Origin of the sequence: Actinoplanes sp. NPDC051851, assembly GCF_040681165.1 — a bacterium.
Taxonomy (GTDB): domain Bacteria; phylum Actinomycetota; class Actinomycetes; order Mycobacteriales; family Micromonosporaceae; genus Actinoplanes.
On the sequence record NZ_JBFAYF010000002.1, the window covers coordinates 229,145 to 286,815 of the forward strand.

Annotated in this window: 45 protein-coding genes, 1 pseudogene and 1 riboswitch (2 of these 47 running past the window's edge); of the genes and pseudogenes, 24 read left to right on the forward strand and 22 right to left on the reverse strand. The window is 72.1% G+C overall.

Going from position 1 to position 57,671, the window contains the following annotated elements:
- Positions 1-961 carry the 3' portion of an MFS transporter gene (locus tag AB0M08_RS03490; protein WP_364487691.1) on the forward strand. Its footprint begins 227 nt before the window's first position, so 961 of the gene's 1,188 nt are visible here — the last part of the coding sequence; its start codon lies off the left edge, out of view; the stop codon is at positions 959-961.
- An 835-nt stretch (positions 962-1,796) separates the two neighbouring features.
- On the opposite strand, the pseudogene AB0M08_RS03495 reads toward AB0M08_RS03490, so the two are convergent.
- Positions 1,797-2,324, reverse strand: a pseudogene (locus tag AB0M08_RS03495) (hypothetical protein); the annotation flags it as partial.
- Between the two features lie 370 nt (positions 2,325-2,694).
- Positions 2,695-3,657, reverse strand: a complete 963-nt coding sequence (locus AB0M08_RS03500) for a glycerophosphodiester phosphodiesterase (RefSeq protein WP_364487694.1) — start codon at positions 3,655-3,657, stop codon at positions 2,695-2,697.
- Between AB0M08_RS03500 and AB0M08_RS03505 the strand changes: the two genes are divergently transcribed.
- The 15 genes from AB0M08_RS03505 to AB0M08_RS03575 all read left to right on the forward strand — a co-directional run bounded on the left by AB0M08_RS03505 (position 3,626) and on the right by AB0M08_RS03575 (position 23,265).
- The gene (locus tag AB0M08_RS03505; protein ID WP_364487697.1) at positions 3,626-5,083 is read left to right on the forward strand and encodes a GMC oxidoreductase; all 1,458 of its coding nucleotides are present in this window, start codon (positions 3,626-3,628) and stop codon (positions 5,081-5,083) included. The two genes, AB0M08_RS03500 and AB0M08_RS03505, sit on opposite strands and share 32 nt — an antisense overlap.
- Positions 5,080-6,105 carry a glycine betaine/L-proline ABC transporter ATP-binding protein gene (locus AB0M08_RS03510; RefSeq protein WP_364487700.1) on the forward strand — a complete coding sequence of 342 codons (1,026 nt, stop codon included), beginning with the start codon at positions 5,080-5,082 and terminating at the stop codon, positions 6,103-6,105. The genes AB0M08_RS03505 and AB0M08_RS03510 overlap by 4 nt, the downstream gene beginning before the upstream one ends.
- Positions 6,102-8,012 (forward strand): ABC transporter permease subunit, encoded by a 1,911-nt coding sequence (locus tag AB0M08_RS03515; protein ID WP_364487703.1) that lies wholly within the window; start codon positions 6,102-6,104, stop codon positions 8,010-8,012. Before AB0M08_RS03510 ends, AB0M08_RS03515 begins: the two co-directional genes overlap by 4 nt.
- Positions 8,009-8,974 (forward strand): ABC transporter substrate-binding protein, encoded by a 966-nt coding sequence (locus AB0M08_RS03520; protein WP_364487706.1) that lies wholly within the window; start codon positions 8,009-8,011, stop codon positions 8,972-8,974. Before AB0M08_RS03515 ends, AB0M08_RS03520 begins: the two co-directional genes overlap by 4 nt.
- A gap of 5 nt (positions 8,975-8,979) precedes the next feature.
- Positions 8,980-11,310 carry an FAD-dependent oxidoreductase gene (locus AB0M08_RS03525; protein ID WP_364487709.1) on the forward strand — a complete coding sequence of 777 codons (2,331 nt, stop codon included), beginning with the start codon at positions 8,980-8,982 and terminating at the stop codon, positions 11,308-11,310.
- 13 nt (positions 11,311-11,323) lie between these two features.
- A complete protein-coding gene (gene solA / locus AB0M08_RS03530; protein WP_364487712.1) occupies positions 11,324-12,475 on the forward strand; it encodes an N-methyl-L-tryptophan oxidase in 1,152 nt (383 codons plus the stop codon).
- On the forward strand, positions 12,472-13,587 hold the full coding sequence (locus tag AB0M08_RS03535) for an aromatic ring-hydroxylating dioxygenase subunit alpha (protein WP_364487715.1): 1,116 nt from the start codon (positions 12,472-12,474) through the stop codon (positions 13,585-13,587). The genes solA and AB0M08_RS03535 overlap by 4 nt, the downstream gene beginning before the upstream one ends.
- 101 nt (positions 13,588-13,688) lie before the next feature.
- A complete protein-coding gene (locus tag AB0M08_RS03540; protein WP_364487718.1) occupies positions 13,689-14,435 on the forward strand; it encodes an L-type lectin-domain containing protein in 747 nt (248 codons plus the stop codon).
- A gap of 104 nt (positions 14,436-14,539) precedes the next feature.
- On the forward strand, positions 14,540-15,373 hold the full coding sequence (locus AB0M08_RS03545; protein ID WP_364487721.1) for a glycosyltransferase family 2 protein: 834 nt from the start codon (positions 14,540-14,542) through the stop codon (positions 15,371-15,373).
- Positions 15,370-16,464, forward strand: coding sequence for a glycosyltransferase family 4 protein (locus tag AB0M08_RS03550; protein ID WP_364487724.1), 1,095 nt, complete (start codon positions 15,370-15,372; stop codon positions 16,462-16,464). The genes AB0M08_RS03545 and AB0M08_RS03550 overlap by 4 nt, the downstream gene beginning before the upstream one ends.
- On the forward strand, positions 16,461-18,350 hold the full coding sequence (locus AB0M08_RS03555; protein WP_364487726.1) for a hypothetical protein: 1,890 nt from the start codon (positions 16,461-16,463) through the stop codon (positions 18,348-18,350). Before AB0M08_RS03550 ends, AB0M08_RS03555 begins: the two co-directional genes overlap by 4 nt.
- The gene (locus AB0M08_RS03560; RefSeq protein ID WP_364487729.1) at positions 18,347-19,366 is read left to right on the forward strand and encodes a hypothetical protein; all 1,020 of its coding nucleotides are present in this window, start codon (positions 18,347-18,349) and stop codon (positions 19,364-19,366) included. Before AB0M08_RS03555 ends, AB0M08_RS03560 begins: the two co-directional genes overlap by 4 nt.
- Entirely contained in the window at positions 19,360-20,826 is a 1,467-nt protein-coding gene (locus AB0M08_RS03565; RefSeq protein WP_364487731.1) for a sugar transporter, read from the forward strand. Before AB0M08_RS03560 ends, AB0M08_RS03565 begins: the two co-directional genes overlap by 7 nt.
- Positions 20,823-22,064, forward strand: coding sequence for a glycosyltransferase family 4 protein (locus AB0M08_RS03570; RefSeq protein WP_364487734.1), 1,242 nt, complete (start codon positions 20,823-20,825; stop codon positions 22,062-22,064). Before AB0M08_RS03565 ends, AB0M08_RS03570 begins: the two co-directional genes overlap by 4 nt.
- On the forward strand, positions 22,039-23,265 hold the full coding sequence (locus tag AB0M08_RS03575; RefSeq protein WP_364487737.1) for a glycosyltransferase: 1,227 nt from the start codon (positions 22,039-22,041) through the stop codon (positions 23,263-23,265). The genes AB0M08_RS03570 and AB0M08_RS03575 overlap by 26 nt, the downstream gene beginning before the upstream one ends.
- Here the strand turns inward: AB0M08_RS03575 and AB0M08_RS03580 are convergent.
- The 4 genes from AB0M08_RS03580 to AB0M08_RS03595 form a co-directional block, all read right to left on the reverse strand.
- Entirely contained in the window at positions 23,205-24,827 is a 1,623-nt protein-coding gene (locus AB0M08_RS03580; RefSeq protein WP_364487740.1) for a cellulase family glycosylhydrolase, read from the reverse strand. The genes AB0M08_RS03575 and AB0M08_RS03580 overlap by 61 nt on opposite strands.
- 181 nt (positions 24,828-25,008) lie before the next feature.
- On the reverse strand, positions 25,009-26,514 hold the full coding sequence (locus AB0M08_RS03585; RefSeq protein ID WP_364487743.1) for a precorrin-2 C(20)-methyltransferase: 1,506 nt from the start codon (positions 26,512-26,514) through the stop codon (positions 25,009-25,011).
- Positions 26,515-26,518: 4 nt separating this feature from the next.
- Positions 26,519-27,139 (reverse strand): precorrin-8X methylmutase, encoded by a 621-nt coding sequence (locus AB0M08_RS03590; RefSeq protein ID WP_364488031.1) that lies wholly within the window; start codon positions 27,137-27,139, stop codon positions 26,519-26,521.
- Positions 27,136-28,407, reverse strand: coding sequence for a precorrin-3B synthase (locus AB0M08_RS03595; RefSeq protein ID WP_364487746.1), 1,272 nt, complete (start codon positions 28,405-28,407; stop codon positions 27,136-27,138). Before AB0M08_RS03595 ends, AB0M08_RS03590 begins: the two co-directional genes overlap by 4 nt.
- 85 nt (positions 28,408-28,492) lie before the next feature.
- A riboswitch (cobalamin riboswitch) is annotated at positions 28,493-28,587 on the forward strand.
- A gap of 54 nt (positions 28,588-28,641) precedes the next feature.
- On the opposite strand from AB0M08_RS03595, the gene cobN reads away from it, so the two are divergent.
- Positions 28,642-32,181 carry a cobaltochelatase subunit CobN gene (gene cobN / locus AB0M08_RS03600; RefSeq protein WP_364487749.1) on the forward strand — a complete coding sequence of 1,180 codons (3,540 nt, stop codon included), beginning with the start codon at positions 28,642-28,644 and terminating at the stop codon, positions 32,179-32,181.
- Here the strand turns inward: cobN and AB0M08_RS03605 are convergent.
- The gene (locus tag AB0M08_RS03605) at positions 32,178-32,657 is read right to left on the reverse strand and encodes a hypothetical protein (RefSeq protein ID WP_364487752.1); all 480 of its coding nucleotides are present in this window, start codon (positions 32,655-32,657) and stop codon (positions 32,178-32,180) included. The genes cobN and AB0M08_RS03605 overlap by 4 nt on opposite strands.
- 198 nt (positions 32,658-32,855) lie before the next feature.
- Positions 32,856-33,311, reverse strand: a complete 456-nt coding sequence (locus tag AB0M08_RS03610) for a carboxymuconolactone decarboxylase family protein (RefSeq protein WP_364487755.1) — start codon at positions 33,309-33,311, stop codon at positions 32,856-32,858.
- A 115-nt stretch (positions 33,312-33,426) separates the two neighbouring features.
- Here AB0M08_RS03610 and AB0M08_RS03615 point away from each other — a divergent pair, with 115 nt between their 5' ends.
- Positions 33,427-34,284: a sigma-70 family RNA polymerase sigma factor gene (locus AB0M08_RS03615; protein WP_364487758.1), complete on the forward strand. Its 858-nt coding sequence runs from the start codon at positions 33,427-33,429 to the stop codon at positions 34,282-34,284.
- A gap of 29 nt (positions 34,285-34,313) precedes the next feature.
- Entirely contained in the window at positions 34,314-34,547 is a 234-nt protein-coding gene (locus tag AB0M08_RS03620) for a DUF5615 family PIN-like protein (protein WP_364487761.1), read from the forward strand.
- A gap of 38 nt (positions 34,548-34,585) precedes the next feature.
- Here AB0M08_RS03620 and cobF read toward each other — a convergent pair whose 3' ends face one another.
- From cobF to AB0M08_RS03640, 4 genes are all read right to left on the reverse strand, one after another.
- Positions 34,586-35,443, reverse strand: a complete 858-nt coding sequence (cobF, locus tag AB0M08_RS03625; protein ID WP_364487764.1) for a precorrin-6A synthase (deacetylating) — start codon at positions 35,441-35,443, stop codon at positions 34,586-34,588.
- Between the two features lie 281 nt (positions 35,444-35,724).
- Positions 35,725-36,900 (reverse strand): DNA polymerase IV, encoded by a 1,176-nt coding sequence (gene dinB / locus AB0M08_RS03630; RefSeq protein ID WP_364487767.1) that lies wholly within the window; start codon positions 36,898-36,900, stop codon positions 35,725-35,727.
- 9 nt (positions 36,901-36,909) lie between these two features.
- Entirely contained in the window at positions 36,910-39,678 is a 2,769-nt protein-coding gene (locus tag AB0M08_RS03635) for a family 78 glycoside hydrolase catalytic domain (protein ID WP_364487770.1), read from the reverse strand.
- The gene (locus tag AB0M08_RS03640; protein WP_364487773.1) at positions 39,675-40,928 is read right to left on the reverse strand and encodes an MFS transporter; all 1,254 of its coding nucleotides are present in this window, start codon (positions 40,926-40,928) and stop codon (positions 39,675-39,677) included. Before AB0M08_RS03640 ends, AB0M08_RS03635 begins: the two co-directional genes overlap by 4 nt.
- A 97-nt stretch (positions 40,929-41,025) precedes the next feature.
- Here AB0M08_RS03640 and AB0M08_RS03645 point away from each other — a divergent pair, with 97 nt between their 5' ends.
- Positions 41,026-41,634: a TetR/AcrR family transcriptional regulator gene (locus tag AB0M08_RS03645; RefSeq protein WP_364487775.1), complete on the forward strand. Its 609-nt coding sequence runs from the start codon at positions 41,026-41,028 to the stop codon at positions 41,632-41,634.
- Between the two features lie 215 nt (positions 41,635-41,849).
- Here AB0M08_RS03645 and AB0M08_RS03650 read toward each other — a convergent pair whose 3' ends face one another.
- From AB0M08_RS03650 to AB0M08_RS03675, 6 genes are all read right to left on the reverse strand, one after another.
- Complete coding sequence (locus tag AB0M08_RS03650) at positions 41,850-42,479, reverse strand: carbohydrate-binding protein (RefSeq protein WP_364487778.1); 630 nt, start codon at positions 42,477-42,479, stop codon at positions 41,850-41,852.
- Positions 42,480-42,512: 33 nt separating this feature from the next.
- Entirely contained in the window at positions 42,513-43,418 is a 906-nt protein-coding gene (locus tag AB0M08_RS03655; RefSeq protein ID WP_364487781.1) for a TIGR03619 family F420-dependent LLM class oxidoreductase, read from the reverse strand.
- Between the two features lie 9 nt (positions 43,419-43,427).
- Positions 43,428-44,186 carry a hypothetical protein gene (locus AB0M08_RS03660; protein ID WP_364487784.1) on the reverse strand — a complete coding sequence of 253 codons (759 nt, stop codon included), beginning with the start codon at positions 44,184-44,186 and terminating at the stop codon, positions 43,428-43,430.
- Positions 44,187-44,499: 313 nt separating this feature from the next.
- Positions 44,500-47,208: a bifunctional diguanylate cyclase/phosphodiesterase gene (locus AB0M08_RS03665; RefSeq protein WP_364487787.1), complete on the reverse strand. Its 2,709-nt coding sequence runs from the start codon at positions 47,206-47,208 to the stop codon at positions 44,500-44,502.
- A gap of 99 nt (positions 47,209-47,307) precedes the next feature.
- Positions 47,308-47,964 (reverse strand): response regulator transcription factor, encoded by a 657-nt coding sequence (locus AB0M08_RS03670; RefSeq protein ID WP_364487789.1) that lies wholly within the window; start codon positions 47,962-47,964, stop codon positions 47,308-47,310.
- A gap of 60 nt (positions 47,965-48,024) precedes the next feature.
- Positions 48,025-49,062: a histidine kinase gene (locus AB0M08_RS03675; protein WP_364487791.1), complete on the reverse strand. Its 1,038-nt coding sequence runs from the start codon at positions 49,060-49,062 to the stop codon at positions 48,025-48,027.
- A 118-nt stretch (positions 49,063-49,180) separates the two neighbouring features.
- Here AB0M08_RS03675 and AB0M08_RS03680 point away from each other — a divergent pair, with 118 nt between their 5' ends.
- The gene (locus tag AB0M08_RS03680; RefSeq protein ID WP_364487794.1) at positions 49,181-49,699 is read left to right on the forward strand and encodes a hypothetical protein; all 519 of its coding nucleotides are present in this window, start codon (positions 49,181-49,183) and stop codon (positions 49,697-49,699) included.
- Here AB0M08_RS03680 and AB0M08_RS03685 read toward each other — a convergent pair.
- The 3 genes from AB0M08_RS03685 to AB0M08_RS03695 all read right to left on the reverse strand — a co-directional run bounded on the left by AB0M08_RS03685 (position 49,649) and on the right by AB0M08_RS03695 (position 54,840).
- Entirely contained in the window at positions 49,649-50,662 is a 1,014-nt protein-coding gene (locus AB0M08_RS03685) for an ATP-dependent DNA ligase (RefSeq protein WP_364488034.1), read from the reverse strand. The genes AB0M08_RS03680 and AB0M08_RS03685 overlap by 51 nt on opposite strands.
- Before the next feature lie 383 nt (positions 50,663-51,045).
- On the reverse strand, positions 51,046-52,041 hold the full coding sequence (locus AB0M08_RS03690) for a hypothetical protein (protein WP_364487797.1): 996 nt from the start codon (positions 52,039-52,041) through the stop codon (positions 51,046-51,048).
- Positions 52,042-52,074: 33 nt separating this feature from the next.
- A complete protein-coding gene (locus AB0M08_RS03695) occupies positions 52,075-54,840 on the reverse strand; it encodes an AAA family ATPase (protein WP_364487800.1) in 2,766 nt (921 codons plus the stop codon).
- A 117-nt stretch (positions 54,841-54,957) separates the two neighbouring features.
- Between AB0M08_RS03695 and AB0M08_RS03700 the strand changes: the two genes are divergently transcribed.
- Positions 54,958-55,206 (forward strand): SCO4226 family nickel-binding protein, encoded by a 249-nt coding sequence (locus AB0M08_RS03700; RefSeq protein ID WP_364487803.1) that lies wholly within the window; start codon positions 54,958-54,960, stop codon positions 55,204-55,206.
- A 48-nt stretch (positions 55,207-55,254) separates the two neighbouring features.
- Here AB0M08_RS03700 and AB0M08_RS03705 read toward each other — a convergent pair whose 3' ends face one another.
- Positions 55,255-56,289, reverse strand: a complete 1,035-nt coding sequence (locus AB0M08_RS03705; protein WP_364487806.1) for an intradiol ring-cleavage dioxygenase — start codon at positions 56,287-56,289, stop codon at positions 55,255-55,257.
- Between the two features lie 195 nt (positions 56,290-56,484).
- On the opposite strand from AB0M08_RS03705, the gene AB0M08_RS03710 reads away from it, so the two are divergent.
- Both AB0M08_RS03710 and AB0M08_RS03715 read left to right on the forward strand, forming a co-directional pair.
- Positions 56,485-57,021: a helix-turn-helix domain-containing protein gene (locus tag AB0M08_RS03710; RefSeq protein ID WP_364487809.1), complete on the forward strand. Its 537-nt coding sequence runs from the start codon at positions 56,485-56,487 to the stop codon at positions 57,019-57,021.
- Positions 57,018-57,671: the 5' portion of an MFS transporter gene (locus tag AB0M08_RS03715; protein WP_364487812.1), read on the forward strand. The gene runs 570 nt beyond the window's last position; 654 of the gene's 1,224 nt are visible here — the first part of the coding sequence; it begins with the start codon at positions 57,018-57,020; its stop codon lies beyond the right edge, outside the window. Before AB0M08_RS03710 ends, AB0M08_RS03715 begins: the two co-directional genes overlap by 4 nt.

Genomic DNA, 57,671 nt, shown 5'->3' on the forward strand with positions numbered 1-57,671 from the left:
CCGCCGTCTCGGTGCCGCACCGGTGATCGCCGGTGGTCTGACACTGCTCACGATCGGGCTCGCGGTGCGGCCGTACGCGGGAGATCCGGTCCTTTTCCTTCTGCTGAGCGCGGTGGCATTGGCCGGGATCGCGCTGGTCAACGTGCTGCTGCCGTCGATCGTCAAGGACCGTTTCCCCGGGCAGGTCGGCACGATCACCGGCGTCTACACGGTCGCGCTGAACATCGGTGCCACCACGGCGGCCGCGGCGACCGTGCCGCTGACCAACGCCTTCGACGACTGGCGCCTCGGGCTGGCCTGCTGGGCGGCGTGCGCCGTGATCGCCCTGCCGCCGTGGCTGCTGATGGCCCGCGATCGTGGACCGGTCACCGCACCGGCGGCCGCCACGTCCGAGATCCGCATGATCCGCCAGCCGATCGCGTGGGCGCTCGCCGTCTACTTCGGCATGCAGTCGACCTCGGCGTACGTGATCATCGGTTGGCTGCCACAGGTCTACCGGGACGCGGGTGTGTCGGCGGAGCTGGCCGGTGTGCTCTTCGCGGTCACGTCGTTCCTCGGGGTGCCGCTGGGCATGGCGCTCTCCTCGCTCGCCGGCCGGGTGCGGAGCCAGAGCGGCATCGCGGTGGGCCTCGGGTTGTTCGGGATGGCCGGGTATGGCGGGCTCTGGGCCGACCCGGCCGCCGCGCCGTGGCTGTGGGCGATCCTGCTGGGCGTCGTGAACACGGCGTTCCCGCTGGTCCTGACCATGATCGCGCTTCGTGGCCGCAACCCGTCGACGGTCGTGAAGCTCTCCGCCTTCGCGCAGGGCGTCGGCTATCTGATCGCGATCCCGGGTCCGATCCTGATCGGTGCCCTGCGTGACGCCACGGACGGCTGGCACGTCCCGATGGGCCTGATGGTCTGCCTGATGGTCCCGCAGATCGTCGCGGGCTTCTTCGCGGGCCGCGACCGCCAGATCTGACCTGGGAGACGGCGGGCCGCGACCGCCGGATCCGACCTGGGAGACGGCGGGCCGCGACCGCCGGATCCGACCTGGGAAACGGGGCGAGGCCCGGCGGAGTGCCGGGCCTCGCGGGGTGGTTCGTCGGTGCCGGTTACCAGCCGCTGCGGCGCGGGTTGCGGCGGGCGAAGGCGAACCCGACCAGTACCAGCAGGACCAGGACGGCGCCGCCGCCGAAGAGGGCCGGGTGGTCGCCGAGCAGGGCCAGCGGGCCGCTCGACGTGGTGGCCGGCGGCTCGGCGATCGAGTCGGCCAGGTCCTCGGCCGGGGTGGCCTCGTCGTCCGGCGCGCCGTCGTCGGTGTACTGCACGTCGGCCTCGGGCGCCTCGGTGGTCCTGGTCGCCTTCGGCTTCGCGGCCTTGGTCGTCGTCTCCACCTCGGCCGACGAGGAGTCCGAGTCCGAGTCCGAGTCCGAGGAAGAATCCGAGGAAGAGTCAGAGTCAGAGGAAGAGTCGGAGTCGGAAGAGGAGGAGTCCCCGGTCAGGGAGGACTTGGTCGACTTCGTGGTCACCGACGCGGTCTCGGAGGGCTTCGGCTCGATGGTGGTCTTGACCGAGTTCCCGGAGCTGACGGTGCCACTCGAGGTCTTGGTGGGCGAGGCGGTCACCGTGCCGGCGTTGGTGTTGTCACCACCGCCGTTGTTGTTCCCGTTGTTGTCGTTACCGCCACCGTTGTTACCGCCACCGTTGTCGTTGCCACCGTTGTTGCCGTTGTTGTCGTTCCCACCGCCGTTGTCGTCGCCGCCGTTGTCGTTCCCGCCGGCGTTGTCGTCGTCGTCGCCGGCGTCGGCCGCGCCGACGGTGATGCGGACGGCGTCGATGGCCGGGGTCTGGTTGGCGCGCTCCATCATCGGCGTACGGTGCGACCCGTCACCGGCCCACGAGGCGCACTGTGCGACGCCCTCGGTGGGCAGGCCCGGCACCTGGATGGTCACCGTGTCCGGCGTACGGCCGCCCTGCTTGTCCTCGGTGGCCACGAAGAAGGCCGGCACCGGCGCGGGGTCGGGCGCCTCGTCCGTGCTGGTGAGCATCCGGCAGGCGGTGTGGAAGTGGCCGCGGACGATGCCGTCCTGCAGGACGCTGGACTCCACGTAGTACCCGCCCTGGCCGGCGGCGAGGAAGCGGTCGCGGATCAGGTTCCGGGTGCTCACCTTGAGCGTGAACGGGGTGTTCGGCTCGACGGCCTCGGGCGCCTCGGTGATCAGCAGGGAGGCGTCGTTGGCGGCCGAGGCGACCTCACCGAACTCGGTGGAGACGCACCGGTTGCCCTCCTGGAAGCCGGTGTGCGGGGAGAGGTTGCTGTCGATGCAGGTGTCGGTCAGGATCTTCTGTCCATTGACGATCTTGCCGGCGCCGCTCTCGCTGGCGGCCTTCGTCGAGTTCGACACCTCGTCCGCGTGGGAGAGTTGGGTGAAACCGATGACGCCGCCGGCCGCGGCGAGCACCGCTCCCGCGGCGAGGATCCGCGTGCGACCCGTGCTACCCATGGAGTGACCTTCCGACTACTACGTTCGTCATTGTGTGACGCCGACACGCGAACGTTAGGAGTCCGTCTCACAGAAATCAATTCCGGGAGCCGTTCCCGATCCCTTCCCCGCGAAAAATTAAAGAAAACTCAAGGCGAACTCGTGACATCCACCGTTCGGGTGATGCCGAGGGTTCAACAAGATCACGAGAAATTCGATCTGAGCAGCGCTAACTCGGCCAGAGCCCTCGGGCCGCGTACACCTCGCGGAGGACCTCGATCCGGTCCGTCATGATCCCGTCAACGCCAAGATCTAATAGTCGCACCATTTCCTGTGGATCATCGATGGTCCAGAGATGAACGGCAATTCCAAGGCGATGGAGATAGGTGAGGAATCGAGGGGTGAGAACGGTGATCGGCCCATGCTTCACCGGAATCTGCGCGGCCACCACGGATTCCGGCAGCCGGACCCGGACGCCGGTGTGCGAGGCGGCCCACAGGAAAGAAAGCGAACGGATTCCGAGTGAGGTGGCCACCCGGGGCCCGGCGAGCTTGCGGATCCGGGTCAGGCGGGCGTCGTCGAACGAGGCGAGCAGGACACGATCCTCCGCGGCGGCCTCTCGGACGACCCGGAGCGCGGGCTCGACCGCCGGCGAGGATTTCAGCTCGATGTTGAAGCGGATCTCCGGCCACCCGGCGAGGACCTCGTCGAGCCGGGGCACGGTGGCGGCCCCGCCGACCCGGATGGTCGACAGATCGGCCCAGGTCAGGTCGGCGACCCGGCCGGGGTGCCCGGCGACCCGGTCGAGGGTCTCGTCGTGGATCACCACCGGTACACCGTCGGCCGTCGCGTGCACATCGGTTTCCACATAGCGGTAGCCCAGCTTGGCGGCCCGGTCGAAGGCCTCGGCGGTGTTCTCGTCGCCTGCCGCGGCCCCGCCACGGTGGGCGAAGGCGAGCGGCGAGGGGGCGTCCAGGTACGGGTGCGGCACGTGGGCAGTATGCCGGGCTTGTTGCAATGTCGTAAAAGACGTCTGAGCCCATTGACCCCCGCCATAGGCGTGAAGATCATGTTCAGCACGGCGCGATGGAAGGCGGCGCGAACTGAAAACGATCGAGTACGACGTGGTGATCGTCGGCGGTGGCACGGCCGGTTCGGTGGTGGCATCACGATTGTCGGCGAACCCGGACATACAGGTGTGCGTAGTCGAGGGCGGGCCGTCGGATGTCGGTGACCCGCGCGTGTTGCAGCTGCGTAACTGGATCAACCTGCTGGAAACATCATTCGACTACGACTATCCGATCGTGCCGCAGGAGCGCGGGAACTCGTACGTCCGGCATTCCCGGGCCCGGGTCCTCGGCGGGTGTTCCTCGCACAACACCATGATCAGCTTTTTGCCGCCGCCGGAGGACTTCGCCGACTGGGTGGCGGCGGGCGCGACCGGCTGGTCCTACGACGAGATGCGCCCCTACTGGGAGCGGCTCGCCGTCAACATCACGCCGGTGGCCGAGAAGGATCGCAACCCGCTGACCGCGGACTTCGTCGAGGCGTGTCACGGCGCGCTCGGCGTGCCGGTCTACGAGGACTTCAACGCGCAGCCCTTCGCGGACGGCACCGGCTTCTTCCCGGTCGGGTACCACCCGGAGACCGGCGTGCGCTCCTCGGCGTCGGTGGCCTACCTGCACCCGTACCTGGACCGTCCGAATCTGACCATCCTGACCGAGACCTGGGCGTACCACCTCGACCCGGAGCGCGGCGTCACCGTGCGCGGCGCGGACGGCGAGGTCACGCTGATCACGGCGCGGCAGGAGTACGTGCTCAGCGCCGGCGCGATCGACACGCCCCGGTTGCTGCTGCTCTCCGGCTTCGGGCCGGCGGGCGACCTGGCGAAGCTCGGCATCGAGGTGCGGGCGGACCTGCCCGGCGTCGGCGAGAACCTGCTCGACCACCCGGAGTCGCTGATCCTCTGGGAGTCGAGTAAGCCGATCCCGCCGATGTCCGCGATGGACTCCGACGCGGGGCTCTTCGTCCGGCGCGACGCGGAGGCCGGGCGGCCCGACCTGATGTTCCACCTGTACCAGATCCCGTTCACCCTGCACACCGAGCGCCTCGGCTACGACGTACCCCGGTGGGGGTTCGGAATGACGCCGAACATCCCGCGCCCGAAGAGCACGGGGCGGCTCTGGCTGGCCGATTCTGATCCGGAGACCAAGCCGCTGCTCGACTTCCGGTACTTCACCGATCCGGACGGCTACGACGAGAAGACGATCGTCGACGGCCTGCGCCTGGCGCGGGAGGTCGCGGCGACCGAGCCCTTCGCGTCGTGGATCGAGCGGGAGATCGCGCCGGGCCCGGAGCTGCGCTCCGACGAGGAGCTCTCCGCGTACGGCCGCTCGGTGCACCACACCGTCTTCCACCCGGCCGGCACCTGCAAGATGGGCGCCGCCGACGACCTGATGAGCGTGGTCGACCCCGATCTGCGCCTGAAGGGCTTCCCGAACGTGCGGATCGCCGACGCCTCGGTCTTCCCCACCATGCCCTCGGTCAACCCGATGGTCACGGTCCTGATGATCGGCGAGCGGGCAGCTGACTTGATCATGGAGAAAACAGCAGAGTGATCAGCGTCGAGCATCTCTGGAAGGTCTTCGGCCCCAAGGCAGGGAAGATCCCCGGTTCCGAGTACGGCCGGCTGTCCCGCCCCGAGCTCCGGGCGAAGACCGGCTGCCTCGCCGCGGTCCGGGACGTCAGCTTCGAGGTGGCGGCGAACGAGGTCTTCGTCGTCATGGGCCTCTCCGGCAGCGGCAAGTCGACGCTGGTCCGCTGCCTGACCCGGCTGATCGAGCCGACCAGCGGCGAGATCAGCATCGACGGCGAGCCGATCCGCACCATGTCCGACAGGCGACTGCGCGAGCTGCGCCGGCACCGGGTCGCCATGGTCTTCCAGCACTTCGGCCTGCTGCCGCACCGCACGGTGCTGGACAACGTGTCGTACGGGCTGGAGATCCAGGGGACTTCGAAGGCCGCCCGGCACCGGCGGGCCGCCGAGATGGTGGAGCTGGTCGGGCTGACCGGGCACGAGCACCAGCTGCCCGCCGAGCTCTCCGGCGGCATGCAGCAGCGGGTCGGCCTGGCGCGGGCGCTCGCCACCGACCCCGAGGTGCTGCTCTTCGACGAGCCGTTCAGCGCGCTGGACCCGCTGATCCGCCGGGACATGCAGGCCGAGGTGCGCCGCCTGCACGCCGAGGTGGGCAAGACGATGGTCTTCATCACCCATGACCTGGCCGAGGCGCTCACCCTGGGCGATCGGATCGCCGTGCTGCGCGACGGCGACCTCGTGCAGGTGGGTACGCCCGAGGAGCTGGTGGGCGCGCCCGCCGACGACTACGTGTCGGACTTCGTGCGGGACGTGCCCCGGGCCGACGTGCTGACGCTGCGCTGGGTGATGCGACCACCGGCCGGCGACGAGGAGTACGAGGATCAGCCGCTCCCGCAGGACACGGTGATCCGGGACGCGGTGGCCCGCGTGCTCCGCGCCGGGAAGCCCATCGCGGTGGTCGACGGCGAGAAGCGCGTCGGCGTGGTCGACGCGGAACAGCTGCTCCCCGCACTCCTGGGTCACCAGCGGCGGGTTCCCGCATGACGGTGGCGGCGGCCCGACCAGCCGGTCCGGCGGGCGGCACCACGGCCCGCCGGGTCGCGACGGGGCTCTTCTCCGTGCGTACCGTGGGAATCGCTCTGGTCGTGGCGACCGTGGTCGCCTATCTCTGCTTCCGCACGACGGCGGCCGCGGACTCCTCGGACGCCGCCGCCTTCCGCTTCTTCACCGGCGTGCGCGACTGGGTGGACGCGAACCGGGACACCAACCCGATCTTCCTGTTCGGCGTCAACTACCTCCGGCTCGGCGTGAAACTGCTGACCGACGCGGTCGCCTCCGGGCTGACCGGGCTCGGCTTCGGTGGCCTGGTCGCGGTGGCCGGCGCGATCGGCTTCGTGCTCGGCGGCTGGCGCTCCGGGCTGCTGGCGCTCGCCGGATTCCTCGGGTTCGGGCTGCTCGGGCTCTGGGACGAGAGTGTCGAGACGCTCTCGCTGACCATCTCCGCGGTGCTCATCGCGGTGCTGTTCGGTGTGCCGATCGGCGTGCTGGCGGCCCGGGTGCGCTGGGTCGGCGCGGTGTTGCGGCCGCTGCTCGACGTGATGCAGATCCTGCCGACCTTCGCCTACCTGGCGCCGATGACGCTGCTCTTCCTGATCGGCTCGCCGGCCGCGGTGGTGGTCACCCTGATCTACGCGATCCCGGTGACCATCCGGATCACCGAGCTCGGCATCGGCGGGGTCCCGGCCACGACGATCGAGGCGGCCGAGGCGCAGGGCTCGACCACGTGGCAGGTGCTGACCAAGGTACGGCTGCCGATGGCCCGCCCCACGCTGGTGCTCGCGGTCAACCAGACGATCATGATGGCGCTCGCGATGGTGGCGATCACCGCGCTGATCGACGGTCCCGGGCTCGGCGTGAACATCCTGCGGGCGCTGGAGCGGGTCAACGTCGGCGCCGCCTTCGACGCGGGCGTGGCGATCGTGCTGATGGCGATCGTGCTGGACCGGGTGACCTCGGCGGCGGCGAAGCGGCGGCGCACCGACTGGAGGATCGCCGCGCCGGTCGTGATCGCTGCTCTCATAACAGCAATTGTCGGCATAAATCCGACACTGCCGGAGTGGTCTTTCGCGGAACCGGTCAACGACCTCACCCACTGGGTCGAGATCAACTGGTACGACGGCACCGAGTGGCTGAAGAACACCGCCACCACGATCCTGCTCAACCCGCTCGAGAACGTCCTCACCACCACCCCGTGGTGGCTGTTCACGCTGGTGGTGCTCGCGTTCGGGATGCTCTTCGCCGGCTGGCGGGCCGCTCTGATCGCCGGTGCCTGCGCCGCCGGGCTGACCGGCCTGGGCCTCTACCAGCACGCCATGCAGACGCTCGCCAACGTGCTGGTCGCCACGGTCCTGACGCTGCTGGCCGGGATCACCGGCGGGGTGCTCTGCGCCCGGCACGACCGGCTCGCCACGGTGGTCCGCCCGGTGCTGGACGCCGCGCAGACCATGCCCAGCTTCGTCTACCTGCTCCCCGCGGTGGCCCTCTTCGGCGCCACCCGGTTCACCGCGATCGTCGCGGCCGTCATCTTCGCCGTCCCGCCGGTGGTCCGCCTGGTCGAACGGGGCGTCCGCGACGTGCCCGCGACCGTGGTGGAGGCCGCGCTCTCGGCCGGATCGACGCCGCGCCAGCTGCTCTGGAAGGTGCAGCTGCCGATGGCCCGGGGCGGCCTGCTGCTCGCCGCCAACCAGGGCATCGTCATGGTCCTCTCGATGGTCGTGGTGGGCGGCCTGGTCGGCGCGGGGGCGCTCGGATACGACGTGGTGGCCGGCTTCTCCCAGCACGAGGACTTCGGCAAGGGCCTGGCCGCCGGCTTCGCGATCGTGCTCCTCGGTGTCCTTCTGGACCGCTTGACCCAAGGTTTCCATCGTGCTGCTGGGAGAGGAAGTTCATGAAGTATCGGAAGCTGACGGCCGTTGCCGCGGTCGGTGCTCTGCTGCTGGCCGGGTGTTCCGGCGCGAAGTCGGACGCGGGGGAGGCGGACACCGCGGCGAGCGCCGGCAGTAAGGGCACCGTCAACCTGGCCGTCAACCCGTGGGTCGGCTACGAGGCGGACGCCGCCGTGGTCGCGTACCTGCTGGAGCACGAGCTCGGGTACACGGTCAACAAGAAGGACCTCAAGGAGGAGACCTCCTGGCAGGGCTTCGAGACCGGCGAGGTCGACGCGATCCTGGAGAACTGGGGTCACGAGGACCTGAAGAAGAAGTACATCGAGGAGAAGAAGGTCGCGGTCGAGGCGGGCCCGAGCGGCAACGTCGGCACCATCGGCTGGTACGTCCCGCAGTGGATGGTGGACCAGTACCCGGACATCACCGACTGGAACAACCTCAACAAGTACGCCGACCTCTTCAAGACCTCCGAGTCGGGCGGCAAGGGCCAGCTGCTCGACGGCGACCCGTCGTACGTCACCAACGACGAGGCGCTGGTCACCAACCTGAAGCTGAACTACAAGGTGGTCTACGCGGGCAGCGAGGCGGCGCTGATCAAGGCGGCGCAGCAGGCGACCGCGCAGAAGAAGCCGCTCCTCTTCTACTTCTACGAGCCGCAGTGGCTCTTCTCCCAGGAGAAGTACGTCCGGGTGAAGCTCCCGGCCTACACCGACGGCTGTGACGCGGACGCCAAGAAGATCGCCTGCGACTACCCGGACTACACGCTCGACAAGGTCGTGAGCCAGAAGTTCGCCGACACCGGCGGCGCCGCGTACGAGCTCATCAAGAACTTCACGTGGACCAACGACGACCAGAACCTCGTCTCGGACTACATCACCAACCAGGGGATGGACGACGAGAAGGCCGCCGAGAAGTGGGTCAAGGAGCACGAGTCCACCTGGAAGCCCTGGATTCCGGCCGGGAGCTGATCGCGATGCCCGGACCCAGGATCGTCATCATCGGCGCCGGCATCGTCGGTTGTGCCCTCGCCGACGAGCTGACCGAGCGCGGCTGGACCGACGTCACCGTGCTGGAGCGCGGCCCGCTCTTCGTCACCGGCGGGTCGAGCTCGCACGCGCCGGGGCTGGTCTTCCAGACCAACCCGTCGCGGACCATGGCGCGGATGGCGCGGTACACCGTGGAGAAGTACGTCTCGCTGGAGTGCTTCCGGCAGGTCGGCAGCCTGGAGGTGGCGACGACGCCGTCGCGCCTCGCGGAGCTGCACCGGCGGTTCGGGTACGGGCAGTCGTGGGGGATCGGTTCGTCGATGGTCTCCGCCGAGGAGGCCGCGGCGCTCTTCCCCCTGATGGACGAGGAGAAGATCCTCGGTGGGCTGCACGTGCCCACCGACGGTCTCGCGCTAGCGGTTGCCGCCTGCGAAGCTCAGGCTTCGCGGGCGGCCGCCCGCGGCGCGGTCTTCGTCGGTGACTCCCCGGTCGTCTCCGTCGAGCAGCGTGGCGGGCGGGTGACCGGTGTGACCACTCCCGGTCAGTCGTATGAGGCCGATATCGTCGTCAGCTGCGCCGGTTTCTGGGGTCCGAGCGTCGGTGCCCTCGCGGGCGTCACGATCCCGCTGCTGCCGATGGCTCACCAGTATGTGAAGACCACGGCGACGCCGGGTGCCCACGACGGCCTGCCGATTCTCCGGCATCAAGATCAAGACCTTTATTTCCGTACGTACGGTGAAGGTCTGGGTGTCGGCTCCTACCTGCACGACCCGATCCCGGTCGACATCGCCGACCTGCCGGGCGGCGCGCACCCCTCGAAGATGCCGTTCAGTCCCGCGCTCTTCGAGGAGTCCTGGGCGCGCGCCGGCGAGCTGCTCCCCGGGCTGAAAAATACTGAAATAACGGAAAGCTTCGATGGGGTCTTCAGCTTCACCGTCGACGGGAACCCGCTGCTCGGCGAAGCCCGGGAGCTGAAGGGCTTCTGGACCGCCGAGGCGATCTGGGTGACCCACTCGGCCGGCGCCGCGAAGGCCGTCGCCGAGTGGATGGTGGACGGGCGCTCCTCGCTCGACCTGCACGAGTGCGACCTGAACCGGTTCGACGACGCCCAGCTGGCGCCGGCGTACGTGCGGGAGCGCTCGATCCGCAGCTTCGTCGAGGTGTACGACATCCTGCATCCGCTCGATCCGCCCTCGGTCCGCGACGTCCGGGTCAGCCCGTTCCACGCCCGGCAGTCGGAACTCGGCGCGGTCTTCGGTGAGGCGGCCGGGTGGGAGCGCCCGCTCTGGTACGCGTCCAATCCGCCGCCCGCCTCGCCCGTGGAGCGGGACGAGTGGTCCTCGCGCCACTGGTCGCCGATCGCGGAGACCGAGGCACGGATCACCCGCGAGCGGGTCGCGATGTACGACATGACCCCGCTGACCCGGCTGGAGGTCACCGGCCCGGTCGACTTCCTCCAGGGCCTGACCAGCAGCAACATCGACCGGAAGGTCGGCTCGGTGGTCTACACCCTGCTGCTCGACGACGCGGGCGGCATCCGCAGCGACATCACCGTGGCCCGGCTCGCCGAGGACCGCTGGCAGATCGGGGTGAACGGTCCGCTCGACCTGGACTACCTGCTCCGCCAGGCGCCGGCCGGGGTGAGCGTCAGGGACATCACGGGCGGAACCTGCGGGATCGGGCTCTGGGGCCCACTCGCCCGAGAGCTGGTCGCCCCTCTGACGGATATCGACGTCAGCGGTGCCGATTTCCGGTACTTCCAGGCGCGGCAGGGCCACATCGGCACGGTCCCGGTGACCATGATGCGGCTCTCCTACGTCGGCGAGCTGGGCTGGGAGATCTACACCCGCGCCGACTACGGCCTGAAGCTCTGGGACACGCTCTGGGCCGAGGGCCAGAAGCACGGGGTGATCGCGGCCGGTCGCGCCGCCTTCTCCAGCCTGCGCCTGGAGAAGGGCTACCGCGCGTGGGGCACCGACATGACCACCGAGGACAACCCACTCGAAGCGGGCGTCGGGTTCGCCGCGCCGGGCTTCGAGGGTGATCGGAACAAGTCACTGACCTGCCTGGTCCTCTCGGCGGGGACCGACGTGCCGCTCGGCCGTGAGCCGGTCTACGTCGACGGGGAACCGGTGGGCTACGTGACGAGCGCGGCCTTCGGCCACACGATCGGCGCGCCGATCGCCTACGCCTGGCTTCCGGCCGGTCACTCCGTGCCCGGAACCCGGGTGGAAATCGGATACTTCGATCGGCGGCTGCCTGCGACGGTGGAGGCGGAGCCGCTCTTCGATCCGAAGCACGAACGCCTGCGAGGCTGAGTAAGGAGCCGGAATGCCCGCTTACGATGTGATCGTTGTCGGTCTTGGGGGCATGGGTAGTGCCACCGTTCACCATCTAGCGGCCCGCGGCGTACGGGTCCTCGGCCTGGAGAGGTTCGGTCCGGGTCACGACCACGGCGCGAGCCACGGCGGCTCCCGCATCACCCGGCAGTCCTACTTCGAGGGCCCGGAGTACGTGCCGATCCTGCTCCGGGCGTACGAGCTGTACGACCGGCTGGCGGCGGACTCCGGGCAGGACGTGATCACCCTGACCGGCGGGGTGATGGTCGGGCGGCCGGAGACCCGGACCGTCTCCGGAGCCCTGGAGAGCGCCCGGCGCTGGGGCCTGGAGCACGAGCTGCTCGACGCCGCCGAACTGCGCAAGCGGTTCCCGACGATGAACCCGCTCCCCGACGAGGTGGCGCTCTACGAGGCGAAGGCGGGCTTCGTCCGGCCGGAGCGGACCGTGGTCGCGCAGCTGGGCGAGGCCGCCAAGCACGGCGCCGACCTGCACTACGAGGAGCCGATGACCTCGTGGGAGCCGACCGCGGACGGCGGGGTCCGGGTGCGCACCGCGAAGGGGGAGTACACCGCCGGGCAACTGGTGCTCACCCCCGGACCGTGGGCCCCCGAACTCCTCGCCGACCTGGGCGTACCCCTCAAGATCGAGCGGATGGTGCAGCACTGGTTCGCGCCGGTCGGCGGGGTCGGCCCGTTCGAGGCGAGCCGGCACCCGATCTACATCTGGGAGAACGACCACGGGCAGCTCTACGGCTTCCCCTCGATCGACGGGCCGGACGGCGGCGCCAAGATCGCGTTCTTCCGCAAGGGCGGCACCGAGACCACCCCGGACACGCTGGACACCGAGGTCCACGAGGCGGAGATCGCGGCGATCGCCGAGGCGGCCGGACGGGTGCTGCCCGACCTGCCCGGCCGGTACCTGCGCGGCGAGCCGTGCCTCTACAGCAGCACTCCCGACGAGCACTTCGTGATCAGCCGGCACCCCGGGCACGACGCGGTCACCGTGGGCTGCGGCTTCTCCGGTCACGGGTTCAAGTTCGTACCGGTGGTCGGGGAGATCCTGGCCGACCTGGCGACGACCGGCACGACCAAGCACGACATCGGTCTCTTCGACCCCCGGCGTTTCAGAGGAGCGGACTCATGACCTCGTCGTTGATGCCCACCCTTCCCGGCCACTACTACACCGACCCCACCACCTTCGCCGCCGAGCAGGAACTGATCTTCGAGAAGATGTGGTTCTGCGTCGTCCGGGGATCCGACATCGCCGAGCCGGGGCAGTACCGCACGGTCACCGTCGGCCGGGAGAGCGTGATCGTCTCGCGCGGCCGGGACGGCGGGGCGCGGGCCTTCCTCAACGTCTGCGCGCACCGTGGCGCGCAGCTCTGCTCCGAGGAGTCCGGGCAGGTCAAGCGCACCTTCAAGTGCATGTACCACGCCTGGGCGTACGACCTGGACGGCAAACTGGCGGCGGCGCCGAACCTGGTCAAGATGCCGGACGTGGACCGGGTCGAGTACGGCCTGCGCCGGGTCCACGTGCGCGAGTGGCTCGGGTACGTCTGGGTCTGCCTCGCCGACGAGCCGCCGTCGTTCGAGGACGACGTGATGGGCGCGGCCGTGGAGCGCCTCGGCGACCTGGAGTCGATCGACAACTACCGGATGGACGACCTGGTGGTGGGCCGCCGGATCCGGTACGACGTGAAGGCCAACTGGAAGCTGATCATCGAGAACTTCATGGAGTGCTACCACTGCTCGACGATCCACCCCGAGCTGGTGCACGTGCTCCCTGAGTTCGCCGGTGGCTACGCGGCGCAGTACTACGTCGGCCACGGCGCGGAGTTCGGGCCGGACGTCACCGGGTTCACCGTGGACGGCAGCGGCGGCCTGGCCACCATCGAGACGATCAGCCAGGACCAGGACCGGCGGTACTACGCGATCACCATCAAGCCGCAGGTCTTCGTGAACCTGGTGCCGGACCACGTGATCCTGCACCGGATGTTCCCGCTGGCCGCGGACCGGACGATCGTCGAGTGCGACTGGCTGTTCCGCCCGGACGTGATCGAGTCCGGGGTGGACCTGGGGCCGTCGGTGGAGCTGTTCGACCGGGTGAACCGGCAGGACTTCGACGCCTGTGAGGCCTGCCAGCCGGGGATGGCGTCGCGGGCGTACGCGAAAGGCGGTGTTCTGGTTCCGAGCGAACATCACATCGGCGCCTTCCACGAATGGGTACGCGATCGTCTGGCCGGACCTCCTGAGTAAATAAACGGGGTAAATAACCACGACTCGGTCACGCGGCTCCACGGACTGTCCTACGTTAGGCCAGGTCTAAGTCGGTCAAAACGGCTGAAATGGAGCATGTCGTGCGTCTTCGTCGTACGTCCCGAGTGGTGCGAGGCGGTCTGTTCGCCGCCGTACTACTCACCCTGACGGCCTCCGGGCCCGCGTCGGCCACGCCGGTCGCGGGCACCGGAGGCCACCACGACACGTTCGCCGTCAACGGCACGGCGAGCCTCGTCCGGGAGCACGGCACCGGGCGCAAGGTCATCGAGTTGACGAACGGCGGCTTCAAACAGACCGGATCCGCCTGGCGGGTGGAGCCGATCGCGATCGACCGCTCGTTCGAGACCAGCTTCACCGCGTACCTGCACCACGGCCGGCGCGGCGCGGACGGCATCGCGTTCCTCGCACAGGGCTCCGGGATCCGGGCGCTCGGCGGCTGGGGCGGTGGCCTCGGCTACCGCGGCATCCGGCGCAGCGTGGCGATCGAGTTCGACACGTACCAGAACACCACGGACCCGGACAGCAACCACCTCGCCGTGGTGCTCGGCGGTGACCCGGACCGGCACCGGACGGTCGTCCGCTCGTCGATCCCGCTCTTCGGGCGCCCGTGGCGTGCCCGGATCCGGTACGACGCCGCCAACGAGGACCTGCGCGTCTACGTCCGCGCGATGAACGCCGGCGCCCGCGAGCGGCTGATGCTCGAGGAGCGGATCTCGCTGGCCGACGAGATCGAGCTGAACGACGGCTGGATCGGGTTCACCGGCGCCACCGGCGACTACTCCGCGAGCCAGGACGTCTACGACTGGACGGTCCGGACGCCCCGCTGATCGGCACGCCGGTGCCGTGACCACGGTGCCGGCCGATCCCCCTGTCCTTGATTCCCCCGGGCGGGCCCCGCCGCCCCGCCTCGCCTCGCGATCTGGAGACGACTATGCCCACGGTCGACCGTGTGCTCCCCGCCGAGACCGGAACCGAAGAGACCCCCGCCGAGCCCGCCGCCCGGCCCGATCCCGAGCCCACGGTGAGCGTCGTCGTACCCGCCCTGAACGAGGCCCGCAACCTGCCGCACGTGTTCGAGCGGCTGCCCCGGGTGGACGAGGTGGTGCTGGTCGACGGCGGCTCCACCGACGACACCGTGGCGGTGGCCCGCCGGCTGCGCCCGGACATCCGGGTCGTCGTACAGAACCGCCGGGGCAAGGGGAACGCCCTGGCCTGCGGCTTCGCCGAGTGCACCGGCGACATCATCGTGATGATCGACGCCGACGGGTCCACCGACCCGGGTGAGATCGAGAGCTTCGTGGCCACGCTGCGGGCCGGCGCCGACTTCGCCAAGGGGTCCCGCTTCCGCCCCGGCGGCGGCAGCGCGGACATCACCCGCCTGCGCCGGGCCGGCAACCGCTGCCTCAGCCTGCTGGTCAACCTCCTCTTCGGTACGCGCTACAGCGACCTCTGCTACGGCTACAACGCGTTCTGGTCCCGGCACCTCGAGGTCTTCGCCCTGGACAGCACCACGCCCGCGCCGCAGGGGCCGGACGGCCGGCTCTGGGGCGACGGCTTCGAGATCGAGACGCTGCTCAACCTGCGGGCCGCCCGCGCCCGGCTGGAGATCGTCGAGGTGTCCAGCTTCGAGCACTCCCGCATCCACGGGGTGAGCAACCTGAACGCGTTCACCGACGGCATGCGGGTGCTGCGCACCATCGCCCGGGAGTGGCCGCGCGGCCGGCAGGGGCAGCCCCGCCGGCTCGCCGGGCGGTCCGCCCGATGAGGATCGGCGTCGTCTGCAACGGGTACCACCCGGAGATCGGCGGGGTCGAGACACACGTACGGCGCCTGGTCACCGGGCTCGCCGCGACCGGGGACGACGTCGAGGTGCTGACCCAGCACGCCGGGCCGGCCACCGAGGAGTTCATCGACGGCGTGCACGTTCGGCGGTTCCCGCTGACCCTGCCGTTCCGCAACTACCGGGTCTCGCTTCCCCTGACCCGGTGGTTGCGGGCGCACGCCCACGAGTACGACCTGCTGCACGCGCACAGCTATCACGCGCTGGTCTCGCTCGGCGCGGCGATGGCGTACCGGGCGCCGCTGGTGTTCACGCCGCACTACCACGGCACCGGGCACACCCGGCTGCGGGCGGCGCTGCACCCGGTCTACCGGCCGGTCGGGCGGGCCATCATGACCCGGGCGGTCCGGGTCGTCTGCGTCACCGGCGCCGAACGCGACCTGGTGCTGCGCGACTTCCCGGCGGTCGGGCAGCGGGCCGTGGTGATCCCGAACGGCACCGACCCGCGGCCGGTCGTCCCCGGGCACACCGGCGGCGTCCGCGGGATCGTCTGCGTCGGCCGGCTGGAGCACTACAAGCGGGTGGACCGGGTGATCCGGGCGATGGTCCACCTCGGTCCGGGGCACCGGCTCGACGTGGTCGGCGACGGCCCGGCCGCCGCCGCGCTCAAGCAGCTGGCCGGGCGGCTCGGGGTGGCCGGGCGGGTGGTCTTCCACGGGCGGCTCGACGACGCCGCGTTCGCCGGGTGCCTGGCCCGCTCCGTCGCGGCCGTCTCCGCCTCGGAGCACGAGGCGTTCGGGATGGCGGTCGCCGACGCGCTCGCCGCGGGGCTGCCCACCGTGGCCTCCCCGATCCCGGCACACCGGGAGATCGCCGGGCTCGCCGGGACCGCCGCCTGGGTGCGTCTGGCCGACCCGGAGGACGTACCGGAGATGGTGGAGGCGCTGCGGGCGGCCGCGGCCACCGGCCGGGCCGAGCGCCCGGCACCGCTACCCACCTGGCCCGACGTGGTGGCCGCGACCCGCGAGGTCTACGCGAGCGTCGCCGGAGCGCCGGCCGAGGTGCCGGCGCGGTGATCGCGGACACGGTCCCACTGCCGGCGGCCGGGGCGCCGGTCACCGAAGGAGCACGGCGGGCCCCGGCCGTCTGGTGCGCGATCACCCTGACCGCTGCCGGAGCGGCCGGGACCGCCGCGCTGATCCACTCCTACCAGCAGGCCGAGTGGGAGCGCGGCGGGCAGTTCGGCTGGTTCTGGGCCGGGATGCTGGTCTTCACGCTGCCGGCCGCGTGGTGGGCGGTCCGTGCCTCGTCCAGCGCCCGGCTCCGGGTCGGGGTGCTGATCGCGTACGCGCTCTTCACCTACCTGCCGAAGCTGCTGCGCCACCCGGACGGCCCGCTCTACCACGACGAGTACGCCCACTGGGGCCAGAGCCAGGGCATCCTGACCGACGGCCGGCTCTTCCAGCCGAACCCGATCGTCCGGGTGATCGGCGACTACCCCGGCCTGCACGCCACCGTCGCCGCGTTCGGCACGTTGACCGGCCTGACCGTCTGGCAGGCCGCACTGCTGGTGCTGATCCTCGCGCACGTGCTGCTGATGCTCGGCGTGGCCGCGCTCGCCGCCCACTTCTGGAGCGACCCGCGGATCGCCGCCACGGCCGCGCTGATCTACAGCCTGAACAGCTCGTTCCTCTTCTTCGACACCCAGCTCGGGTACGAGTCGCTCGCCATCGCGGTGATGGTCTGGGCGCTGGTCGCCGGGGTCCGCGCGATGGACGCCACCGGTTCGCGCGCCCGGCTGGGCTGGTCGCGGTTGGGCTGGTCGCGGTTGGGCTGGTCGGCGCTGACCGTGCTGCTGGCCGGCGGCACCACGGCCACCCATCACCTCAGCGCGATCTGGCTGACCGGTGTGCTCGGGCTGCTCGCGCTCACCCGCACGGTCCTGGGCGGGCCCGGCCGGATCACCGGGTGGGCGCTGACCGCGGCGTCCGGGCTGGTGGTGACGGTCTGGCTGGGCGTCGTGGCGCCGACCACCGGGCGGTATCTCGACCCGTACCTGGGGCGCGCGCTCGACCAGTTCAGCAACCTGGCTGGCGGTGACGAGGAGGGGCGGGAGCTGTTCAAACAGTCGATCCTGCCGTGGTGGGAGCGGGACGCGGCCTACCTCGCCCCGGTGATCGCGTTCCTGGCCGTCGCCGCGTCCCTGATGCTCTGGTGGCGGCGGCGCGACGCCTTCCCCGCCGCCATGCTGCTCCTGGGCGGGCTCTACTTCCCGGCGACGCTGCTGATCCTGACGCCGTCCGGTGCCGAGGGCGCCCGCCGGTCCTGGGCGTTCAGCTATCTCGGGATCGCGCTCGCCGTCGCGCCGCTGGTGATCGCGCTGATCGACCGCTTCGTGGCCGCCCGCCGGGCCGCCGTCGCGCTCTTCGCGGTCCTGCTGGTCGGCAACACCGCGGCGGGGATGAACCCGTCGTACCGCTTCCCCGGCCCGCCGGTCTTCGGCTCGGACACCCGCGCCGCCACGCCCGAGGTGCTCGCCGCCGCGGCCTGGTTGCGCGAGACCCAGGGGAACCATCTGCGGCTGGTCGCCGACCGCTACTCGGGGCTGATCTTCGGCTCCTACGGGGAGCAGGCGCCGACCACCGGTTCCGTGACCTTCCCGGCGTACGACCTGTACCGCGCCCGGCCGGGCGGCCCGATGCCGCCCGCGCTGCTGGACCAGCTGGACCGCTGGCGCTTCGAGTACCTCGTGGTGGACCGCCGGATGGCCGAGCAGGTCCCGGACATCAACATCTACTTCGAGACGAACGAGCCGCTGCGGCATGACGGCGTACCCGCCTTCGACCGCACCCAGCTGACCAAATTTGATCACCTTCCGTGGCTGATCAAGCTGTACGACGGCCCGCACATCGCCGTCTACCGCTTCGACTTCGCCACCCTCCACTCAGGTATGACCCAGTGAACCGGATCCTCATCCCCCTGGCCGTCGTCTACGGGGCCCTCGGCGCCCTGCTACCCGTCACCGGACGGCTCTGGATCGCGCTCCCGCTCAGCGTGGCCGCGCTCCTCGCCGTCGGCGACCTCTGGCTCGTCGCCCTCCCGCCGCCCGTACCGTCACTCCCCGGGTTGCGTGCCGCTCTCGCCGCGCTCACCGGACTGATGACGTTGCCGCTGGTGGCACTGGCCCTGTACCCGTTCGGCGTGGCGGTCCGCCCGCTTCCGCTCGCCGGCGGCGTCGCGGTCGTCGCCAGCTGCCTCGCCGCCGCCTCGGTGCCGTCCCGGCCTTCCTCCGACTTCTCCGGTACGCCCTTCGTGGTCTCCTCCGCGCCCTTCGTGGTCTCCTCGGTCGCGCCCACGATCGGCGCGGTGGTGCTGCCGGTGATCGTCGCGCTCGGCATCGGCGGGATCGCGGTGCACACCTACGAGCGGCTCCCGCACCCCGCCGAACCGGGCTACGTGACCGTGGCCCTGGGTGATTGGGCCGCCTCCCTGGACCGGCCGCTGACCGTTCCTGCCCAGGGCATCTACATCCCGGTCCGGGTGACCAGCGCCGGTCTCCCGGCGACCCGGGCCCGCCTGCGCCTGTGGGTCGGCGGCGCCGTGGTGGCCACCCGCCCCCTGGACCTGTACGCCGACACCGTCCGCACCCTGACCGTCCGCCTCCCGGCCCTCCCCGCCGACGACGCCCTCCACCCGATCGACATCTCGGTCGGCGCCGCCAGCACCGGCTTCTACGCCCGCTCCACCCCTCCTCCCACCTCCGGCGCCGCCCGCCGTCTCCCGACCACGCCCGACGCCGCCGCCCGCGGTCTCCCGTCCACGCCCGGCGCCGCCGTGCGTGGCGTGTCCGCGCCGGGGCGGGCCGGGCGGGCGGTGGTCCGGGCCGTCGCCGGCCGCCGGGTTTTGGCTGGTGCTCAGGGGTGCCTCGCTCCGCGTCGGGCACCCCTGAGCACCAGCCAGGGCGGGACGCCGTGCTGATCACCCTCTACCGGCGGGTACGGAACGACTCGCTGGCCCGGAACAGCCTGCTGATCATGGCGACCACGGTGGCCAACGGCGGGCTCGGCTACGTGTACTGGATGCTCGCCGCCCGGATGGTCACCCCGGCCCAGGTCGGTACCGCGACCGCGCTGATCTCGGCGGCGACCGCGGTCAGCATGGTCGCCAACCTCGGCGCCGGGCACATGTTCATCCAGCGGCTGCCCAGCGCGGGCGTGCGGCGCTGGTCCCGGGTGGTCGGCGTCGGGCTGCTCGCCGGGTGCGCGGTCACCGCCGCGGTCGCCGCCGCCGGGGCGCTGATCGTTCCGGCGATCGCGGTGAACTTCGGCTTCCTCACCGGGCTCACCGGAACCGCGGCCCTGGTCTGCGCCGCGACGGCGGTCACCGCGACCACGCTGCTCGACTGCGTGTACGTCGCCCACCGCGCGGGTCACGGCATGCTGACCCGGAACCTGCTCCTCGCCGCGGGCAAGATCGCGGGGCTGCTCGCCGTACTCTCGGCCGGAGCGCACTCGGCCGGCGCCGTCGTCCTCTCCTGGACCGTCCCGACGCTGCTGGTCGCCGCCGGCACGATCGTCGCCGGTCTCGGTCGGCTGCGCCCCGGTGCCCGCCTGCGCCTTCGCCTGAGCGGCCTGCGCGCCGAACTGCCGCACCTGCGCGCCGCGCTGACCGGCCACCACCTGATCAACCTGACCCAGGCGGGCCCGGCGGCGGTGCTCCCTGTCCTGGTCACGGCGCGTCTCGGGCCCGGCGCCACCGCGCACTTCTACCTGGCCTGGATGACCGCGTCGATCCTGTTCATGGTCTCGCCGGCGGTGGCGTCCGCCCTCTACGCCGAGCGCACCAACGACTCCCGGGTCGGGCTGCCCCGCGCGGCGGCGGTCGTGCTCGTGATGGTCGGCGCACCGGCGACGCTGCTGCTGGCCGGCGGCGACACGCTCCTCGGCCTGTTCAGCGCCGGGTACGCCACCGGCGCCGGCCCGCTGCTGCGCATCCTGGTGCTGGCCGCCGTCCCGGACGCGGTCACCAACCTGGCGGTGGCCCACTGGCGTTCGCGGGGCGAGTTCGCGCGCTGCCGCCGCCTCAACGCGGTCCGCGCCGCCACCTGTCTCTCGCTGACCTGGCTGCTGCTCCCGGCCCTCGGCGTCACCGGCGCGGGCGTGGCCTGGCTGATCGGCCAGTCCGCCGGCGCCCTCCTGGTCCTGGCGTCGGCCGTGACCTCCCGCCGCCGTCCCGGCACGCTTCGCCGCCGCCCGTTCTGCGGCTTCGCCGACGCCCGCCCACCCGGCGACGTCTCGCCGGGCAGCGTCCCACCCACCGGAGTCTCGCCCGCTGCTCTCCTGGCTGGCGCTGGTGGGTGTGTCGGGCGGTCGGAGGCACCCCGGAGTGCCGGCCAGGAGCTGACGGGTGACGTACCCCAGAGGGAGGGGCGGGCGTGAAAGTACTGCATCTGGCGAATCTGTACGCGCCGGTGATCGGGGGACTGGAGCGGAGCGTCGCGACCAGCAGCGAGGAGCTGGTGCGGCGGGGGCACGACGTCACCGTGCTGACGCTGGCCACGCCGGAGGCCCGGGGGGACGAGACGATCAACGGGGTCCGGGTGCTCCGGGTCACGAGCGTGGCGAACACGCTGCTTCCCCGGATCAACCGGGATCCGGGGAAGCCGTTCCACCCGACCGCGCCGGATCCGCTGACCACCGTGGCGATCGCGCGGGTGCTGCGGCGGGAGCGGTTCGACCTGGTGCACAGCCACGACTGGCTGATGTACAGCTACCTGCCGCTGCACGGGACCCCGCTGGGGCTGCCGCACGTGCACACGGCACACGACTTCGGGCTGACGTGCGTCCGCAAGACCTTCTCGCGCCATGGCCGGGAGTGCTCCGGACCGGCGCTGACCCGGTGCATGAGCTGTGCCTCGCACCAGTACGGCGGCCCCCGCTCGATCGCGCTCACCGCCACGCTCCGGGCACACCGGCACCGCGGCATCGACAGCCTCACCGCGATCTCCTCGTCGGTCGCGGCCGCCCTCCGCCAGGCCCGGCTCCCCGGCGACCTGCCCGTCCGGGTGCTCTCCAGCCTGGTCCCGGACGGCCTGGACGTGCTGGCCCGGGAGACCCCGCGACCGGAGTGGCTGCCGGACGGCGCGTACCTGCTCTTCGTCGGGCAGCTCGGGCCGCACAAGGGGATCCACGTGCTCTTCGAGGCGTACGAGAGGCTCGTCGCGGACTGGCCGGGCCCGGACCCGGCGCCCACCCTGGTCTGTCTGGGTACCCGGCGGCACGACACGCCCCCGGTGCCGCCCGGCGTGCTGATCCGCCACGACGTGCCGCACGCCGAGGTGATGGCCGCCTGGCGCAGCGCCGCCGTGGGGGTGGTCCCGTCGATGATGGAGGGGATGGGCCAGGTCGCGGTCGAGGCGATGCTGGCCGGTACCCCGCTGGTCGCCTCGGCGGCGGGTGGCCTCACCGACGTGGTCGAGGACGGGGTGACCGGGCTGCTGGTGCCGCCCGGCAACGTGATGATCCTGCACGCCGCCCTGCTCAAGGTGCTCACCGACCGGCTCCTGGCCGCCCGGCTGCGCGCCGCCGGATACCAGCGCGGACTGGACTTCACCGCGACCCGTGTCGTACCCCAGATCGAGGAGGTCTACCGTGCCTGCGTCGGCACCGCGCCCTGACATCCCGGAGACCGGTGACCCCCGGATCCTCGTGGTCGGCTCCGGTTGGCGGTTCCTCTCCGGGATCAGTTACTACACCTGCCGGCTGAGCAACGCGCTCGCCGGCCGGTACGACGTCGGCGTGATCCTGATGCGCCGGTTGCTCCCGGCCCGGCTCTACCCGGGGCGGGACCGGGTCGGCCACCGGCTCAGCGATCTCGGCTACGACCCGCGGGTACGCGTCTTCGACGGCGTCGACTGGTGGGGCGTGCCGAGCCTGGCCCGGGCGATCGGGTTCCTGCGCGAGTACCGGCCCGACGTGCTGGTGCTGCAGTGGTGGACCGGCGCGGTGCTGCACTCGTACCTGGTGCTGGTCCTGGCCGCGCGGCGGCTCGGCATCCGGGTGATCGTCGAGTTCCACGAGGTGCAGGACACCGGGGAGCTGCGGCACCGGTGGGCGGCGGGGTACGTGCGCTCGGCGATCCGCCCGCTGCTGAGCCGGACCGACGGGGTGATCGTGCACTCGGACTTCGACCGGCGGGCGGTACGGGAGAGCTACCGCCTGGACGGGGTGCCCGACGAGATCGCGCTGCACGGGCCGTTCGACCACCACCTCCCGGAGACGGCCGAGCCGGCGGACGCGGACAGCCCGGTCCGGCTGCTCTTCTTCGGCACGATCCGGCCGTACAAGGGGCTGGAGGACCTGGTCGAGGCGTTCGAGCTGCTCGGACCGGAGTACCACCTGACCGTGGTGGGCGAGACCTGGGAGGGCTGGACGCTCCCGGTCCGGATGATCGCCGAGTCGCCGTGCCGGGACCGGATCACCCTGGTCAACCGGTACGTGACGGATGCCGAGGTGAACGTGTACTTCGGGGCGGCGGACGTGGTGGTGCTGCCGTACCGGCGCAGCTCGGCGAGTGGGCCGCTGCACATCGCGATGAGCCACGGCCTGCCGGTGGTGGTGACCGCGGTCGGCGGGCTGGTCGAGGCGGCCGAGGCGTACACCGGAACGGTCCTCGTGCCGCCGGCGGCGCCGGGCGCGCTGGCCGACGGCATCGAGCGTGCCGCCGGCCTGACCGGCCGGCGGCACGCGGATCCGTCCTCCTGGGAGCGGACGGTCGACGCCTACGCGAGGCTGCTGAAGCGGATCGGGGAGCGGGATCAGGAGAGCGCGACGTCGTCGAACCAGACGGTCCCGCGGTTGTCGCCCGACTTGAGGTGAAGCTGGACGCTGGTCGCCCCGGCCGGTGCGGTCGCGTCGACGGTCAGCCGGGTCCAGCCGCTGTTACCGCCCGGCAGCTGCTTCGACGAGGTCTGGCCGAGCCACCGGTCGTTGATGTCGAACCAGCTCAGCGCGATCTCGTTGGTGCCGGTGACGCCCCGGCCCCGGGCCCACGCCTCGGCGTGCACCGGCGAGCCCTCCTCGACCGGCGCGATCGGCGCGACCCGGATCGAGGGGATGGCCGAGGCGGTACGCCCGGTGCGGCTGAACCGCGCCGACCAGGTGCCGGAGTGCGCCTCGTCGGAGGCCCGGACCGCCGCGCCGTCGGAGGCGAGGAAGGGACGCCACGGCGAGTTGCCCGCGGTCGCCTCGAAGCTCAGGTCGAGCAGGTCGGTGCCGAGCACGCCGCCGGTGAACGCGGTCTTCACCACGGTCGCCGCCGGCTTCGCCGAGCCGTCCGGGCGGAACAGGCCGAACTTGTACTGCGCCGGGAGCTTGGAGACCTGCGCGTTGGCCGGGATGGCGCCGTTGGCGAAGTCGTTCAGCGTCCACGGCGCCACCGAGCCGACCCCGGCGACCCGGGCGGCCTGGAAGACGCGGGCCAGGAACGCGGCCTGCTCGCCCTCGCTGTTGGTCGCGGTGCTCAGCCCGGTCTCGCCGATGACCAGCGGGTACGAGCCGGCCGCGTCCTGCGCCCGCTCGATCTCCGCGAGGGCCCGCTCGGAGTTGCCGTAGAAGTGGTAGTCCAGGTAGTCGAGCGGGGCGGCGGCGAGCGCGGTGCGGATCTGGGCCAGCGCGGGCGAGCCGCCGCTACCGGAGACCGAGAGCGTCAGCGGCATGGTGGGTGCGGTGGCGCGTACCGAGGGGATGAGCCGGCGCACCCAGGAGACCGCGGCCGGGTCACCGGGCTCGAACTCGTTCTTGAGCTCCACGGCGATCACCCGGCGGTCGTTCGCGTACGGCGCCAGGATGGCCGAGGCCCACGCGGCGCTGCCCGCGGCGTCGGAGTAGCCGGACCACCAGTCGAAGAGGGTGAACTTGACGGTCAGCCCCTGCGAGTCCGCGATGCTGACGAACTTGCGCAGCCGTTCGGTGTACTCCGCCCGGGGCTGCGGGAACCCGAAGGACTGCGGGAAGACGATCACCCGGACGTTGTCGGCGCCGAGCGCGGCGGCCCGGGTCAGGTCGGCCTCGATCTTGACCGGGTCGAAGTTGGTCCACATCGCCGACCAGCCGGCCGTCGACGGGTAGTAGTTGATCGTCTTCGCGACCTTGACCGCGGCCAGGCGGCTCGCCCGGGTCGGCGCCGCGGTGTCCGTCAGTACGGTCGCCCTGGCGGGGACCGTGGCCGGGGCCTTGACCGGCGCCTTCGCCTTGACCGGTGCCTTCGCCTTGGTCTTCGCCTTCCCGGACGGCTTGGCCGCCTTGGCCGCCTTGGCCGGGGCGGCCGCCTTGTGTGGGTGGTCCGGCTTGTGGGCGGCGGACGCCTCGGTGGCCGGGGCGAGGACGGCGAGCACGAGCGAAGAGGCCAGGATGGCAGCGCGGCGGCGGGAGCGAGTCACGAGGAGCCCTTCACAGAGGATTCTTAGCTTGGCCCCTCTGATCGGACTTTTCCGCCGTCGCGTCAGCTCTCCGTCGATGCAAGGCGGTTGCCCCGGGTTGCCATCGGGGAGTGACTTCTCGATGAAATCGGCACGATGGCCACCCGGTGCGGTGGGTTCACCGCGCCGGGTGTGAGCCCGGTCAGGCCGGGTAGTTGCGGGGCGTGTAGACGAAGGTGCTCCCGTCCGCCCGCTGGACCGCCCGGGTCTGCGACGAGCCGATGATCAGCAGGCAGCGCATGTCCACGGTCGCCGGGTCCAGCTCCGCCAGCGTGGTGACCCGCAGCGACTCCTGCGGACCGCCGACGTCCCGGCCGACGATCACCGGGGTCTGCCCGGCGCGGTGCGCGAGCAGCACCTCCCGGGCCCGGACCAGCTGCTCCCGGCGGGTCTTCGAGGCCGGGTTGTAGATCGCGATGACCAGGTCCGCCCCGGCCGCTGCGATCAGCCGCTTCTCGATCACCGGCCAGGGCTTGAGCCGGTCGGAGAGGGAGAGGATGCAGAAGTCGTGCCCGAGCGGGGCGCCGGCCCGGCTCGCCACGGCCTGCGCGGCGGTCAGCCCCGGCACGATCCGGACCGGGACGTCCTTCCACTGCGGGTCCTCGGCGACCTCCAGTACGGCGGCGGCCATCGCGAAGACGCCCGGGTCGCCCGAGGAGACCACCACCACCCGGCGGCCGCGCTTCGCCAGGTCCAGCGCGAACGCGGCGCGCTCGGCCTCGACCCGGTTGTCCGAGGGGTGCTTGCGCTGCCGGGGGTTGGCCGGCACCCGGTCGACGTACGGGCCGTAGCCGATCACGTCGTCGGCCGCCGCGACCGCCGCCTTCGCCTCCGGGGTCAGCCACTCGCCCGCGCCCGGCCCGAGGCCGACCACGGTGACACCGCCCTCGGCCGCGGGCTCCGGGGCCGGAGCGCCGAACGCGGCCGCGGCGGGGGAGGGGAGCAGGGCCATCGAGAAGTACGGCACGGTCGCCGGGTCGACGTCGGCGAGACGGCCGGTGCGCTCCGAGGACATGGTGGCGCGCTCGACGTACCAGGCGTCGTCGAGCCGCCCGGCCTCGGCCAGCGCGTCCCGGACCCCGGAGAACGTCCGGCCCAGCTTCATCACGGCCGCCGAGTCGGTCGCCGCCAGCCGCGCGGCCAGCTCGGCCGGGGGCAGCGTGCCGGGCAGCACGGTGAGCACCTCGTCGCGCTCCATCAGCGGGCGCCCGAGCACCGCCGACGCCGCGCTCACCGAGGTCACGCCGGGGACGACGGTGGTCTCGTACCGGTCGGCGAGCCGCTTGTGCATGTGCATGTACGACCCGTAGAAGAACGGATCGCCCTCGGCCAGCACCACCACGTCGCGCCCGGCGTCCAGGTGCGCCGCGAGCCGGGCCGCCGACTGCTCGTAGAACTCGTCGATCGCGCCCTGGTACCCGCCGGGGTGATCGGTGGTCTCGGTGGTGACCGGGTAGATCAGGGCCTCCTCGATCTGGCCCTCGCTCAGGTGGCCGGCCGCGATGGCCCGGGCGTTGCTCCGCCCGTGCCGGGCCGCGTGGTAGGCCACCACGTCGGCCGCCTCGATCAGCCGGGCGGCCTTGAGCGTGATCAGTTCGGGGTCGCCGGGGCCGAGCCCGACGCCGTACAGGCGTCCAGTCGTCGTCATGTCTCTATTCCGCTTCCGAGGCGAGGGCGTTGACCGCGGCCGCGGTCATGGCGCTGCCACCCCGGCGCCCCCGCACGATCAGGTATTCCAAACCGGACTCCGCCAGCGCTTCCTTGGACTCGGCCGCGCCGATGAAACCGACCGGGATGCCGAGCACCGCGGCCGGCCGGGGCGCGCCGGCCTCGACCATCTCCAGCAGCCGGAAGAGTGCGGTCGGTGCGTTGCCGATGGCCACCACGGCGCCGTCCAGCCGGTCACCCCAGAGGTCCATCGCGGCGGCGCTGCGCGTGTTGCCGATCCGCTTGGCGAGATCCGGAACGGACGGGTCGCGCAGGGTGCAGACCACGTCGTTGTTCGCGGGCAGCCGGGACCGGGTCACCCCGGAGGCGACCATCTGGGCGTCGCAGAGGATCGGCGCGCCGCCCAGCAGAGCCTTGCGCGCGGCCGTCGCCACGCCTGGGCTGAATCGGACATCGTCCACCAGATCCACCATGCCGCACGCGTGGATCATCCGGACCACGACCCGGGACACGTCCGCCGGCAGCGCGGCCAGGTCCGCCTCGGCCCGGATGGTGGCGAACGACCGCCGGTAGATCTCCGCGCCGTCCCGCTCGTACTCCATCAGGGCCTTCTCCTCGCTGCCGCCACCGTCTCCCGCAGCGATCCCGCCGGGGAGGTCACCTCATCGAGCCGCGTGCCGTCACCGTCTCGCCTGGTCACCGCGTATCCCGCCGGGGTCGCCTCGACGCGTACGTGTGTGCCGGACGGGCTTCCGCAGGCCCGTTCGCAGCCCACCCAGTGCACCGGCAGCCCGTCGGCGGGCACGGTCGCGGCGTCGGCGTCCAGCCGCACGTCGGCCAGGGACTTCGCGCATCCGGGCCGGCCCGCGCAGGCGCTCACCCCGGTCCATCGCGACCCGCCGCTCGTCACGAGTCCGGCCGCGGCCAGCCGGTCGGCCCAGCCCTCTGCCGCGTCCTGATCGAGATCGGTCACCAGCACGCCACGCCAGGGCGTGACGACAAGCCGCTCCGCGTCTTCCAGAGCCTTTGCGTGTACGCCGTCGAGCCGGCCCAGGGGCACGAGAACACCCACGGCCCGGGGCAGGACGCCGAGGAGACCGGCGGGCTCCACGACGGCGACCGGGACGGCGCCCGCCACCGGGACCGGCCGGACGCCGAGCGCCCCGGCGGCGCGTGCCGTGACCCGTGCGGGCCCCTCGGTCAGCTCCCGGAGTCGCCAGGCCGCCGCCCGCCCGGTCCGCTGCGCCTCCCGCTCGTCCAGGAACGCGTGCGCCCCGGCGATCAGCGCCTCGACCACGCGCTCGGCGTCCACCCGCAGCCCGGTGTCCACGCCGCCGAACCGCAGCGCGAAATCCCCGGCCGGCTCCCCGGGCCGTACCGGAGGTCCCGGAACAGCACGGGGGACCGGCCGGGGTGTGACGGCGAGGGGTACCGCGGCGATGTCGGCGGCGAGGGGGACGTGTCCGAGCGCGAAGAGGAACTTGCCGGGCAGCCGGGCCAGGACCGGGTCCGCGCAGACCGCCTCGTCCAGCCGGGGCAGCAGCGCACGGATCGCGTCTCCTGCGAGGGGCGGCGCCGCGATGTTGCGTACATGATCATGGGTGGTGGAGGGCAGCAGCCCCGCCTGCCGCAACCGGGTCGCCAGGAGTGGCGCATCCTCGGCCTTGAGGGCTCTGAGCTGTAGATTCGCCCGGCTGGTCAGCTCCAGGCGACCGTCGCCGAACTCCTCGGCCAGCGTGCGCAGCACGCGCAGCCGGGTGCCGCTCAGCACGCCGCCGGGCAGCCGGACGCGCGCCAGCAGCCCGTCGGCCGCGGGATGCAGCCGCAGCGCGCCGGGGCAGGCGTCGGTGTCGGACTGACGGAGCGGAGGCACGGCCCGAATACTACGAGCGACCCACCGTGGCCCCGCATCCTCGGGTCGGCAGCGTCACAACCGAGCGTGCCCGGCGCGTCCGGTAGCGTTGCTGCGAAGCGACGTCACGGAGGAAGCCGGTGCGAGTCCGGCGCGGTCCCGCCACTGTCACCGGGTGATCCGCCCGGGAGCCAGGAACTCCGGTCGCCGAGGTCACCGACTACCCGGGGCGCGGACCCCGAGGGGAGCGCACGCGTGTTTCTGCTGTTGTCGACGTCCGACACGGATCTGCTCAGCGCCCGGGCCAGCGGCTCGGCGTGGCGGCTGGGCAACCCGGCCCGGACCGGTGTCGCCGACCTGCCCGCCCTCCTCGAGGGTGTCGAGCTGGTCGTGGTCCGCATCCTCGGCGGCCGCCGGGCCTGGGAGGAGGGGCTCGACGCGCTGCTCGCGGGGAGTGTCCCGGTGGTGGTGCTCGGCGGCGAGATGGCGCCGGACGCCGAGCTGATGAAGCTCTCCACCGTGCCCGCCGGGGTTGCCGCCGAGGCGCACGCCTACCTGGCCCAGGGCGGCGCGGAGAACCTCGCGTCGCTGCACGACTTCCTCTCCGACACGGTGCTGCTCACCGGTAACGGCTTCGCGCCCGCGGTCGCCGCGCCCGAGTGGGGGCTGCTGCCCCGCACCACCGCGGTCACCGGCGGGCCGGCCGTCGCGGTGCTCTACTACCGGGCGCACCACATGGCCGGGAACACCGCGTTCGTGGAGGCGCTCTGCCGGGCGATCGAGGCGAAGGGCGCCAGCCCGATGCCGATCTACACGGCCTCGCTGCGGACCGCGCCGCCGGAGCTGCTGACCGAGCTGCGCAAGGCGGACGCGCTGGTGGTGACGGTGCTGGCGGCCGGCGGCACCAAGCCGGCCACCGTCGGCGCGGGCGGCGACGACGAGGCGTGGGACGTCGGGGTGCTCGCCGACCTGGACGTGCCGATCCTGCAGGGCCTCTGCCTGACCAGCTCGCGGGCCGCGTGGGAGGCGAGCGACGACGGCCTCTCGCCGCTGGACGCCGCGACCCAGGTGGCGATCCCGGAGTTCGACGGGCGGATCATCACGGTGCCGTTCTCGTTCAAGGAGATCGACCCGGACGGGCTCTCGGTCTACGTCGCGGACCCGGAGCGGGCCTCGCGGGTCGCCGGGATCGCGGTCGCGCACGCCCGGTTGCGGCACATCCCGCCCGCCGACCGCAGGATCGCGCTGATGCTGTCGGCGTACCCGACCAAGCACTCGCGGATCGGCAACGCGGTCGGTCTGGACACGCCCGCCTCGACGGTCGCGCTGCTGGCGGCGTTGAAAGAGCGTGGCTACCAGGTCGGGGGCTTCGACTCCTATGACGGCGACGGGCTCATCCACACGCTGATCGCCGCTGGTGGGCAGGATCCGGACTGGCTGACCGAAGAGCAGATGTCGGAGAACAAGGTCAGAATCCCGGCAGCTCGGTACGAGTCGTGGTTCAGGACGCTTCCTGCGGACTTCAAGGAGAGTGTCGAGCGGCACTGGGGGCCGCCGCCGGGCGAGCTCTACGTCGACGACGGCGACATCGTGCTCGCGGCGCTCCGGGACGAGAACATCGTCGTCATGGTGCAGCCGCCGCGCGGGTTCGGCGCCAACCCGGTGGCGATCTACCACGACCCGGACCTGCCGCCGTCGCACCACTACCTGGCCGCGTACCGGTGGCTCGCCGACGACTTCGGCGCGCACGCGGTGGTGCACGTCGGCAAGCACGGCAACCTGGAGTGGCTGCCCGGCAAGAACGTCGGCATGTCCGCCTCGGACGGGACCGACGCGGCGCTCGGCGACCTGCCGCTGATCTACCCGTTCCTGGTCAACGACCCGGGCGAGGGCACCCAGGCCAAGCGCCGGGCGCACGCCACGCTGGTCGACCACCTGATCCCGCCGATGGCGCGCGCCGAGTCGTACGGGGACATCGCCCGGCTGGAGCAGCTCCTCGACGAGCACGCCAACATCGCGGCGCTGGACCCGGCGAAGCTGCCGGCGATCCGGGCGCAGATCTGGACGCTGATCCAGGCCGCGAAGATGGACCACGACCTGGGGCAGTCGCTGCGCCCGGCCGACGAAGAGTTCGACGACTTCATCATGCACATCGACGGATGGCTGTGCGAGGTCAAGGATGTCCAGATCCGGGACGGCCTGCACGTGCTGGGCGCGGCGCCGACCGGCGAGGCCCGGATCAACCTGGTGCTGGCGATGCTCCGGGCCCGGCAGATGTGGGCCGGCAAGGTCGCCGCCCTGCCGGGTCTCCGCGAGGCGCTCGGCCTCGAGGAGGATGCGCCTCTCTCTCGCGTCGACGAGATCGAGGACGAGGCCCGCGCGCTGGTCACGGCGATGGAATCCGCCGGCTGGCCCGCGGTCGTCCCGAGTGATCTGTCGGACAACCGGGATGTCGTGCGCGTGCTGGAGTTCGCGGCCACCGAGGTCGTGCCGCGCCTCGCCCGGACCACCGACGAACTCACCAACGTGCTGCACGCACTGGACGGCGGCTACGTCCCCGCCGGGCCGAGCGGCTCCCCGCTCCGTGGCCTGATCAACGTGCTGCCGACCGGCCGGAACTTCTACTCGGTCGACCCGAAGGCGATCCCCAGCGCGCTGGCCTGGGAGACCGGCCAGGCGATGGCCGAGTCGCTGCTCGCCCGGTACCGCGCCGACCACGACGGCGCCTGGCCCAAGTCGGTCGGCCTCTCCGCGTGGGGCACCAGCGCGATGCGGACCGCCGGTGACGACATCGCCGAGATCCTGGCGCTGATCGGCGTCCGCCCGGTCTGGGATCCGGCGTCCCGGCGGGTCACCGGCCTGGAGCCGATCACCGCCGCCGAGCTGGGCCGCCCCCGGATCGACGTCACGGTCCGCATCTCGGGCTTCTTCCGGGACGCGTTCCCGCACGTCGTGGCGATGCTCGACGACGCCGTCCAGCTGGTCGCGGGGATCGACGAGCCGGAGAACTACGTCCGCGAGCACGCGCTGCGCGACCGGGACGAGCACGGCGACTGGCGGCGGGCCACCACGCGCATCTTCGGGTCGCGGCCGGGCGCGTACGGCGCGGGCATCCTGCCGCTGATCGACAGCCGGAACTGGCGGGACGACGCCGATCTGGCCGAGGTCTACGCGGTCTGGGGCGGGTTCGCGTACGGGCGGGACCTGGACGGGGTGCCGGCCCGCGGTGACATGGAGAACGCGTACCGGCGGATCGAGGTCGCGGCCAAGAACATCGACACCCGCGAGCACGACATCGCCGACTCGGACGACTACTTCCAGTACCACGGCGGCATGATCGCCACTGTGCGGGCGCTCACCGGGAAGGCTCCCGCCGCGTACATCGGCGACTCGACCAACCCGGACCAGGCGCGGACCCGCAGCCTGACCGAGGAGACCGCGCGGATCTTCCGGGCCCGGGTGGTGAACCCCCGGTGGATCGCCGCCATGCGGCGGCACGGTTACAAGGGCGCCTTCGAACTGGCCGCCACGGTCGATTACCTCTTCGGGTACGACGCCACGGCCGGTGTCGTCACCGACTGGATGTACGAGCAGCTCGCGGCGACGTACGCCCTCGACCCGGAGAACCAGGAGTTCATGAGGCAGTCGAACCCGTGGGCGCTGCACGGCATCACCGAGCGTCTGCTGGAGGCGGCCGATCGCAAGCTCTGGGACTCCCCGTCGCAGGAGACCCTGGCCGCTCTCCAGCAGCTCTACCTGGAGACCGAGGGCGATCTCGAGGAGAACGGCGCCTAACCGAGGGTCACCTCGCCGGTGTACCCCGAGGTGCTCGCCGTCGCGTACCCGGTGCCGTAGACCACGGCCGCACTGCCCGAGCTGGCGTTCCAGTCGAAGGCGGTGCGGCCGGTGTCCAGGTCGATCTCGCCGCTGATGTCGGCCGAGGCGCTGCCGTTCGCCGACGACGAGGAACTGCTCGCGGTGAACTCCGCGACGTCGTCCTCGACCGTGTAGGTGCCGGTCATCGGGTAGAGGTCGTCGCGCCCGCCGGGAACGCGGAAGGTGAACTCGCCGCCGTCGAACTCCCAGCTCGCGCCGAGCAGCCGGTTCTGGGCGGAGCCGGCCCAGGACGACTGGCCGGCGGTCTGGGTGAACTCGTCGATCCGCAGGGTCTGCAGGACCACCGTGTCACTGGCGGCGGCCGGCCCGGCCGGGGCGAGGCCCGCGAGAACGGCGGCGACGGTCAGTGCGGCGATGGCGATGGTCTTTCGCATGATGGTCTCTCCCCTGAGCCGAGAAGGCGTCTCTCCCTGTCGAGAAGAGGAAACGCCCCGCCCCGGACCGGCGGCAATCACCCGATGACGGGTGAGACGAAAACGCCCCGATCGCCATCGTGGCGGCGGAACCGCAGGTCGGAAGGGGTGACCGGAATCGGTCCCGGGCGGGCGGATTCACCCGCCCGGGTGACCGGCTCAGTAGTTCACCGGCGCCTGCTGGCGGGTGGTCACGTTCAGCACGTTGAAGAAGTTGGTGGTGGCGATCCAGAGCACGATCGCCGCCAGTTGCTTCTCGTCGAAGTGCTTCGTGGCCTCGTCCCAGATCGCGTCCGGCACCGCGTCGGGCCGGTCGGCGAGCCGGGTCGCGTACTCGGACAGTGCCAGCGCGGCCCGCTCCGGCCCGGTGAAGTACGACGTCTCCCGCCAGACCGCCACGGCGAAGAGCCGCTCGTCGGTCTCGCCCGCCTTCTTCATCGACCGGGAGCCGTGGTCCGCACACGGCCCGCAGCCGTTGATCTGGCTGGCCCGCAGGTGCACCAGCTCTAGGGTGCGGTCCGGGACCCCGACCGAGTGGGCGGCCTTGTAGAGCAGATTGACCGCCTTGACCGCGTCCGGGAGCAGTCCGGCCGGGTTGTCGATCCGAGCTTCCATGGTCGTCTCCTGTCACATCCGTGGGTCGTGCTCCGTCGAACAGGTGACGGTCCGCGGCAAGCGGATGTGACATCAGTGACGTAGCTCACAAAAAGGCCTTTTCGGGAGGATCAGCATGGATCGCGAGGCGCTGGCGGCCGAGTTCGAGACGCACCGGGTACGTCTGCACGCGGTGGCCCGCCGGATCCTCGGCTCGGCCACCGAGGCCGACGACGCGGTCCAGGAGGCCTGGCTGCGGTTGAGCCGCTCGGACAGCGGATCGGTGGCCAGCCTGCCGGCCTGGCTCACCACGGTGACCGGCCGGATCTGCCTGGACATGCTGCGCTCCCGGGCCGCCCGCCACGCGTCCGAGGAGCTGATCGCCGTCTCCGCACCCGCCGATCCGCCGTCCGGGGACGATCCCGAGCGCGACGCGATCCTCGCCGACGCCGTCGAGGTGGCCCTGCTCGTCGTCCTGGAGACGCTGACCCCGGCTGAGCGGCTCGCGTTCGTCCTGCACGACCTCTTCGCGGTCTCCTATGACGAGATCGCGGTGGTGGTCGGCCGCAGCCCCGCCGCCGCGCGCCAGTTGGCCAGCCGGGCCCGCCGCCGGGTGCAGGGCGGTTCCCCGTCCGGCGAGGCCGACGCGGCACACCGGCGCGCGGTGGTCGACGCCTTCCTGGCCGCCTCCCGCGGCGGCGATCTGGCCACCCTGCTCGAACTCCTCGACCCGGACGTGGTGGTCCGCGTCGACGAGGCGGCCGCCCGGGCCGGCGGCCACGAGCTCCGCGGTGCCGACATGGTGGCCCGCTACTACCGGGGCCGTGCCCAGGGCGCGACCCCGGCCCTCATCGACGGGGTCCCGGGCGCGCTGGTGGTCACCCCGGCGGGCCGCCGCCTCGCGGTCACCTTCACCGTCACCGCCGGCCGCATCATCGCCATCGACGCGACCGGCGACCCGGCCGCCTTCGGCCGGGTCGAACTGGTGCCTTAGGGCTGGTCGCGAGGGGGGGTAGCATCGAGGTGGGCCTCGCCGCGAAGACGGACGACGACGTCCTGGCCTGGGCCGGGCGGAACAACCGCTGTGTCGTCACGGAGAACGTCTGCGACTTCGCGCGCCTGGCCCAGCAGGGATTCGGGCACGCCGGGATCCTGTTCGTGTCGAGCCGGCGCTTCCCGCGGACCGGCTCGGGGCTGAACCGGCTCGGGGCTGAACCGGCTCGCCGAGGCCCTCGACGAGCTCCTGATCAAGGATGACCTTCCCGGGCGGGACGGCGTCGCCTGGCCGTGACGGGCTACTCCGCGGAGCGGGGCCCGTCGGTGTGGGGCTTCTCCGTGTGGGGCTTCTCCGGGCGTGGCGCTTCGGAGAGCGGCGCTTCCGGGCGTGGCGCTTCCGGGCGTGGCGCTTCCGGGCGGCGCAGGAGGTACGTGTCCATGATCCAGCCGTGGCGTTCGCGGGCCTCGCTGCGCGTCTTCAGGATCTCGTCGGCGACCTCGCCGACCGGGCCGGCGGCGAGCAGCTCGTCCTCGGTGCCGACGTAGGCGCCCCAGTAGATGTGGGCGTCCGGGTGAGCCGTGAAGGCCTGCTGGGCGTCGAGCATGACGACCACGTCGTCGACGCCGTCGGGCCAGCCCTCGGCGAGGCGGCGGCCGGTGGTCACCTGGTACGGGCGGCCGACCCGGTTCAGGCCGATCCGGTGCTTCGCGGCGAGGGCCGAGACACTGCTGATGCCCGGGATGACCTCGTACTCGAAGGTGGTCTCGCCGCGGGCCAGGATCTCGTCCAGGATGGCGATGGTGGAGTCGTAGAGGGAGGGATCGCCCCAGACCAGGATCGAGCCGAGCTCGTCGTCCTTCAGGTGCTCGGCGATCAGCTCCTCGACGACCAGCGAGCGCCGGTGCCGCCAGTCGGCGACGGTGCCGGTGTAGTCGGCGGGCGTACGGTCGCGGTCCGGGTCGCGACCCTCGACGACGCGCTTGCGCGGGTGGGAGTACCCGCGGATCAGCCGCTCGCGCAGGTCGATCAGGCTCTGCTTGGCCTCGCCCTTGTCCAGCAGGAAGAAGACGTCGGTCCGGCCGATCGCCTTGGCCGCCTGCAGGGTCAGATGGTCCGGATCGCCCGCGCCGATCCCGATGACATAGATCTTCCGCACGTCTAGCAGTCTGCCAACCGGCGTTTCACGGCCCAGCGGCGGCCCGTCATGCGGCGGCCCGTCATGCGGTGGCCCGTCATGCGGTGGCCCGTCATGCGGTGGCCCGTCATGCGGTGGCCCGTCATGCGGTGGCCCGTCACGCGGCGGCCCGTCACGCGGCGGCCCGTCACGCGGCGGCCCGTCACGCGGCGTGGTGGCGGCGCGTCACGCGTGGCGCGGCTCGGCGGCGGCCTGCCGCGCCGGGCCGTGACCCGTGCGCCGCGCTGCGGGGCGGCCCGTGCTCAGTCGGGCAGGATCGGGACCGAGGGGTGCAGGTCGCGGCCGATCATGTCGGCCCGGCGCAGCGCGTTCGCGCCGAAGCGGTCCCGTACCCGGTCGACCGCGGCGTCCAGCCCCTCGTCGCGTGGCGGCGCGAACGGTAGCTCCGGTTGCACGTGGCCGTCCCCGTCCAGGTTGCCGACCGCGACCCCGACCAGGGTCAGGCCGCGTTGCTCGATCAGCGGCCAGGCCTCCCGCAGCAGCTCGACCGCGGTCCGCAGCACCGTGCCGGTCCCCATCGTGGCCTTGACCAGGCTCCGGCTCCGGGTGATCCGGGTGAAGTCGCCGAACCGCAGCCGCAGCGTCACCGTCCGCCCGGCCCGTGCCGCGTGCCGCATCCGGTGGGTGACCCGGTCCACCAGCGCCGCCAGCACCGCCTCGACATCGGCGAACGCGCGCTCGGAGAGGCTCATCGCGCACTGTGCCCCGATCGAACCGCGCCGCCGGCCCGTCGTCACCCGGCGGGGGTCACGGTTGTGGGCGAGCGCGTGCAGGTGCCGCCCGGCGTGTGCCCCGAGCATCGCGACCAGGGCCGCCTCGCCGATCCGGGCCACGTGCCCGACCGTGTGGATCCGGCGTTCCCGCAGCCGGGCGGCGGTCACCGGGCCGACGCCCCAGAGTCGCTCGACCGGCAGCGGGTGCAGGAACGCCGACTCGCCACCGGGCGGCACCACCAGCAGGCCGTCCGGCTTGCCTGCCCCGCTCGCCACCTTGGCCAGGAACTTCGTGCTCGCGACACCGACCGTGATCGGCAGGCCGGTCCGCTCGCGCACCTCGGCGCGCAGCCGACGGCCGATCTCCTCGGCCGTCCCGCTGAGTCGTCGCAGGCCGTCCACCTCGAGGAACGCCTCGTCGATGGAGATCGGCTCGACCAGCGGAGTGGTGTCCCGGAAGACCGCGAACACCGCCTTGCTGGCCGCCGCGTACGCCCGCATCCGGGGTGGGACGACGATCGCCCCGGGGCAGCGGGCCTTCGCATCGGCCAGGCTCATCGGCGTGCGTACCCCGAAGGCCTTCGCCTGATAGGACGCGGCCAGAACGACTCCGCCGCCGACCAGGACCGGCCGGTCGCGCAGCGCGGGATCGTCGCGCTGCTCGACCGACGCGTAGAACGAGTCCAGGTCGGCGTGCAGAATCACGGTGCTACTCTAGAACACATGTTCGAACGAATGCGATCCCGGGCCGATCTCCTTGGGCGAAACCCCTGGCAGGATCACCTCGGCCGAGCTGCCCGGCGGCACGTCGACGTCGAGCGTCAGGGTGTCGCCGGTCCGCTGCCACGCCACGCGGATCCGCCCGTAGGGGCTGTCGTGCTCCGCCGCGGCGCGGCTGAGCCCCGCACCCGGCACCGGCTGGACCCGGAAGCGCCGATAGCCCGCGCCGTCGCCCGGCCGCAGCCCGGCGACATACCGGTGCAGGAAGCCGATCACCGCGCCCTTCGAGTAATGGTTGAGCGAGTTCTTCGCGGTGCCCGCCGCGTCGATCCCGTCCCACCACTCCCAGACCGTGGTCGCCCCGCGGTCCAGCATGGTCATCCAGCTCGGCTCGCTGTCCCGGAGCAGCAGCTCATAGGCGAGATCGACGTGCCCGTGGTCGGCGAGCGCCGGCAGCAGGTCCGGCGTCGCGAGGAACCCGGTGGCCAGGTGCGTGCCCGCCTCCCGGACCAGCGCGGCGAGCCGGTCCGCGGTCCGCTGCCGCAGTTCGTCCGGCACCAGGCCGAACGTCAGCGCCCGGACGAGATTGGCCTGCGTGTCCGGCCGGACGGCGCCGTCGGCGATGAACTCGGCCTGCCACGCCGCCCGGACGTTCGCGGCGAGTCCGGCGTAGGACGCGGCCTTCTCCGTCCGCCCGAGCACGGTCGCGATCCGGGCCATCAGCGAGGCGGAGCGGTAGAAGTACGCCGTGGCCACGTCCGCCTTGTCCCTGGCCTGGTATGCCGACATCTCGCCGATCACCTCGCCGGGCACCAGCCACTCACCCCAGTGGAAGCCGGTGTCCCAGAGGTAGGGGTTCGGCTCCCGCTCCGGGTGGTGACCCTCGGCCGCGCTCCGCCGGACGAACCCGAGCCACGCCTCCATCGACTCCCACTGCTCGGCCAGCAGACGTTCGTCGCCGTACGCCCGATACACCTCCCACGGCACGATCACCGCGGCGTCGCCCCACCCGGCCGAGCCGTTCCAGCCGCCGAGCGGACCGTGCCGTCCCTCGGAGGGCGGCGTGGGTGAGATGTTGGCGACCACACCGGTGTCCCACTGGTCGGCGATCAGGTCGCGCAGCCACTTCGTGCTGAACCCCGCGACGTCGTAGACGAAGGTGGCGGCCGGAATGAAGAGCTGCCAGTCACCGGTCCAGCCGGCGCGCTCCCTGGTCGGGCAGTCGGTCGGTATGTCGCACGCGTTGTCGCGGAAACTCCAGACCACGGCCTCGTGCAGCCGCTCGATCCGCTCGTCGTCGCAGGCGAACCAGCCGGTCCGGGTCATGTCGGTGTGCACCACGACACCGGTCAGATCAACGTCATGATCAATACCTTCCACGCGTACGAACTGGAAGCCGTGCGTGGTGTGCCGGGGTTCGAAGACGCTCCCGCCGTCCGAGATCACCCGGTCGACCTGGCCGGCCGAGAGCGGATGCGGCAGGAACGGCATGTCCGGCTGCAGGTGGCGCATGTCGACGTCCCCGTCGGCGCCGGTGGTCTCGCCGTGCGTCAACGTCACCGTGGTGCCTGCCGGACCGGGGTTGTTCAGGCGCACCCAGCCGTTGATGTTCTGGCCCAGGTCGACGACCTGCCGTCCGGGCACCGGCTCGGTCACCGAGACCGGCCGCAACTCCTCGATCCGGCGTACCGGCGGCGCGACCTGCCAGACGAACCCGTCAAACCCGATCTCCGGCGCCGTCTCGACCGGCGTTCCCCCACCGGCCTCCCGCACGCCGGTCCGTTCCGCACCGTTCCTGTCCGCGTTGTCGTGGTGGGCTCCGGTCTGTGCCGCGCCTGCTGTTCCGATCGCGCTGACTGCGCCTGCCGTTCCGACTGCGCCCGCCGCCCCGGCTGCGCTGACTGTGCCTGCCGTTCCGGCTGTGCCTGCCGTTCCGGCTGCGCTGACTGTGCCTGCCGTTCCGGCTGTGCCTGCCGTTCCGGCTGCGCCGGGGGTGGCCGTGAAGTCCGTGGTCTGGCCCTCGATCAGGTCGGCGGCGACGATCGATGAGCGGTGGCTGGTCCAGTCCGGGCCGGTGGTGGCGACCACGGCGCCGTCCACGTGCAGCTGGGCCAGGAAGGCCGTCCGGGAACCCCACTGCTCGGCGGCCCGCAGCAGGCCGACCTGGCCGCGGAACCAGCCGTCGGAGAGCTGCACGGTGATCTCGTTGTGGCCGGGGCGGAGCAGGTCCGTGACGTCGTACGCCTGCACCTGGAGCCGGGACACGTACTGTGTGAAGCCCGGGGTCAGCTCCTGATCGCCGACCCGGACGCCGTTGAGGAAGACCTCGTAGAGGCCGTGCGCCGTGGCGTAGAGGCGGGCGGTGCCCGGGGCCGTCACCGTGAAGCCGCCACGCAGTTCGTGAGCGGGCCGGCGGCCGGCCGGCGCGAGGGCGCCCTCGGCCGGCCGGATCCATGTGGCGGTCCAGTCCTGCGCGTCGAGCAGTCCGGTCTCCACGGCACACGGCGCCGACCAGTCGCTCTCGCCCCGCTCGGTGCGGACCCGGACCTGCCAGGTGACGCGCTCCGCGGAGCCGAGCGGCGGGAACGGCCACGGGACCAGGACGTGGCCCGTACCGGAGATCCAGCCGGTGTCGGCGCCCTCGGCGGAACGGATCCGGTAGGCGCTCTGTCCGCCGGCGCCCGGAGGGAGCCGCCAGGAGAGGCGCGGGGTCCGCTCACCGATGCCGAAGGCGTGGTCCAGATGCTCGACGCGGGGGTTCATACGGGGACTTTCTCCAGGATCGTCGGGATGGTTTCCAGATCGGTGGCGCGCGGCAGGCGCGGGATCCAGTAGATGCCGACCACCGCGGCGACCAGGGCGGCGGCCGTGATGATGCCGAAGAGCGCGTTCGGGGAGGAGAGCGCCATCCCCGGGGTGACCACGGCGAAGGCGGCGGCGACCACGCGGGCGACCGCGATCGTCACGCCCTGGCCGGTGCTGCGCAACAGGGTCGGGACCAGCTCCTGGGACCACACCTTGTAGATCGTCTCGCCGCAGAAGGCGCCGTTCACGCCGAGCATGAAAACGGCCACGAGAAGCGTGGTCTGGGTGACGCCCAGAGCGATCGGAAGCGCCCAGACGACCACGTTGAGGACGGCCGCGACGGCGAACCAGACCCGCCGGGACTCGGTGTCGACGATCCGCAGGAAGACCGCACCGGCGATCAGGCCGACCGGCAGGCTGGCCAGGTTGTAGATCGAGAAGCCCTCGGCGGTGCCGCCGGTCAGGTTGATCCAGAGGTACGAGCCGTACTGGCCGATCGTGTTCGCGCCCAGGTTGAACGTCGTGTAGTAGAGCGCCATGGCCAGCACCGTCGCGGCGACCGGGCCGCGGAACAGCTGGCCGAGCTGCTTGAACTGGACGCTGTCGGCACTGGCCGCGCGGGACCGGGCGGCGGTCCACTCGGCCGACTCCTTCATGGTCAGGCGCAGCGCCAGGACCAGCAGCGAGACGACCAGCAGGTGACCGAAGAGGATCCGCCCGCCGGTGGCGCCGAGCGCGGCGGTGCCCGCGGTCAGGATCACCGTGACCAGGATGCCGGCCAGCCAGAGGATCTGGGAGAAGGCCACCATCTTGCCCTTCTTCCCCTCCGGCGCGTCCTCGTTGACCATGGCGAGCGAGACCGGCAGGTCGGCGCCGATGGCGAGGCCGATGACGATCGCGCCGGCGTAGAGCATCGCGGCCGACGAGGCGATGGTGAGCAGCAGCGCGCCGATCGCGAACCCGACCATCGAGAGGGTGAAGACCTTGCGGCGGCCGTACCTGTCGCCCAGTCGCCCGCCGAAGAGCGCACCGATCGCGAACATGAAGGTCTGGAGCCCGATGATCGCACCGATCGCGCCGGAACTGAGGTGGAGGGCCGGCGCGTAGAGAGCGCCCACCGCGACTCCCGCCGAAACAAGCGCGCCCGCGTCGAGGTATGACGCCATGCCGGCCAATATGGCCGTTTTCCAGGGGTTATTGGCTGCCATGGAGTGCTCCTGGGAGAGGTCCGCGAGGTGTGACGGCGACCATACGTGTTAAAAACTGAGACACAAGGTTTTCGTACGGGGTCGATAAAGTGAACGAGTGCCACGAACCAAGACGGGGACCTATGCGGTGGGCCGCAAACGCCGCGAGCGGATCATCGAGGCGGCCGCCGCCCGATTCGCCGACGCTGGGTATCACCGAACGTCACTCGCTGAGATCGCCGAGTCCGTCGGTGTCACGGAGGGTGGCCTGCTGTATCACTTCCCGTCGAAGAAGCACCTGCTCCTCGCGGTCGCCGAGCACCGGATCGCCTCCGAGGCCGACTGGTGGGCGCAGATCCCCGAGGAGGCCGGGCTCGCCGGCGTGCTGGACCAGATGGTCCTCTCGGCCGAGCGCTTCCTGCGCCAGCCGGGCCTGATCGAGCTCTCCGTGCTGGCGTCGGCGGAGGCGGCCGACCCGTCCAGCCCGGCCCACGCCACGTTCGCGGCCCGCTACGAGCGCGCGGTCGACGAACTCGCCGGCATGTTCCGCCGCTGCGTCACCCGGGGTGACCTGCCGGCGGACACGGACTGCGTGGCGCTGGCCCGCCAGTCGATAGCGGTGAGTGACGGCCTGCAGCTGCAGTGGGTCCTCTCCGACGGCAAGATCGACCTGATCGCCGGCATCCGCGACCACACCCGCCGCATCCGTTCCCACGCGGCGGGTTAGCGGTTCCACCTGGTTCCGCACAGCCTGAAGGGTGATTCTTGTGCCGATAGCGGCAGTTGGCCACGCTGACGGGCATCACCCAGCCCTGCCATCGCCCGGCTGGAACTGGGCGAGGTCGTGCCGGAGCTCAAGACCTGGCCAAGCTCAGTGTGGCCACAGGCCTGGAGTTCCGTCTCTCCGTCGCCCAGGGGACGTCGCTCTGGGCGGCGGCGGGGTCAGTGCTGGAACCGGAGCCAGTTGACGTTGAGGAACTCGCTGTCGTCGGGGGCAGTGAACGTCACGTAGACGGTGTGTGTGCCGGTCACCGGGGAGAGCGCCGCGGTGTCCGTACGGAAAACCTGCCAGTCGCCGGTGTTGCTGACCGACAGCTCGCCGACCGGGTCGGCGGTCAGGCTGTCCAGACGGATCTCGAGCCGCCCCGTGACGCCGGCGCCCGAGGCGAGACGGACCTGGGCCTTCGTCGCGGGGACCTCGCCGAACGCGAAATTGTCGAAGCGCAGGTAGTCGCCGCGCTTGATCCAGCCGACGTTCTGGCCGCCGCCCTCGTCCTCGGTGTCCTGGGCCTCGATGCCGGAGAGCTCGTTCGCCGACTCGGCCTGGAGTACGGCGTATCTGGTCGCCACCGGTGCCTTGGTGGTGGCCGACGGCGACGGGGCCGCGGACGCGCTGGGGGAGGGCACGGCGGAGAGGACGGCCGCCGCGGCGGGGGTCTCGGCCGGGGTGTCCTGCCAGCGGCCGATCAGGTAGCCGACGGCGAGGAGGCCGAGACCCACGAGGCCGAAGAGGGCGCGGTTGCGGGTCCGCCAGGAACGTGTCCGGTAGACGCTCGGGGTGCTCTGGTCCACCCGCCAAGGGTAAACAGGCGTTGATGCGAGCCGTCAGGGGACGGGGGCGAGACGGGTCAGGATCTCGGCGCCGAGCTCGGCGGCCGCCCGCGGGTCCGCGTCCGGGCCGCCGATCCGCGGGTCCCAGTTCGGCTCGTAGAAGAGCTCGGTGGCACCGGCCTCGGCGTATCGCTGGACGCCGTCCCGGATCTGCGCCCAGGAGCCGGAGAGCGGTACGTCCTCGTCACGGCGGCCGGCCTGAACGGGGGCTCGTACGATCACCCGTACCGTGGAAGGGTCCTTGCCCGCCGCGGCGGCGGCATCACGAACCACCCGAACGGCCTGGGTGAACTCGGCGAGACCGGTCCGGCTGCTGCTCACCCAGCCCGCGGCGAGGCGGCCCGCCCGGCGCAGCGCGACCTCGGCGGTGCCACCCAGCAGGATCGGCGGACCGCCGGGCTGGACCGGCTTGGGCAGCATCCGTCCCGGCGGCACCGGGTAGAACTCGCCGTCGAACGCCGACACCTCGTCGGTGAAGTAGGTGCGCAGCGCGGCGAGGTACTCCTCGACCCGGCGGCCGCGCGGCTTCGGATCCGAGCCGGTCGCCCGGAACTCCGGTGCCGACCAGCCGGTGCCCAGTCCCAGGTCGAACCGGCCGCCGGTGAGCAGGTCCAGGGTGCTCGCCTGCTTCGCCAGCACGGCCGGTGAGACGTACGGCAGGTTGATCACCGAGACGCCCAGCCGGATCCGGCTCGTCGCCGCGCCCGCCCAGGTCAGCGCGACGATCGGGTCGAGCACGCTCTGATAGATCGGCGCCAGGTCCTGCCCGGCGCCGACCATCAGCCGCTGGAACGTCCAGAGCCCGTGGTAGCCGAGCTCCTCGGCCTGCCGGGCGATCGCGGTCACGGTGTCCGGCTGGGCCCACGCGCCGGAGACCGGCAGGCCGAAACTGATCAGCATGCGATCAAACTAGACCGATTTCCCCGGTCCGCGAGCCAGCAACTGCTCCACCTCGGCCAGCAACTTGTCCACCTTGGCGCGGATGTCGTAGCCGAGCTGGGTGCCGACCACCGCCCGGTTCAGCGCCCAGGACGGCGTCACCGTCGGGTTGGCCGGCGCGTCGGTGCCCGGGTTGGTGACCCCACCGGCGATCACCTTGCCGGCGGCGTCCTTGCCCGGGTCGTAGGTGAGCAGCGCCTGGGCCAGCGCGTCCCGGCCGGCCCTGCTCTTCGCCCACTCGGTCATCCAGGCGGTGAACTCGCTCTTCGTCACGTCTTCCTCCAACAGCCCCCACGGGCGGGTGTCGCTCTCCTGGCCGGTCGTGTATCGCGCGGAGAAGTGCGCGTGCTCGGTGTGCGGGCTGCTCCCGGTGTACCGTCGCGCCGTCCAGCCCCACGACCGGGACCAGATGGTGCGGTCGTAGATCACGTTCTGCAGCCGGTCGTCCCGGCCCTCGCGGTGCCGGATCACGATGACCTCCACGGCCTTCCGCATGGTCCAGCCGGCCTTGCGCAGGTCGTCGTCGACGTCGATGGCGTGGACCTCGTTGCGGCGGTCCGCGTCCTCGTACGGCGTCGCCCCGGTCTCGTCCGGGTTGTGGTCTGACTTCTCCCGCGCGTGTGCCGAGTCGCCGACCGAGCCGTCGCTGGCCCGGTCCCGGCCCGGCGCCAGCTGGTTGAACTCATTCCGGAGAGTGATCAGGCAGGGCACCAGAACCCAGGACGCCATCGGACTCCTCCTCCCACGGATCGGGCACCGGCTCCCCGGCCCATCGCTCCTCGGGCCCCGGATCGTGCGGTATCACCGCCCGCTCGACCCCGTGCTCCCCTGCCGGATGAGTCATGTCGGCTCCTCTTCACCGTCGGTGATCCCTTTCGGCCCGATGCTCACCTCCCACCCGCACCGGGTTGAGGACTCGCGGTGCGACAACCCCGGTCACAGGCAAACCTTGGCCCTTCTTTTTCATCCGTACGCGCGGAGTCCCCGCTCTCGCTCCACCGACGACGCCCGTCGTGCGCCCGACGATCACCCCCACCCGGATCTACCAGGTCTGACCCGCGGGGACCTCGGCACCCTCCAGGAAGAGCCGTCCGGCCTCCGCGGCGGGCACCGGGCGGGAGAAGTAGTAACCCTGGGCGAAGCCGCAGCCCATCTCCCGCAGCGCCGCCAGCTGCCCGAACTCCTCGATGCCCTCGGCGACCGTGGCCATGCCCAGGCTCTTGCCGAGCCGGACGATGGTGTCGGTCAGCGCGGTGTCCCCGGCCAGCACGCCGAGCCGCTCGACGAACGAGCGGTCGATCTTCAGGGTGTCGACCGGGAAGCGGCGCAGGTACGCGAGCGAGGAGTACCCGGTGCCGAAGTCGTCGATGGCCAGGGTCAGCCCGAGGGCCTTCAGCCGGACCAGCTGCTCCAGGTTCGCCTCGGTGTCGGTCATCAGCACCGACTCGGTCATCTCCAGGCAGAGGCGGTCGGCGGACATGCCGGTCTCGGCGAGGACCGCGGCGACCGTCTCGGCGAAGTCCTGCTGGTCGAACTGGCGTACCGAGACGTTGACCGCCATCTTGAGCGGGCGGCCCCCGGAGGCGGCGCTCCACTCCACGGCCTGGCGGCAGGCCTCGTGCAGCACCCAGCGGCCGAGCGGGACGATCAGCCCGGTGGCCTCGGCGATCGGGATGAAGTCCAGCGGGTTGATCATGCCGCGGGTCGGGTGCGGCCAGCGGACCAGCGCCTCGAAGCCGACCACCGCGTTGGTGTCCAGGTCGATCGTGGGCTGGTAGTGCAGCCGCAGGTCGCCGTTCTCCAGCGCGATCCGCAGGTCGTTCTCCAGCTCCAGGCGCTCCAGCAGGCCCTCGCGCATCCGCGGGTGGTAGCTCGCGAAGACCCCGCCGCCGGCCGCCTTGGCGTGGTGCATGGCCAGGTCGGCGTCGCGGATCATCTGCTCGGCCCGGTCGGCGTGCTCCTCGTCCGCCTCGACGGCGGCGTCGGACGCGGCGGCGAGGCCGATGCTCGCCCGTACGTGAATGAGCCTGGCACCCACCTCGACCGGCGCCTCCAGGTCCTCCAGGATCCGGCGGGCGACGCCCTCGGCCTCCTCGATCCCCTCCGAGCCCTGGATCAGCACGGCGAACTCGTCCGCGCCGAACCGGGCGACCACGTCCTCGCCGCGGACGCAGGACTGGATCCGCTCGGCGACCTGCACCAGCAGCTGGTCACCGGCGAGGTGGCCGAGGCTGTCGTTGACCCGCTTGAAGCCGTCCAGGTCGAGGTAGAGCACGGTGACGTCGGCCGGGTCCTTCTGCAGCGCGGTGACGGTCTTCTCCCGGAAGAGCGCGCGGTTGGCGAGCTGGGTCAGCGAGTCGTGGTACGCCTCGTGCACCAGCTGGTCCTGCAGCTCCTTCCGGTCGCTGATGTCCCGGGTGTTCAGCACGAAGCCGGCCACGTGCGGGTCGTCGAGGAGGTTCGTCAGGATCATCTCGGACGGGCGGAGCCGGCCGTCCTGGTGGATGTGGATGATCTCCATGGTGACCGTGGCGTACGGGCGGGCCTCGACCTGCTGCATCGCACCGGCCAGCCGGATCGCGGTCTCGGGGTGGAGCAGATCGGTGAAGCGGTGCCCGAGGAAGACCTCCGGGGCGTACCCGAAGACCCGCTCCATGGAGTCGCTCTGATAGCGCACCACGCCCTCGGCGTCGATCACCGTGATCACGTCCGAGCTGTGCTGGATCAGCGCGTGGAAGTGCTGCTCCCGGTCCCGCAGCTCGGCGGTCCGCTCGGCGACCCGGTCCTCCAGCGTCCGGGTCAGCTCCCGGTTCTCCAGCAGCGTGAGCACCTGCCGCCCGATCAGGAGCAGGATCAGGACCGACCTCGTGTACGCCACGAACTGGCTGCTGTGCCCGGTGGTGACGTGGAAGAACACGGTGGCGCAGAGTGCCGCGAAGACGGCCAGGTACGGCGCCATGGTGCCGGTCAGCCGGACGCTCGGGCGGATCTCGCCGAGCAGCGGCTCGGCGTCGTTCCGGGGACGCGCGGCGCCCAGCATGATCAGGGCGTACCCGCCGATCCAGCCGAGGGCGAGCAGCGGCGAGTTGTCCGCGTCGTGGATCAGGCGCTGGTAGACCCAGGAGATGTCGGCCGCGGCGAACGCGGCGATCCCGGCGCCGAAGAAGGCCAGGTCGGCCGCGCACCGGTGGAAGCGGCGCTGCCGCGGCCACATGTAGGCGATCATCGTGGCGATCACGATGTCGCCGAGCGGGTAGAGCAGGTTCAGGTAGAACGCCGGGTCGTTGGACTCGGTCCCGGTCCGCGGGTCGATCACGAACACCCAGCTGACCAGTACCACCGAGGCCGCGACGAGCATGCCGTCGAGGACGCTGCGCACCCGGTTGAGCAGCGGCTGGGCCGCGCTCGGCAGGATCAGCAGCCCGGCCGGCACCAGGACCGCCATGCCCAGGTACGACGGCGACAGCGCGGGACCGTCCGACGCCCACTCCGGGACGATCCAGAGGAGCTGCCCGGTGCACCAGGCCGCGACACCCGCGGCGAGCGTGGCCCAGCCCCACCGGGCCCGCCCGGTGTAGCCGCGGGCCCGCCACAGGCACGCGCCGGTCGCGCCCGCGCCGGTGACCGCCATCGCCCAGCCGACCACCGCCGGCCCACCCACCCCGGTGTCGATCAGCACCGCGAGCACGGCGACGACCGCGGCGACCGCCGAGCAGAGGCGCGCCCAGTGGCCCGCAACGTTGACTGCCATACCGACGAGCCTCCGTCCACCACCCCGGTTGGGTGATCAAACGGGGTATCGGGCCGTACCGGGCCGGGTTGAGGGCAGCCCGGGTGCAATGCGGTTGTGTTACCGGTTCATCAGGCCGTCCTCGTACGCCACGATCACCAGCTGGACTCGGTCCCGGACGCCGAGCTTGCTGATCGCCCGGGTGATGTGGGTCTTCGCGGTGAGCGGGCTGATCACCAGTCGCACCGCGATCTCCTCGTTGGACAGGCCGGTCGCGACCAGCGTGACCACCTCGCGCTCCCGCTCGGTGAGCACGGCCAGCCGGTCGCCACCGGGCTCGGCCGCGACCACCGGCCGGTGCGCGAACCGCCCGACCACCCGGCGGGTGACGCTGGGGGAGAGCAGCGCGTCGCCGCCGGCCACCACCCGGACCGCGGACCGCAGCCCCTCCGGATCGATCTCCTTGGTCAGGAAGCCGCTGGCGCCGGCGGCGAGCGCGGCGAAGACATACTCGTCGGTCTCGAACGTGGTCAGCATGATGATCCGCGGCCGGGCGTCCGCCCGGAGGATCCGGCGGGTGGCCTCGATGCCGTCCAGGCCGGGCATCCGGATGTCCATCAGGATCACGTCGGGGTTCAGCGCCCGGGCGGTACGGACCGCCTCGTCGCCGGTGGACGCCTCGCCGACCACCTCGATGTCCCGCCCGCGCCGGAGCAGGCTGCGGAACCCGGCCCGCACCAGATGCTGGTCGTCGGCGAGGAGCACGGTGATCGGCATCGGTCACCTCCTGGGGAGCGGGGCTCGGAGCCGGGCCGGAAGCAGGGTGATCGGCATCGGTCACTTCCCGAGGGGCAGGGTGGCGCGGACGGTGAACCCGGAGTCGCCCGGCCCGGCGGTGAGCGCCCCACCGAGCGCCGCCACCCGCTCCCGCATGCCGGTGATGCCGTTCCCGTCCTGGTGGCCGGGGGATCCTCGGCCGTCGTCGCGTACGTCGACCAGGACGCTGTGCGGCGCGTACCGGAGGGTGATCCAGGTCCGGCTCGCCCCGGCGTGCCGGACGGTGTTGGTGAGCGCCTCCTGGACCACCCGGTAGATCGTGGTGGTGACCGGTTCGGGTAGCTCGACCGGGGTGCCGAACTCCTCCATCGACACGGCGAGCCCGGCGTCCCGGGTCCGGTCGACCAGCTGCTCCAGAGCCGGGGGCCGGTCCGCCCGCAGCACCCCGATCAGCGTCTTCAGGTCGGTCATCGCCCCGCCGCGGACCTCCTGGGCCAGCTTGAGTGCCTCGCGAGCCTCCTCCGGGTCGTCGTCGAAGGCGTCCAGGGCCACGTTCAGGTGCACACCGACCACGGCGAGGGTGTGCGAGACGACGTCGTGCAGATCGCGAGCGATCTCCACCCGCTCCTCGGCGCGCCTCCGCCGGGCGTTCACCTCCCGCTCCCGGCGATTGCTCACGTACGCGACGACCCCGGCCAGCACCGCCGCGAGCCAGAGCGCCTCCCCGCCGACGTGCGCGAACGCCCAGTCCGAGGAGTGCCGGGAGACCACCCAGTCCCAGGTCAGCCCGTAGGCCAGCGCGATCGCCGCGGTACCGGCGGCGGTGCGGATCCGGCCGGCCAGCACCGTCATCACGAAGATCGCGGTGGCCGGCCAGACCCAGCCGGTGTCGATCAGCCGGGCCGACCGCCACGCGGCGATCAGCAGCACCGAGAGGATCAGTGCGGTCCGCGGCCACCGGCGGGCGGCGAGTACCAGGAGCACGAGGCTGGCCGCCAGCGAGACGGTCATCTCGGCGCGCGTGTTCCCGCCGGTCATGGCGAGCCCGGCGGGTACGCCGACGAGGGTCGCGGCGACGAGGAGATAGACGATTCTCATGTCGGCGACGCTAGGCGCGGCGTACGGCCCGGCGCGTCGTCCCGGAGCTGTCCCTCTCATGGACGCCTCCCGCGTACGAGCTACACCATTCGATGTATTCGCTCGCTAAGGTAGCGGAGTGACCGCCGCGGAACTGCTCGCCGCCTCCGGCCGCTTCACCATCGCGCCCGGCCTGTCCGATGCCGAGATCTCCGAGATCGAGGCCGAGTTCGCCTTCACGTTCGCCCCCGATCACCGGGCCTTCCTCGCCGCGGGCCTGCCCACCGGCCCCGGCTGGCCGGATTGGCGCGGTCCCGACCGTACCGCGCTGCGGGCGTCGTTGACCGCTCCGGTCGAGGGCGTCCTCTTCGACGTGTCCGAAAACGATTTCTGGTACGAGGGGTGGGGCGCTCCCTTCGGCGATCGTCTGGCGACCGCGCGGGCGGGCCTGATGATCGCGCCCCGGATGATCCCGGTGTACGGGCACCGCTACCTCCCGGCCAAGGTCGAGGCCCATCCGGTGCTCTCGATCCACCAGACCGACGTGATCGTCTACGGCGCCGACCTCAGCGACTGGCTGTACCGCGAGTTCGGCCTCGGCTCGCCGTCACCCCGCCGGGTCCGCCCCAGCGTCCCGTTCTGGAGCGCCCTGGTCTGAGGCCTCCGCGGCCACTTCACCCGAGGCGGCCGCGGCCTTCCGGCGCTTCCCCTCGTGCATGGCCTGTACCCGGGCCACCGGAATGGTGTGCCCCTCCGCGACCAGCCCCGGATCCAGCACCTGCGGCCCCGGCATGCCCTCGGCCCACGGATCCCGGTCCCCGAGCAGCCCGGCGACGTTGCGAAGGGTGAAGTCCCCCGGCGTCACGTCATCCAGCTCTTCCCAGGCGACCGGAAACGACACTGGTACACCGGGCCGGATCCGCGGGCTGTAGGCCGCTGCCACGGTCGCCCCGCCGGCCCGGGTCGCGTCCAGGAACACCTTCCCGTGCCGGTCCTCCTTGATGAACGCCGTGGTCACGAACGACGGATCGATCCGCTCGGCCCGCGCCGCCACGGCTCGCTGTGCCGCCGCCACATCCTCAGGCTCCGGGTCCCCACCCAACGGCACATAGATGTGCACCCCTTTAGAGCCACTGGTCTTGACCGTTCCTGACATCCCCGCGTCATCGAGTGCCCGCCGCACCAGCCGCGCCGCGTCCACCACCGTCCGGAACTCGCCCCCTTCCGGCGGATCAAGATCCAGGATCAAGTGCGTCTGCCGGTACGGCCGATCCTTCACGAACAGCGCCGGGTGCAACTCCACCGCTCGCTGGTTCCCGAACCAGAGCAGCGTCCGCCGATCGTTCCCGAGCGCGTAGACCACCTTCCGCCGCGACGCCTCCGCCCACACCTCGACACGCGGCACCCATTCCGGCGTGTACTTCGGCAGGTTCTTCTGCACGAACTGCTCCTGCCCCCGCAGCACCCGCGTCACGGTGAGCGGCCGGTCCCGTAACACCCCGACCAGTCGCCCGCTCATCACATCGAGATAGTCGACGAGATCCCGCTTGGTGACCCCGGCCCCGGGAAACAGCTCCTGCTCCAGGTTCGTCAGCCCAACCCCGTCCCGCTCCTCACCCATCCGGTACCTCTCAGTGCGCTTGAGCAAGCACACGGTTGGTGGTCCCGCCTTGCGGCGGGACGGTCCCGGTCCTGCCCGCGGTTGCGGTGCCGGGTTGACGCTTCGCAGCCACCTGCCCGCGTCCGCGGTAGCCACCCCTATCCTGCCCGACCCCCTACTCCCGATCACCGTTTCCCGCGGCCCTGACCGCCGTGCTCGCGCCGTTCGCCGCCTGGTCGAGCGCGAGCCGGCAACCAGCCACGAGACCCACCCGCGGTCACCTGCCGCACCGCCGGCCGCCGATCGGCGGCCGGCGGTCAACTACGGAATGCCCTCGCCGTTCCGGGTCTCAGTGCCGGCTCTCCGTCCCCGGCCGGCGTCGCGACACGGAGATCCGGTGGAGTTCAGGTGTTGCGTGGGCGGGGGACAGGGCGGGTCCTGTCCGGGTCGTCGGGGTGGCGTGGCGGGTCGGCGTAGACGCGGGCGCGGGCGATGCGGTCGGGCGGAAGACGGTACGTGGCGGCCTGGACAAGCTCGTCGGGAGCGGTGTGGCGGCCGGTCCGCTGGGTGGACTCGTGCTGCTCGGTGCGCTGGGCGGGCTCGTGCTGCTCGGTGTGCTGGGGGGATTCGCGCTGCTGGGGGAGTTCGGGGGCGTGTGCAGTGGTGGACCACTGCGGGTCGGGGAGGGAGGAGTAGCTGACACCGCCGTAGGCGGCGGGTGGCGGGATTCCCGGCAGGCTCGGGGCGGCGGGGGCCGGGAACCCGAGGTTCTCCGTCCTGGCCGCGAAGGGGAGTGGCAGTCCCGGTGAGACCGGCGCGGTGGGCGGCGCCGGCACGTCCGGGGCGGGCGCCGGGTGTGGGGGGAGCGCGGCGGAGGGGGATGCCGGCAGGGCGGGGGCGGAGTGCGGGGAGGTGCCGGCCGGGACGAAGACCGGGAAGAACTCCTCGGGGGCCGCCGGAGACGGGGCCGGGGTTTCCGCTCGGTGTGAACCGCCCCTGCCGGAGGGGACGACGATGCCGGGAGTGCCGGCCGGGGAGTGGGGGTTGGCCGGGGAGTGGTCGGCCGGGAGGGATGCCGGGGCTGCGGGCGGGGGCGCGGCAGGTGTGGAGGGCGCGGCGGGTGTGGAGGGCGCGGCGGGTGTGGAGGGCGCGGCGGCGGGAGAGGTGGAAGCGGCGGAAGCGGCGGCGGAGGCGCGGACGGAGCCGCGCTTCGGGCCGGCTATGCGGGCGGCGATGCTGAAGACGCGGCGGGCGGCGGTGTCGTAGCCGTCGAGGTATGCCTCCTCGCGGTCCGAGCCGGTCTGGCGGCGTTCGTGCAGGCGTCCGGCGGCGTACCCGAGGCAGAGCATGAACGCGGCGAGCAGGGAGAGCAGGATGGCGGAGTTGCCCGGAGCGGTCATGCCTCGATTGTGACGAACGGGATAGACCGGGAGCTATGGGCCGTTTGACGTACCACGATGGAATGAGCGGGGCGGCTCAACGGTGACGAGCCAGCCGGCGATCTGGGTACGCTTCGACACCCCGAGTTTGGCACGGATGTGCTCGACGTGGGCGGAGACCGTACGCGGTGAGATGGTCAGCAGACCCGCTATCACCCGATCGGTGTGGCCGGCGGCGATCAGCCGGGCCACCTCGAGTTCGCGGGCGGTGAGCACCGGCGTGGTGGACCGGGGCGGGGGCGGGTACGCCGTACTCCAGCCCGGTGGCAGCGGATCGCCGAAGACCGCGCGGGCCTCGGCTGCCAGCGTGGCGGCCTCGGCCGGGCGGCGGGAGCGGTGCGCGCAGCGGGCCTGGTCGAGCAGGGCGGCGGTGCCCTCCCAGACGCGGCGCCGGGCGGACCAGAAGCGCGCGGCGCGGTCCAGTTCGGTGCGGGCCTTGCCGGTCTGGCCCTCGGCCAGGTGGATCAGCCCGCGCGCGTGGCCGAGCGCGCCGAGGGTGCCCGGGATGGCGCGGGCGGTGAGCGGCCCGGCCAGCCGGTCGATCCACTCCCGGGCGGCGGTGGGGCCGCTGGCGGAGAGTTGCGCTCGGGTACCCGTCACGGCGTACGGGAAGAGGTAGGCGGCATCGGAGACCGGGGCGGAGGCCGCCCATCCCCGCTCGCACCACGCGACGGCCGCGGTGGTGTCCCCGGACTGGAGGGCCAGCTCGGCCAGGCCCCACCAGGCCGGCGAGACGCGCTGCAGCTCGGCCATCCCGGTGCCCAGGTCGGCGGCCTCGGTGAGCAGCGCGCGGGCCTCGGCGGCGTCCCGGGCCAGCGCGAGATAGCCGAGCACGTGCAGCGCGGTGATCCGGGTGGTGATGCCGCCGCGGCCGTCGGCGAGCGCGAGCCGGGCCTGCGTCTCGGCCTCCGCGCGGGCACCGGTCGCCCAGAGCACGTGGGCCAGGTGGGCGGTCATGTAGTGGCGGTCGTTGAAGCGTTCCACCCGGTCGGCGTACGCGATCCCCTCCCGCAGCCATCGCTCCGCGCGGTCGTACTCGACCAGCACCGAGCAGGACGACCCGAGCATCCGGTACGCGCGTGCCGCCGGACCCTCCAGGCGCTGCTCGGTGGCCTGCCGCACCGCGCCCTCCAGCAGCGTCAGCCCCTCGTCGAGCCGCCCGGCGAAGAGCAGCACAGAGCCGACCGTGGCGTCCAGCTCGCAGCCGGGGCCGTGCTCGCGGGCCGTCGCGCCGTCCTCGAGCGCCTCGTCCAGCCGGCGGTCCAGCATGTACGCCGCCGCCAGCGCCGCGTGCAGCCCGGCCCGGATCTCCGGGTGCCCGGCGGCGAGCGGCAGCCCGCCCCGGAGCATGGCGGTCCGCCGTTCCAGGTCGTCGCCGAGCAGGTGCCGGACCGCGACCCAGCCGGGCAGCAGGGCCGCCGCCGCGCTCGCCTCCCCGGCCGCGATCCGGATCCGGTACGCCTCGGCGTACGCGGCGTCCGCCTCCCCGTTGTCGTCGGTGGCGGCCAGTTCGGCGGCGAGCGCGGCCAGCAGCGTCGCGCGCTCGGCCGGTGCCGCGCCGCGGTCGAGGGTCCGCTCGGCGCGGCGGTAGAGCTCGGCCGCCTCCCGGTGCGCGGAGAGGGCGACGGCCTCGGCGGCCGCCTTCTCCGCGTACGCGTGCGCCCGCGCCGTACGGTGCGCCCGCTCGTACTGATCACTGAGGAACGCGGCCGGGAACCCGGCGCCCGCCGCCGCCTCCGCGGCCCGTTCGTGCAGCTCCCGGCGCCGGTGCGGGGTGAGGTCGGCGTAGAGCGCGTCGCGGATCAGCGCGTGCCGGAAGTCGTACACCGTCCCGTCCCCGCCGGGCTGCACGAAGAACCGCTCGGTCAGCTCGCGCAGCGCCGCGTCGATCCGTTCCGGGGTGTCCCCGGCGATCGCGGTGAGCAGGTGCGGGTCGAACGAGCGCCCGAGCACCGCGGCCGCCCCGGCCACCGCCCGCGCCCGCGGGCCGAGCTGCTCGGCGCGGAACAGCACGGCGTCGGCCAGGGTGTCCGGTACGCCCCGCGCGGCGGCCAGGAACTCCTCGACGTGCAGCGGGATGCCGTCGCTGCGGGCGTGTAGGCCGGGCGGGCTGGTGCCGGTGATCGCGCGGGCCAGGTCGGCGGTCTCGTCCGGGTTCAGCCGGGGCAGCCGGACCTCCTCGGCGTACCGCTGGGTGAGCAGCCGGGTCCGCCAGGCGCGCATCGGCACCCGGGGGTAGAGCTCGTCGCTCCGGTACGTCCCGGCGATCAGCAGGGGCAGCTCCCGGGCCCGGCGGCCGAGCCGGGCGAGCACGTCCAGGCTCAGCTCGTCGGCCCAGTGCAGGTCCTCGCAGGTGATCAGGAGCGGACCGGTGACGGCCGCTTCGACCAGCTCGGCCAGGTCGGTGACGAGCAGGCGGCGCTGCCGGTCCGGGTCGTCGCCCGCGGGCTCGCGCAGGCGCCGGCCGATCCGCTCGCCGGGGACGGCGGTCGCCTCCGCGCGGCGCAGCCCGGCGCCGAGGTCGGCGAGCAGGCCCGCGGCCACCTCGGCGTCGCCCGGTGCGGCGGCCGCGGTGACCACGGTGAATCCGGCGGCGGCGGCCCGCGCGCTGATCTCGTACAGGAGCCGGGTCTTTCCGATGCCCGCCTCGCCGGCCAGGAAGAGGAGCCCTCCCCGGCTCTCCGCGGCCTCGTCGAGGCGCCGCCCGGCGAGGGCGAGCAGGTCACCGCGTCCGATCAGGACCGGGCTGCGCAGGGACATGCCGTGACTGTAGGAGGTCCGATCGGGCTTCCTAGGTGTTAAGACCGATGTACGACCGACTCCGGCGCGGGACGCTGAGCAGGCGACACAGCACACCCGTGGAAGGGGAGAGGTTCGATGGCGAAGTTCATGGACGTGCACGACGGGTTCTACGGCGTCACCGCGGAGCAGCTCAACGCGGCGCACGACGCGGACCTGAAGATCGAGGGCGAGGAGGGTGTGCACTTCGAGCGCGCCTGGCTCGACCCGGAGGCCGGCAAGGTGTTCTGCCTGAGCACCGGCCCGAGCAAGGAGGCCGTGATGCGCGTGCACGAGCGCGCCGGCCACCCGACGACCCAGGTCTACGAGCTGACGACCGAGGTCTGAGGGGCGACGTGGGGGCCTCTGGGGGAGGCCCCCACGTCTACCCGCCGGTCACCAGGAGAAGGGCCACCACCAGTGGCGGTGCTTCTTCTCGTGCTTCTTGGCGGCGAGGTGCGGCTGCGACGCCGCGGCCGAGCCGGCCGAGGCGCTGGCCGTGGCCGTGGCGGTGGCCGACGCGGAGGCGCTGGCCGATGCCGATGCCGATGCCGAGTCGGACGGGACGGGCGAGGGGCTGCCGGACGGCGGCTCGCCGCTCGGCCCGCCGGAGGGGGCGGCCCCACCGCTCTCCTCGGTGCCGGACGGGTCGACCGCGGCGGTCAGGGTGGCGACGTAGCCCGCGGCCACGCTGCCCGTGACGGTGGCCATCTCGCGTGCGGCCGAGTCGTCGCTGAACACGTTGTCGGTGGCGATGGTGATCTGGCTGAGGTTGGTCACGCTCTGGCTGTAGCCGTCGGTGGCGTAGACCGTGTCGGCGACCTCCTCCGGGATCGCGATCTGGGACGTCTTGATGATCGGCCCGTCGCCGCTGGTCGCGTTCGCCAGCGAGGAGTAGACCTCGAAGTGGATGTGCGGCCAGCGACCGGAGTAGCAGGCCGGGAAGATGCTGGTGAAGGTGACGGTCCCGGAGTCGTCGGTCTCCTGGATGCCGCGCAGGTAGTTCTCGTCGGTGATGCCGTCCGAGTAGAGCGAGTAGTTGCCGTCCCGGTCGCAGTGCCAGGCGTAGACGGCCGCGCCGGTCAGCGCCGTGCCGTCCAGGTCGACGACGGTGATCGAGAACTCGAACGGGACGCCCTCGGCGGTGGTCGTCGAGGTGCCGAACGACGACCGGATGTCACTGCGGACGATGCCGTCCTCGGTGCGTACGTCGATCCCGTTGGAGCCGTCCGCCGGGTACGGTCCGGCCGTCTCGGACTCGATCTCCTCGAGCGCCGCGATCGCCGGTCCGCTGGTGCCGATCAGCGCACCGGCGGCCACGACCGCGCTGGTGCCGCCGACCACGGCCAGCATCCGGCGACGGCTCATGGTGCCGAGGTCGAATGCGAGCCCCTTGTCGTGGACCTCGCGGACGAATGCCGCGTTGTCCATGTGCTGCTCGGTCAAGGGTGTGCCGCCCTCCTGAGTGGATCTGTGTGACCGGCAGAGAAGACCATCGACTCTTATGCACCTACTGTCGGGTAGCTATGTCCTGGATAAGTGCCGTGTGGACGATCTTGTCAACAAAGCCGTACCTAAAGTAAATAGCTGTTGCGCAAGAACTCTTTACCATCCATGCTGGAGCGCATGGCAGAACTCAAGGACGAGGCCGCCCTCCGCGCGGTCGCCCATCCGCTCCGCCGCCGCCTGCTCGACACGCTCCGGGTCGACGGCCCGTCGATGCCGAGCGCGCTGGCCAAAGTCACCGGTCAGGCGGTCGCCAACGTCAGTCACCACCTGCGGGTCCTCGCCGACGCCGGGCTGATCGAGGAGGCGCCCGAGCTCGCCCGCAACCGCAAGGAGCACTGGTGGCGGATGAGCGACCCGCGGATCTCCTGGAGCGCGGCGGATTTCTCACCGGAGGCCGCCGACGCCGCCGCCGCGATCGGCCTGCAGCGCCAGCTCGACCTGATCAACACCTGGCTGGGCAGCCCCGCGTCGCGCGCGGAGCCCTGGGGCCCCAGCGCCTTCACCACCGATGTCTGGCTGCGACTGACCCCGGCCGAGCTGGCCGAGCTGGGCGACGAGATCAACGCGTTGATCAGCCGCTATCGGGGCCGCCCCGACACCCCCGACCGCGAGCCGGTCTTCGTCCTGGGCCGCGGCTTCCCGGCGCGGCCGTGACCGGGGAATTCGGCAAGCTCTGGACCGCACTGACGATCAGCCGGCTGGGCAGCTCGGTCGCCGCCGTGGTCACCCCGCTGATCGCCGTCCAGGTGCTCGACGCGAGCAGCCTCACGGTGAGCCTGCTGACCGCCGCCGCCTGGCTGCCGTGGCTGCTGATCGGCCTGCCCGCCGGCGCCTGGGTCGACCGCGTCGCCAAGCGCCCGGTGATGCTCGCCTGCGACGCCGCGAGCGCCCTGCTCGTGGCGAGCGTCTCGATCGCCGCCGGGCTCGGCCGTCTCACCGTCGCCCACCTGCTGCTGGTCGCCCTGCTCACCGGCGTCGCCTCGGTCTTCTTCTCGGTCGCCTACACCGGCTACCTGTCGGCGATGTTCGCGCCGGATCGGCTGGTCCGGCTCAACGCGCTGGTCTCCGGCAGCGAGTCGGCCGGTCAGATCGCCGGTCCCGCGCTGGCCGGGGCGCTCGCCACCGCCGTCGGCGCGGTCACCGGTCTGGCGATCGACGCGGCGAGCTTCGCCGCCTCGCTGCTCGGCCTCGCGCTGATCCGCCGCCCCGAGCCCCGGGTGGCCGCCCGCGCGGCCCGGCGGGACCTGCGTGCCGAGATCGCCGCCGGTATCCGCTGGCTGGCCCGCGACCCGTACCTGCGCTCG

Coding starts and splice junctions, on each gene's coding strand:
- AB0M08_RS03665 (WP_364487787.1), bottom strand. CDS start 47,208: ATGGCAGTCAACGTTGCGGGCCACTGGGCGCGCCTCTGCTCGGCGGTC.
- AB0M08_RS03525 (WP_364487709.1), top strand. CDS start 8,980: ATGCCCGGACCCAGGATCGTCATCATCGGCGCCGGCATCGTCGGTTGT.
- AB0M08_RS03640 (WP_364487773.1), bottom strand. CDS start 40,928: ATGGCAGCCAATAACCCCTGGAAAACGGCCATATTGGCCGGCATGGCG.
- AB0M08_RS03695 (WP_364487800.1), bottom strand. CDS start 54,840: ATGTCCCTGCGCAGCCCGGTCCTGATCGGACGCGGTGACCTGCTCGCC.
- AB0M08_RS03635 (WP_364487770.1), bottom strand. CDS start 39,678: ATGAACCCCCGCGTCGAGCATCTGGACCACGCCTTCGGCATCGGTGAG.
- AB0M08_RS03710 (WP_364487809.1), top strand. CDS start 56,485: ATGGCAGAACTCAAGGACGAGGCCGCCCTCCGCGCGGTCGCCCATCCG.
- AB0M08_RS03660 (WP_364487784.1), bottom strand. CDS start 44,186: ATGGCGTCCTGGGTTCTGGTGCCCTGCCTGATCACTCTCCGGAATGAG.
- AB0M08_RS03655 (WP_364487781.1), bottom strand. CDS start 43,418: ATGCTGATCAGTTTCGGCCTGCCGGTCTCCGGCGCGTGGGCCCAGCCG.
- AB0M08_RS03520 (WP_364487706.1), top strand. CDS start 8,009: ATGAAGTATCGGAAGCTGACGGCCGTTGCCGCGGTCGGTGCTCTGCTG.
- AB0M08_RS03545 (WP_364487721.1), top strand. CDS start 14,540: ATGCCCACGGTCGACCGTGTGCTCCCCGCCGAGACCGGAACCGAAGAG.
- AB0M08_RS03675 (WP_364487791.1), bottom strand. CDS start 49,062: ATGAGAATCGTCTATCTCCTCGTCGCCGCGACCCTCGTCGGCGTACCC.
- AB0M08_RS03705 (WP_364487806.1), bottom strand. CDS start 56,289: ATGGACAACGCGGCATTCGTCCGCGAGGTCCACGACAAGGGGCTCGCA.
- AB0M08_RS03685 (WP_364488034.1), bottom strand. CDS start 50,662: ATGGGTGAGGAGCGGGACGGGGTTGGGCTGACGAACCTGGAGCAGGAG.
- AB0M08_RS03550 (WP_364487724.1), top strand. CDS start 15,370: ATGAGGATCGGCGTCGTCTGCAACGGGTACCACCCGGAGATCGGCGGG.
- solA (WP_364487712.1), top strand. CDS start 11,324: ATGCCCGCTTACGATGTGATCGTTGTCGGTCTTGGGGGCATGGGTAGT.
- AB0M08_RS03585 (WP_364487743.1), bottom strand. CDS start 26,514: ATGACGACGACTGGACGCCTGTACGGCGTCGGGCTCGGCCCCGGCGAC.
- AB0M08_RS03535 (WP_364487715.1), top strand. CDS start 12,472: ATGACCTCGTCGTTGATGCCCACCCTTCCCGGCCACTACTACACCGAC.
- AB0M08_RS03690 (WP_364487797.1), bottom strand. CDS start 52,041: ATGACCGCTCCGGGCAACTCCGCCATCCTGCTCTCCCTGCTCGCCGCG.
- AB0M08_RS03610 (WP_364487755.1), bottom strand. CDS start 33,311: ATGGAAGCTCGGATCGACAACCCGGCCGGACTGCTCCCGGACGCGGTC.
- AB0M08_RS03670 (WP_364487789.1), bottom strand. CDS start 47,964: ATGCCGATCACCGTGCTCCTCGCCGACGACCAGCATCTGGTGCGGGCC.
- AB0M08_RS03500 (WP_364487694.1), bottom strand. CDS start 3,657: ATGTCCGGGTTCGCCGACAATCGTGATGCCACCACCGAACCGGCCGTG.
- AB0M08_RS03515 (WP_364487703.1), top strand. CDS start 6,102: ATGACGGTGGCGGCGGCCCGACCAGCCGGTCCGGCGGGCGGCACCACG.
- AB0M08_RS03605 (WP_364487752.1), bottom strand. CDS start 32,657: ATGCGAAAGACCATCGCCATCGCCGCACTGACCGTCGCCGCCGTTCTC.
- AB0M08_RS03700 (WP_364487803.1), top strand. CDS start 54,958: ATGGCGAAGTTCATGGACGTGCACGACGGGTTCTACGGCGTCACCGCG.
- AB0M08_RS03615 (WP_364487758.1), top strand. CDS start 33,427: ATGGATCGCGAGGCGCTGGCGGCCGAGTTCGAGACGCACCGGGTACGT.